The organism is Streptomyces sp. NPDC000345, from assembly GCF_042898825.1.
Taxonomy (GTDB): Bacteria; Actinomycetota; Actinomycetes; order Streptomycetales; family Streptomycetaceae; genus Streptomyces.
The window spans coordinates 261,853-318,576 of the sequence record NZ_JBIAZE010000007.1; the positions used below are offsets into that span (position 1 = coordinate 261,853).

Genomic DNA, 56,724 nt, shown 5'->3' on the forward strand with positions numbered 1-56,724 from the left:
ACCGGTCACCGCGACGTTCAGGTTGTACCGGTCGCTCCACTGCTGACCCGCGGACAGCGTCGCGGTGCAACCGCCCCCGCCACCCCCGCCCCCGCCCGAACCGGTGCCGTCGACCGTGATGTTGGAGTTTCCACTGCTCTGGTATCCCTCGGTGGCGAGGATCATGTAGTAGCTGAAGCTGCCCAGGTTCAGTCCGGCGCGGGCCCAGGCGTCGAAGTGGTTGCCGGTGGTGATGGTGCCGCCCGTCCGCTTCGACTGCCGCACGCTCCAGTACTGGTCGAAGGTCTTGGTGCCCTCGACGGACGGCGCGTTGTACCGCGTTGTCTTGTAGATGTCGTAGGTGCCGCCGTCGCTGGTGACGGTGCCCATGAAGGTGCCCGTGGGCCGGTAGGTGCCCCAGTTGTCGACGATGTAGTACTCGACTAGCGGGTTGGACGTCCAGCCGTAGAGCGCCAGGTAGGCGTTGCCGGAGGGGTTGAAGCTGCCCGAGTAGGTCACGGTCCGGCGGGCGCCGGTGCTCCAGCCCTTGCCGGCCACGAAGTTGCCCGTGTTGCTCCAGGAGGTGCCGTAGTTGCCTCCGGAGCCCAGGTTCATGGTCACCGTGCCCTGGCTGTCCGTCCAGAACGAGTAGTAGTAGCCGTTGTCGGTGCCGGTCTGGTTCGTGGTGACGACCGTGTCGGCATGCGCGGTGCCGGGCAGGGTCAGTGCGGCCACGGCGACCAGCAGCATGGTGCAGAGACCGCTGATGAGCAGCCTGAGCCGGCGTGCGGGTCCGTCGGTCATGTGCGTGTTGCCTCCTCGTCCTCGCGGGCCGATTTCCGGCGACAGTGTTGGACGGGGCACTACGACTGTCAATGGTTTCGATATCGAGTTCGAAACATTCGAAATACCCTCAAGGGCATCACCGCTGTTCAGGAGTGCTTAGGCGTAAGAAAATCAGACTGAATACAGAGTGCGTCAGATCCTAGATCATTTCTCCGGTGAGAAAATCTCGAATGTTTCGAAGCTCTGTCCGGTCTTTACGGTGCTTGCCGAACCCCGGAGACCCCGCCGCGGGCCGGGCGGGGTTCACGCGACAGTGCGGTAGGCGCGCAGGCGCGGTAGATGACGTCCGGCTCGGTTCAGGCAGGCACCGGGTGGCCGTCGCCGCGGTGAACCGGGGGTCCCGCGCGGCGATCAGCGCCGGGAGCCCGCCGGTCAGCACCTGACGGTGAGGCGCCCGAAAACCAGTGGAACGGCGCCGCTGTGCACCCCTACCGTGCTGCCGGACCCAGTCGTCTAGTCAAGGACCCGCCGTTGTACACCCTGTGAGACCTCCCGAGCGCTGATTCGTCGCGCGTCGCGCACTGTGCGCCGCGCTGCTTTTTGCTGCGGACTTCTCACTGAAACCGGTGTACTTCTGTGCTCAACAACTGGGTGGTCATGCCCACCTGCCTGCCGACCGTTCTCCGCCGTTGCCACGCGTGCGCGTCCGAGCGCTTCCGGGCAAGCGGCAGGTTTCGCGTCAACGCCAACCACAAGGTCATCGACGCCTGGCTCCTCGTCCTCTGCACCGCTTGCGGGGTAACCGCGAAACTCACGGTCCTGGAGCGGATGAATGTGCGCTCCGTGCGGCCTGAGCTGCTGGACCGGCTGCACGACAACGACCCTGGCCTGACAGCTCAGCTGCTCCAGGATCCGGCCCTGCGGCGCCGTAACCGCATAGCCCTCGCCTGGGACGACGCCTGGCGCCTCGACACCGGCGGATCGGATCACCTCGGCCGAGAGGTGATCGACGTCTCGGTCCGCTTCGCGGCGCGGATCCCTGTGCGGCCGGTGCGCCTGATCGCTGAAGGGTGCGGTCTTTCGCGGGCCGAGGTCGAGAGGCTGATCACCGAGGGAAGGCTCGTTTCGGCCGTCCGGCTGAGCGGCAGGCTCTCCGGCGACTTCACCTTCACGCTCAAACGCTGAGCCTTCCTCGGGGCCAGGAGCCTGTCCGGCAAGAACCGCCGGACAGGCTCTCAGCAGATCGTGATCTTGCTGGTCGAGGCCGGTGCGGTGGCCGCACGTCACCGCACCGATCCCCCCGTTGGCGGGAGGCGTTCGAGGTGGCCACGGGCCCGATCGCGGGTCGGTTCGCGCGCCGAACCCCGCCTGCGGGGCGGGCGGTTGGTGCTGGGCCTGCTGCCTGACCATGCACCACCTGCTGTGTCACACGCCTGCGGGGTGCGTCGGTCGCCGGGAGTAGGTCCCGCGCCTCAGGCGCGCCGTGCGCTTGCTGGCTAGGGTCGGTCCTCATGGAGACCACGGGAATCGTTCGCCGCCGGACGGCGGAGCGAGTGCGCGACGCTCTGGAGCGGCTCGATACCGAGCGGGATGTATGGGTGTCGACGGCTCACCCCGATCACGGGCCGCACCAGGTGCCACTGTGGTTCTTGTGGGACGGGGGAGCACTGTGGATGTGCACCGGCGCCACTTCCGTGACTGCGCGAAACGTCCGCGAGGAGCCGCGCGTGCGCCTGGCGCTGCCGGACACCTTCGACGTGGTGCTCCTCCAGGGTGAGGCGGAGTGCTTCCCGGACCAGGAGGTGCCCGCAGACGCAGCGGAGGCGTTCGCCGACAAGTTCGGATGGGATCCACGCGGGGAAAAGGGTTCCTTTCTGTATGTACGAGTGGTCCCGAGGACCGTGCGCGCTTGGCGCGGCGAGCCGGAACTACGCGGGAGAGTCATCATGCGCGACGGGATGTGGCTGGAATAGCGGCCTTCCCCTGCCGGCGCGCCCCTCTCGGAACACGATCAACAACGTGAGCACGGGCGGCAGTCCCGGCCGTGCCGTTCCCTGTCCACGCCTTCCATCATCCTCACCGCGCAATCGGGATCGGCTTCGTTGTCGCTGCTCAACGACGCACCTGGACGGCCGTGGTGAGCTCCCCGATCACCGGGCGCACCTCGCTCCAGCCGTAAAGTCCGTCCCATGACGACCCGCGCTTGGTTCGAGATCGATGATCCGGACGACGACTTCGAGTTCAACGACACTGAGAGAGCCTTCGTATCCGCGCTCAGCGGGCGGTGCGGGGCTTGGGCGCCGGCTGATGTGGTCGGGGAGGTCGGACGCCCGGATGACTGGGAAGCGCTCCTCGCTCATGTCAGCCTGTCCGACCGGGCGGAGCCCCGCCGACACCTGATCGATCTGGGCGTGCACCTGGCCGGTGACCGCGTCCGGGGTGATCGTCTGCACAATCAGCTGTATCTGCTCCCGGATCGTCCCAGTCTCTGGGCGCTTGATGCCACGGGCTCCACGGAACGGCTCGCCGAAGTTGCCGCCGAATGGTTCCGTGCGGTCCTGGACAAGCCGATCGTGTTGTACGTCTGGCTCCACGAGGGGTACGCCTACGCTGCCCGCTACGCGTTCGCCGACAGCGGTGAGACGATCTGCCAGAGCTACGTGGAGAGCATGGCCCCACACGGCCAAGCCGCGGAACTGACAGCCGCCGGCCATGTGCACGGCAAGGGCTGGATCCAGACCGTCGGCTTGCCGACGCCCTCTCTCTATCTGCACATCCGGGGCGACCTCGAAAGAGGCGGCACCGTACCCGGCGTTCCGGCAACGACCAAGCGCGGACCGCTTCCCGGGCTCTGGTACGAATGATCACCTGCCTCCCGGTCGCCGGTGGAGCAGTTGCCCGGTCCGGTCGGCGCTCCGGGTCGCAGCCCACCAGGCCGCGCGCGGCCGCGGCCCTCGCCGTCCCGCCGGGCTACGTGGGCGACCGAGCTGCCGTAACAGCCCGTTGCATTCCCTCGCTGTCCGCGTTCGCTGCGCGGTCCGCTGGTGTGGGCGAAGCTGCCCCGGGTGGTATTGAATGAGGTGTGCGGTCAGGAATCTCGGGACCCTGCAGGAAGGGTTCTGGTACCGCCCCGGCGCTGTGCCGGGGTTGGCGAGCGAGCTGAGAGAGCCGCATGGACGCCACATCCTCCCCTTCGTCTTCGTCGCCGTTCGACATGGTCAGCAGCGCGTTGGGGCAGTACATCCCGCGCGGCGGAGCGTCGGCGGCCGCCGGTTCTGCCGACTCTCAGAACGACCGCGCCGCCCGTCAACGCGTACCCGCCGACCCGGCACCCCGTCCTCAGGAGCAGATCCTCGGCGCGGTCAACCTGGACCGGGATCTGAGGATCACCCGCTGCAATCTGGACGCCCCCGTCTTCGCGGGGCTGGACGTCGTGGCCGGGAGCCCTTTCGTCGACCTTCTGCCTTCCGGGGACGTACCCACGGTCACCCGGCGGCTGCGGCAGGTCCTCGAGACCGGGGAGCCGCACGTCGCGCGGGTTCAGCGCCTGCGGCGCGGCGACGGGTCGGAGCTGGTGGTCTCGATGAGCATCCTGGCCGCAGCGGCGCCTCAGGAGGGTCTGACCGTCTCGCTGATCGCCATGGCCAGGAGGCTGCACCTGTACGCCGCCGAGACCGCGATCGGCACCTCGCTGGACATCGGCGAGACCGCGCAGTCGCTGGCGGAGTCTTTGCTGGCCTGGGGAGACGTCGCCGCCATCGACCTCGACTTCGCCGTGTGGACGGGCGAGGGGGTCACCGAGCAGCCGCAGGTGCGCATCCGGCTGCGGCGGGCGGCCCTGGTGCCGGACCGGGCGTGGCCCGACGGCTACGTGACTCCGGGCGACGATCTTCCCAGCGATGCGAGCCGCTTGCTGTCGCAGGCGATCCGGCGTGACGATGCCGCGCAGGCCATCGTCATACCCGACCGGGAGGCGATCGAGCGGGCACTCGGCAGCCCGCAGCTCGTACGTGCCCTGGTGCCCGGTGACCGGGCGGCGGCAGTGGCGTGCATCCCGCTGGTGCTGGACGGCACGCCGCCCGTCGTTCTGGGCGTGGCGGAGGTGTGGCGCCGTGCGGACCGGCCCTTCGACGACAACGAGCTGCTCGACCTGCAGGAACTGGTGGCCAGGACCTCTCATCACGTCGACCTGGCCCGTCAGCACCAGCGCGAGCACATGCAGGTGCTGGCGTTGCAGCGCCGGCTGCTGCCACGGACCGGCGGCGACACCATCGAGTCTGCCAGTGTCTACCAGCCCGCCACTCCCGACAGCGCGGGCGTCGGCGGTGACTGGGTGAACAGCTTTCCGCTGCCGGACGGCCGTACCGCGCTGGTGGTCGGCGACGTCGTCGGGCACGGCCTGGGAGCCGCGGCCACCATGGGGCAGCTGAGCATGGAGGCCCGCGCGCTGCTGTCCGCAGGACTGGCGCCCGACGAGGTGCTGGAGCACCTGGACGAGACCGTGGCGCTGCTGGACGACGCGGAGTCCGGGCTGGCGGCCGGCTACAGCGCCCTCGGGTCGACCTGCTGCATCGCGGTGTACGACCCGGTCAGCCACCAGGTGACGCTGTCCAGCGCCGGTCACCTCCCGCCGGTCCTGGTGACGCCGGACGGGCCCGCCGGCCCCCTCGAGGTCCGCCCGCACCCCAGCCTGGGCGCCGAGTTCGCGCTACGGGAACCGTTCGACGTGCACGCGTTCGCCGCGCCCCCGGGCTCGCTGCTCGCCCTCTACACCGACGGCCTGGTGGAGGATCCCGCCGTATCGATCGACGAGGGCATCGGCAGGCTGACGGACGCCGTGTCCACCGTGCACCCTTGGGACGCCCTGCAGCAGGCCGCGCCGCGCGTGGTGGCCGCGGTGGCGCCCGGGCACCCGCGCGACGACGTGACCCTGCTGCTCGCGCGCATGATCGGCTACCGCAAGGGGGACACCGTGACCTGGCGCCTGCCCGCCCGCGACGACGCGGCCGCCCGGGCCCGCACGCTGGTCTCCGCGATGCTGGAGCAATGGCGCATCAGGGAGGACACCCGGGACAGCATGCTGCTGGTGGCCAGCGAGCTGGTCACCAATGCGGCCCGCTTCGCCCGTGGACCCCTCACGGTACGGCTGATCAGGGCCGGTCACGGTCTGTTGTGCGAGGTCGGTGACACCGGCAACGGCAGGCCGCGGCTGAGCCGCAACGGGCTCCTCGACGACGGCGGTCGTGGTTTGCACGTCGTGCACAGACTCACCACACGGTGGGGGGTGCGGTGGACGGACACCGGCAAGGTGGTCTGGGCGGCCGTCGCGAGGTAGCACGGCTGCCGGGTGGGGAGAGGAGGCGGGCGGCGGGCGCTGCGCTCGTCGGGCGGCGCCACCGGCGGTGCGGGCGGCTTGACCGGTCGTAGGGGCGGCCTGTCCGCCGGTACGGGTGGCGCGAGTTCGCGCTACAGCCACTGCCCTTCCAAGGCGGTGGCCGTGAGGCCCGGGGCCGCCGCGTACAGGACGGCACGGCTGCCCGGTTCCTGCCCGGCGTCGTGTGCCCTCCGCATGATGTCGAACACGGCGGCCCCTCCGCGGTTGCCGCTGGTGTAGCTGTCCCGGCTGTGGTCCAGCAGCCCCGACGGCCACCCGTCGGGCATCGTCTGCTCCATGTACTCCAGCACCCGGGTACCGCCGGGGTGCGCGAGCAGAACGTCGGGGTGCCAGGAGTCGGGGTGGTCCTGGTAGCGGGCCTGCAACCAGGACCACATCGCGGTGACCGTCTCCTGCACGGCGCGCGGCCCGCGCCGGTCCATCACGAAGTGGGTGCCGTCCGCCCGTGTCTCCAGGCGGTGCAGGTCCTGGGTGCCGGGCAGAGTGTGGTGCCAGGCGGCGTCCAGCCGCAGCACCGACTCGGGCGTCGGGCGGCCCGTGACCACCGCGGCGACCGCGGTGTCCGCGAACAGCAACCGGACGATCAGCGACTCCAGCGTGTCGTCCGCGGGCTGGTAGGTCGTGCTCAGCGCCTCCGCGATCACGACCAGGACCACCCGGTCCGGGTCCGCGGCCACGAGGTCCGCCGCCAGCGCCAGGGACCGGGTCCCGGCGATGCAGGCCCACTGCGTGGCCGGCAGCAGCATCACGTCGTTGCGCAGCGGGAGCCTGTTGCTCAGGGCGAGGTCCAGCCCGGGCAGCGCCGGGGTGGTGGAGTGACTGGTGATCAAGCAGTCGACGTCGGCGGCGTCCAGCCCGGCGATCTGCAGGGCTCCGCGCGCCGCACGCTCCCCGTAGGACTGCACGGCCGCCCAGGCCGGCGCGGTGCGCTCCTGGACGGTCTGCGGCGCGGGTATCGCCTCGAGGGCGGCGATCGCGCGGTCCACGTCCTGCTCGGTGAACCCGTCTCTGGCCAGCGCCTCTCGGGCCGGCCCGATGCCGGCAGCCCGCAGTCCGCCCCCCTTGCCGGGCGCGACGACGGTCTCGAGCGGCAGCATCCACCCACGGGTTTCGATGCCCGTGCTGGCCGCGATGCCGTCGATCCGCGGCGCCCACGCCGCGTGCGGGTGCCGGCCGCGCACTTCCTCGACGATCTGGCTGGTCTTTACGGTGTGCTCGCCGTGGATCACGGCAGGAGGGCACAGGTAAGCGGCCATGATGTGCACCTTTCTGAGGAACATGGGGTGGGGGAACGTCACGAGTGATGTGCCGTGGATCACTTCCGGCACTACGCATCCAAGTCGGCGCCACCGCGCTCCACTTCGGGCGGTGACGTCCGTTTCGAGCATGGACGCCAAAGGGACATTTCCGCTGTGACCTAGGCAACTTGGGCAGCCTTTGGAGTGCGTGACACGGCACACACCGCTGGGAGAGGGGACAGAGCTACCGGCCCTGCGCCGCGTTCCTGCCTGACATACCGTCAGCGGAAGTCCCCGCCGTGCCGGCCGACCGCGCGCGTGGACGGTGGCGCGCGCCCTGCGACCCGGGCCTCGAAGCAAGGGCTCAGCCGGGCGTGTGCCCGTACGTGAGACACGTAGAGGAGTGTCTGAGCTCTCTGATGCCGGGACCACGCTCCCCTGCTGGACCGTGCTGGGACGCGCAAGACGGTGGCGCCTCACCCGCGCGGGCGCCGTCAGGTCGCAGCAGCCCACGCCCGCGATCCTCAGCCTCCGGGAGCGGGTGGCGTGGTGACGCGCGCGTCGGCCAGGCTGTTGTGCACCATGGCCAGGGACTCCTGCTCTGTCAGACCGAGCTCGCGCGCTTGGCCGACGAGGCGGTGCACGGCCTCGTCGAGGCGGGCCTGGTCCGCGACGCCGGGCGTCGCGGTGACCACCGCGCCCCGGCCACGGCGCAGCTCGATCAGGCCTTCGTCACGCAGTCTCCGGTAACCGCGCAGAAGTGTGCACGTTGACGCCCAGCGACTCGGCGACCTGGCGGGCGGGCGGCAGTCGTTCGCCGGGGGCCGCCGTGCCGTTGGCGATCGCCCCCCGTACGCAGGCGGCGATCTGCTCGCCCAGCGGCAATGGAGAGCCGGGAAGCACCCGAAACAGCATCCCTACGCACGCTCCTGTGCGTGACGGTTCACCAGGCCGTTGAGCAGCGCGGCCGCGGTGGTCGCGTCGTCGACGGTGACCACGTACTTGCGTCCTCCCACCATGCGGACCGAGAGGGACTCCCCCGAACGCAGCACCACGCCCCGCCGCTTGGGGCGTATCCGGTATCCCCAGCCGCCGAAGTCCTCCATGGCGTCGACCTGGACGCCGGCGGCACTGACGATGCTGCCGAGCGGCAGCGCCAGCCGGGGTCTGGGGAGGACCGTCGAGGCGACCGTGAGTCCGCGCCGGTCGACGGTCACCCGGACGCCGCCGAACGGTGCGCACGCCAGGCCGAGGACGCGGGCGGCGCGGAGCCTGCACCCACCATGATGGAGATCTTCCGAGTTCAGCACGGCCTGATCGCCGGGCTATGGGGCCTGTCCGGTCTCGGCCGACCGGCCGGCTGAGGCACGCATCGAGTCACAGTCACGTTGCGGTCATACCTCAGGCGTACCCGTGATCGGCGGCGAGTAGGTCCGCGGTACCACTCGGGCGGCGAAGTGTCGCCCATGGTGCCAGGCTTTGAGGACGCCCGGCCCGAGGAACTCGTCGCGGGCATCCACGCGGTGGCGACCGGCGACGCCGTCGTGGCCCCGAGCCTGACCCGGCGTCTCCTGGACGCCTACGCCCACCAGGTGCTCGCCCCGCGCGGCGCCCCCACCGCCGAGGACCCCCGGCTGCGGACGCTGAGCGACCGTGAACGAGAGGTCCTGGTCGCCATCGGCCAGGGCTGGACGAACACCGAGATCGCCGAACGGCTCGTCCTCACCGAGTCCACGGTGAAGAAGCACGTCGGCCGTGTCCTCGCCAAGATCGGGGCACGCGACCGCGTTCGGGCCGTGATCATGGCGTACGACGCCGGTCTGGTCAGGGCCGGACCGTAGCCCTGGAGCAGCGGCGTGCGGCTGGTTCGGGATCGGCGCGGGTGACGGACGCCGACGATGACCGGTTCGGCACCGGCGGTCCGCTCAGTCCCCCGGGAGGGGATCCACGAAGACCGCGGTGATCTCGATGAGGCGTATGTGTCCGCCGGGGATGACGACGTAGTCCGCGTCCGAGGGCTGCGGGCGGTCCTCACCGGGGCCGCGGATCGAGATGGGGTGGTGCAGCGCGATGTCGCGGTCGTCCGTGCCCCGCTCGTCGGAGACCATGTGTCCGCGGCCGCACACCAGTGTGCCGTCGTCCATCAGCACCCGTACCTCGGGATCGGCCTCGCTGCGCCGGGGCTTGAGGAGTTCGGCCCACACGGTACCGGGCGCGGTGGACCAGTTGCTCGCGCCCCTGCGGCGGCCGCGCAGTTCCCCCAGCACGACGCAGATGAGTGTGCTGAGGGTGAGGACGAGCAGGCCGGACCGCACGAGGTGCCAGGCATGCGAGCGGGCGTAGGCCGTTCCGGACAGGGCGCCGTCGAGCGAGGCGAGGCCCGGCAGGTGCTCGGCGAGGGCCAGCACGCCCGCCGCGGAGGCCAGCGTCGCGAAGGCGCCGACCGTGAACAGTTCGGCGATCTCCCGTGCGGCGCCCGGGCGTTCGCGCAGGCCGTGCCGCTCGTAACGGACGAGGTAGAGATAGCCGGGGACGGCCGCGTACAGCAGGGCCATGACTCCGGCGAGGCTGGAGGGCATGGACGGTCACCCGGCGGGTGGGGGTGTGGGCGGGGCCGGCGGGGAGGGTGGGGCAGGGCGGCGGCGTTCGATGGGCCGGTAGCGGCCCCCGATAACGCCCAGGGGGCGGTCCTCGCTGGGTTCCGCGTCCTCGCCCAGCAGGTCCGGCAGCGCCTCGGCATCCTCTTCGGCCGGGAGCGCCGGTGATGTCGGCTGCGGCTCGGTCTCGTCCGTCATCGTCGTCCTTCCCGCTCGTCGTCGAGCGTCCTCGTCGTGCTCCAGGCAGTCGTGGTCACCTTGCTCCATAGGCCGTCAGGCCGGCCCACTTGGCGGTCTGCTCAGGTGAGTCGTCCGTGTCCAGCAGTGCCACTGCGGCCCGTCGGGCGGCTTCCAGCGGGGCGTGGCCCTGGCAGCGGTGGTAGATCCACCGGGAGCAGTGGTGGATCGCCGCCCTCGACCACATCGGGAAGGGGCTGGCCAGGACGAAGCCCGCGCCCGCCTCGTGGAAGGCGTGGACCAGTGCGGTGGCGACGTCACCCGCCAGTTCGAGGGGGTGCGGCGTCCGGGGCGCCGCACCGGCGAGTGCCCCGTGCCCACCGCTGCGGTCCGCCGTGGCGCGCAGGCCGGTGCTGCACGCGATGAGCAGCACCTCCTGGAAACACATCCGGCTCATGAGGACTTCGCCTGTTTCGAGCAGGTCGTCGGCCATCTGCACGCCGGCGCCGAAGGGTGCGTCGGGGGCGGGAAGGCCGTGGGTGACGATCTGGAGCACGTCCGTACGGCCCCGGACGGGCGGCCCGGAGTTCAGCAGGCCCCGCAGCGTCGCGACGGTGGCGTGGCGGCCGGTGACCGGTTCCTGGCGCAGCCGGTGCTCTCCCAGGAACCGGGACAGGCGGTGCACCGCCCGCGACACCTCTGGGAGCAGCTCGCCGTCGGGCTGCTGGTCGACCCCGAGCAGTGTGGCACGGACCGGTCCATCGGGTCGGTGATCCAGAAGCGGCACACAGGCCAGGCTGGGGACGATGCCGACGGCCGTTCCGCGGATCACATGGCGGTCGTGGTGGCGGACGACCGTCCAGGGCAGGGTGTGCAGGCGTCCGTGCGGGGACAGCAGGCACGTGCCGCTGTCCGCGATCTCGTCGGCGAAGGCCGGGGGGATCAGGTCGGCGAGACCGATGCCGTGATGACCCCAGAAATCCAGGCGGGCGCCGTTGTCGTGGAGTTCGCGCCGGTGTGCCTCCAGCGCGTCGAGGGTGCTCTCTTCCAGCCGGCGGACGCCCGTGTCGAGCCTGCCGTCCGGTCTGGCCAGCAGGGCCAGGATGCCGTCCGGGCGTTCGTACAGGCTCAGGGCCACACAGCGGCCGGGATTGCTGCCCGGGGCCGCGGTGCCGTAGGCGGCCAGGAAGCGGGTGAGCCGGTCCGGGTCGAAGGGCGGGTCGTCCCTGATGAGGTGCCAGCGAGGATCGGTCGCACGGATGCGGGTGAGCAGCTCGGCTCGCTCGACGCGCATCCGGTCGGCTTCCGTCGGAGAGCCGTGTCGCTCGGCGTCCGCGATCCGTTCGCCCAGTTCGGCGAACGCGGTGTGGTCCGCTCCGGTCCGTGTGTCCTGTCCGGTGGTGTCGGACGAGGCGTCCGACCCGCTCCGCGCGTCCGAGCGGGCCAGGGACAGCCGTGCCGCGAAGGCGCGGGCCTTGAGCAGGTCGGTGACGACGGCGCCCAGCCGTGCGTCGCCGGTCTCCCCGGCGAAGGCCAGCGCCTCCTCGAGCAACGGCCGGCGAAAGCGCAGATGCAGCGTGTCGAAGCGGTGGCCGAGCGGCACGCGCAGCACCCGATCGAGGGCGAGGGCCATCTCGTGATAGGCGCGCGCCGCACCGGCGCGGTCCCCACGGTCGTGGTGGGTCCGCGCGCGCTCGGCGTGCAGGCCGGCCGCGAGGGAGTCGTCGGGGTGGCCGGCCGTGCAGCGCGCCCCGCGGTCGCACCAGTGCAGCGCCTGCTCCCACCACCCGTCCGCCTTCGACAGCCGGGCCGCCTCGGCACGCATACGGCAGTATGCGGCGCCGCGCACCGCCCGCAGATGGGCCCGCGTCGAGCTCCGGTCTTCGGCGTGGGCGCCCTCGAACAGCGGGGCGGCCAGATCCAGCCGTCGGCGTGCCTCCGCCACCGCGCCGCGGTCGAGCGCGCAACGGGCCAGCTGCAGCAGTCCTGCTTCCGGCAGGCCGGACGCCGTGTACAGCGGCATGCCCGTCAGATACGCCTGCTCGGCCGCCTCCGGCCGGCCGGTGTCCCGCAGCGCGCCGGCTTTCACATCCAGCAGCCGGAAATAGACGGTGGACGCCTGGAGCATCCGGGCGGCCGTCGCCGGTCCGGTACCGCCGCGCGCGAGGTGGGCCGCGAGAGGGCGCATCGCCACGGGGTCGCTCGCGTCGATCGGCCCGTCCGGGAGAACAGCCGCGAGTTCCCTCTCCAGCGGTGCCAGCACCTCCAGGGCGGTCTCGGCGTCGTACAGCCGGTACAGCGCCTCGGCCCGCAGCACCCGCAGGTCGCCGTACGGGGCGGGCGGTGTGCCGTGCGGTGGCCGGGACGAACCCTCCGGCAGGTGCGTGGCCTGGTCCACGAGCGCCAGGGCCTCGCTGACCCGGCCCTCCTGAAGCTCGTACTGGGCCCTGCCCGCCAGGAAGTTGCGCAGTTGGTCCGGGGTCGCGTGGGGCGTGACCTGCTCGGCCTCCGCCCAGTGCTCCTTCACCTGCCGGTACGTACGGACTCGGCCCTGGTGGGTGGTCAACTCACGGCCGTAGGCGTCCAGCAGGATGCCCGCGATGTCGGACGTCCGCACCGGACCCGGTGCGCCGCCGCCGGGCCGGTCAAGCACCGCCAGGAGCCGTCGTCCCAGAGCGGTCACCTCTGGGAAGAGCCGACCGGTCGGCTCTCCTGCGTCGGCCGCCTGCCAGTACTGCGCCCGCAGTTCGAAGAAGCGCGTGGCCAGGTCGTGGAGTTCCACCATGTGCCCCCGAAATCCCCCGGTGTTCCCTATATCCGGTGCCGCCGATCCGTCGGATGTCCCCCCTTCCTGCCAACTCCCCTGGATGGTCTGCCTGTTCAGCTGTGCCGGGCCGAACCGGGCGACCACCGTACGACCGCCGCGCCCGTGAGGGGAACCGTCACCGGGAGCCGCCGGAGCGCACGGCGCGGCAGCGCGCGCTCCACTCCTGGCGCTGCGTGCCCCGCAGGAGAGCGGTGTTGCGCACGGCATCCGGCACACACGGGACACCCGCAGCGGCGTGGCCGGCCAGGGCTGTCACACGCCCTGGCCGGTCTCGCCGCCGCCGGCGCACGGATCCCGCGCGGCGGAGTGTGGCGGGGCCCCCGGCCCTGAAGGGCGAGTCCGCATGCGGAAGGGCGCGTCTGGACCTGTCCCGGGCGGTCATCGAGCATCCGGTGACCGACATCGAGTGACAACTCGGCACCGGCCGGGCCAGGATCACGGCGCCTCGCGACGCGATCGTCGACGTCGGAGGCCTGCGCACCGGGCTGAGTTGAGCACACGACCAACCCGGCCGCCTCACGGGGCCATGGCGCTAGCGGAGTGTCTGCAGCACCTCGATCACCTCCCGCGCGCGGGTTTCGGGGTTGACGAAGGCCATGCGCAGGACCGTCGCGCCGTTCCACTGGGTGGGCACGCACAGGACGGTTCCCGCAGCGGCGGCTCGCGCGGACCACTGCGCGTAGTCCTGCGCGTTCCATCCCGGCCGTTCGAAGAGGACGACGGACAGCTCGGGTTCGGTCGCCAGGCGGAGGTGGTCGCTGGCTCGTACGGCGTCGGCGACCTGCCGGCTGGTCGTCAGGGTCTGTTCGACGGCGGTCGCGTACCGGTCGGTGCCGTGGACGGCCAGGCTGAACCAGAACGGCAGGCCGCGGGCGCGGCGGCTGAGGTGGAGGGCGAGGTCCGCGGGGTTGTGGACGTCGCGGTCGATGGCGTCGAGGTAGTGCGCCGACTGGCTGTGCGCGGCGCGTGCCGGTGCGGGGTCCCGGTAGAGCAGGGCGCAGCAGTCGTACGGTGCGAACAGCCATTTGTGGGGATCGACCACGAAGCTGTCGGCGCGCTCGATGCCGTGGTAGCGGTGCCGCACGCTGGCAGCCGCCAGACCGGCCCCGCCGTAGGCGCCGTCGACGTGCAGCCACACGCCGTGGCGCTGGCAGGCGTCGGCGATGGTGTCGAGGTCGTCGACCAGGCCGGCGTTCGTGGTCCCGGCGGTCGCCACCACGGCGAAGACTCCGTCGGTGGCCTCGAGGGCGGCGTGCACGGCGGCTCCGGTGAGGTGTCCGTGCCGGTCCAGCGGCGCGGTGACCACCTCGGCGTCCATGGCTCGCGCGGCGGAGCTGATCGAGGAGTGCGCGCTCTCGGCGCACACGATCTTCCAGCCGTCGACCGGGCGGGGCCGCGAGGCGGCGGCAGCGGCACGGGCCGTGACGAGGGCCGAGAGGTTGCCCGAGGTGCCGCCGCTGACGAAGCATCCGGCGGCGGTGGCGGGCCATCCGAGCAGCCGGGTGAGCCATGCGAGCGCCTCGTTCTCCGCATGGATGGCGCCGGCCCCGGACTCCCAGGTGCCCGCGAAGATGTTGGCCGCCCCGGTGACCGCTTCGAAGGCGAGTGCGGCACGGGTCGGGGCCGCCGGGATGTAGGCGAGGTTCATCGGGCCGTTCTGCGCGCGGGTGGCGGGCGCCAGGACCTGGTCGAACAGTTCGAGGGCGGCGGTGGCGCCGATGCCCCGGGCGGTGACGGCCGTACCGGCCGCCCGGGCCAGGTCGGCGGCCGGCCGGGCTCCTGTCACCGGGTCGGGAGCCTCCTTCAGCCGCTGCCAGGCGTAGTGCACGGCCGCCGCCACGACCTCGTCCTCATCGCCCCACACCCGGCCCTCGGCGAAGGGGATGCCGTCCACTGCGATGTCATCGCGTTGCGCTTTTTGCATGGCCGGAACCTAAGGAGACCGAGCAGGATGCGCAATAGACGGATAATTCCTTGCGCATAATGCTCAATGCCGTTCTCCGGATCGATGGCATACTGAGCATCATGCGAAACGTGGACCCCGTCGACGCCCGTATCCTCCTGGCGCTCGACGCCGACCCTCAGGCCACCACGGTCGCTCTGGCCGACCGGCTCGGTCTTGCCCGCAACACCGTGCAGAGCCGGCTGAAGCGACTCGAGGAGAGCGGCCATCTGAGGGAACCCAGCCGGCGCCTGAGCCCCGCCGCCGTGGGCTATCCGCTGCTGGCCCTGATCACGCTGTCGATCAGTCAGCGCGTGGGGCAGCCCACCCACGAGGGGATCTCCCGCATCCCCGAGGTCGTCGAGCTGCTCGTGACCACAGGTGAGGCCGACCTGCTCGCCCGCGTCGTCGCCCGGGACACCGACGACCTGCACCGCATCACCAACAACCTGCTGGAGGTTCCCGGAGTGGTCCGGTCCAACACCGCCATCGTCCTGCAGGAGGTTCAGCCGCTCAGCGTCCGGCGTCTGCTCGAACGGCACGCCGGCCCGTGAGACCGAGCGCGCCGTCCATCAGCGTCACCACCACGTCCGCTCCAGGGACCGGACATCAGCGCCTGCGGCCGCGCATCGACCATCCGCTGCCGACACCCGCCAGGTGCAGGGCCAGCACCATGAGACCGAGCAGCATCACGTTGGCCGAGGTGAACGTGTCGTTCGTGGAGATCTCGGCCGCGTTGATCAGAAAGGCGAAGAAGAACAGAATCGCAGAGATGATCGCCAGCATGGAGTGTGTCCGTCCCTTCGGCAGGTGCGGCCCTCGCACCGTGTGGAGTCCGGTTGCCCCGGCTCCTCGGCCCCTACGCCTCCGAGCGCGGCCGCAGGGCCCAACCCCCCTACAGGCACCGGGGCCGGCCCTGCCTCAGGCTGTCCGTGAGAGGGCCTCCCGGTAGCTCTTCACCGCGTCCGCGTACGCTCGGGCGCTCGGCTTCGGGCGGCGTCGGAACGTCGCGCGGTCGACCTCGTGGAGGCCGAGCTGAGCGCCGTAGCCGAAGATCCACTCGAAGTTGTCCATGAGGGTCCAGTGGCAGTAGCCGAGGACGGGGGTGCCGGAGTGGACCTGGGCCGCGAGGCCGCGCAGGGCCGCGGGGATGAAGGCGGCGCGTTGTGTGTCGTGCGGGGTCTGGATGCCGTGTTCGGTCACCAGGACCGGTACCCGCGACACCGCGTGGGCGTAGCGCACCGCGCCGGCGAGGGAGTCGGGTTCGATGACGGTGCCCATGCCGTTGAGCTCACCGTCGACGTCCACCTCGCCGTCGGGGCCGTGGACGATGCGCTCGTAGTTCTGCACGCCGATGAAGTCGTCGCCGCGCGCCTCGCGCAGCCAGTGGTCGTACACGGCCGCGCGCTTGGCGTCCCGGCGTTCTTCGCCGCCGGGGATCGCCACTTCGTCGGCGATGGCGATGGAGACGCCGACGGGCAGGTCGCCGCGGCGGGCCTTGATCGCGTCGCGGGCGGCGCGATGGGCTCGGGTGAACGCCGCCTGGAACTCGTCCTGCCGGTGGGCGGGGATGACGTTCGCGCTGGCGTAGGTGTCGCTTCCCGCGGCGTGTGCGGCGGCGGCGGGCATGCGCGCCTTGAGTGTCTCCGCCTCGGGCGGCAGCTTCGCGCCCGCCTGCAGGAGCTGTTCGAGGTTGGGTTCGTTGAGGGTGACGCCGTAGGCGATGCGGTCGCCGAAGCGTGCCATGACGCGGTCGCACTGTTCGGCGAAGCGTGCCGGGGCGTCGGCGGCGGTCCAGGAGCCGGCTGCCGCGAACCAGTGGGGTGCGGTGAAGTGATTGAACGTCACGAGGGGTGCGAGACCAGGCTCGAGACAGCCGTCGACCTTGCGTTCGTAGTGGTCGAGGGCCTCGGCGGAGACCACACCGCGCTCGGGTTCGACGCGGGCCCGCTCGACGCAGAAGCGGAAGGCGTTGAGTCCGAGTCCGGCGGCCAGGTCCAGGTCGGTCTCCCACTGGATCTTCTGGCTCGGCGCCCTCGTCACCCTCGCAGCCCTGCTGCTCTCCCTGTTCATCCCCCCGCTGCACGACCCTTCGGACGACGACGTCCCGGCCGACGTGCAGCCCGCCTGACCCCGGCCGCGCATCCCCTGCCCGCGGAGGCCTGCCCGCCTCCGCGGGCAGGGGCGACCCGTCGCGCGCAGGGCGTCATCCCCGGCCCTTGGGCGCCGTACGGACGGACATGAGCGGGCGGGCCGCCGACGGCGGGCCCGGCACGGCCCCGGCGAGCCTCTGAGCTTCCTCAAGTCGCTTGGCCGGCGGCGTACTTCGCGGTCACGATGATCCGCATGATGGGTATCGGCAAACCGAGCAGCAGGCACAGCGTCGTGCTGACGATCCGGGACGCGGACGTGGTAGGGGCGGCGCTGCGTGAGGCACTGGCCGAGGCCACGCCCGAGGAGCGCCCGGGTCTGGAACGCGCCGCGGCCCTGGTCGCTTCCACGGCCACCGACACCGACGCCCGGCTGCGCGCCCGCTGGGTCCGTGGCCGGCTGGCCGCCGTCGGCTTCACCGGAGATGTGGCCTCGGTCGCGGCGGTCAGGGCACTGCGCCAGGCGGAGCCCAGCCTGAGCCTGCTGGCGGCGGTGGAACTGCAGAAGGCAGCGGTGGCCCATCCGCGGTGACCACCGCCCGCCTGGACGAACGCGGGCGTCACTCCCCTGGCTTCCAGGGGGCGGTGACCGTCAGATGCGCCTGCCCACTGCCGTTCACGATCCCCAGCTTCATGTCCTGTCCGAGGTGCACGCCGAACGTGACGGCGATCTCGGTGGGTGGTGTCGGCCCGGCGCTCACCGCGTCGTGAACCTCCTGGACCAGGGGGCCGAGCGGCTTGAGCGTGCTCCGCAGCACGTCGGCGGCGACCTCGGCGACGGCCTGCCCGCGCGGGCCACGGGGACGAGCGGGCCCATGCCGTCCGGGGCGTCCTGTTCACGGTTCCGCCCGCGGACGACGCCGGGGTGGGTCCTCGATTCGGGCAATCCCGGCCGGACATGCCTGGCGTGAGCCATAGTTGAGGACCCGGGGTCGGGTTGTCCAGGCGAGGGGGAGCGGAATACCTGTGGCCGATTTCGACCGGATCTTCGAACCGCACTATTCCGCCACGGAGTTGTTCACCAACCGGGTGGACGAGTACACGGCGTTCTCGGCCGCTCTGCGGCAGCACGCCGCCCGCGTTCGTGACGGTTCGGCAGCTCTGGACCATGCCGCCCGCCGGAATGTCATTTCCTTCTACGGCGTCGGCGGTATCGGCAAGACGGAGTTGTCGCGGCGCCTTGAGTCCTGGGCCGTGGGAGGGCTCTCCGATCCTGGGGACTGGCTGGATGATCCACCGTCAGGCGAGGCCATGCATGCGGTGCGGTTCGACTTCCACGGCAGCCGGGTGGTCAACGCGGTGGACATGGTGCTGCGCCTGCGCGCGGCCGTCGCCGGCCGCCGACGCCGCTTTCCCGCCTTCGATCTCGGCCTGGCCGCCTGGTGGTCACTGGCTCGTCCTGGGACGGCGTTGCCCGACATGTCCGCCGGCGGTTTCGATGTGCGAGGCCAGATCACCGACACACTGAACGAAGCCCTCAGCGAGGCCGGAGCCGGCTTCGGTGTCGGTCCTCTGACCGTGCGGACGGGAATCCGCATCGTGGAGGCGGTGCGTGACAACCGGTTGCGCAGCCGCACTCTGCGCCGGTGCGAGCCGCTCGTCCACATCATCGACCAGACCCAGCAGGATGCGTCCGACTACGTCGCGGCGACACTCGCCGGCCTGCTCTCCTGGGACCTGGACAACCTGCCGCTCTCCAAACGGCCCGTCGTCGTGGCGTTCGCCGATGCCGCGGAGTACGTGCAGGACGACGACCGCGCGCAAGAGCGCCTCCTCAACCGCATCGTGCATCTCACCCCCGGCATCCTGTGGGTCGTCACCTCCCGCAACCGGCTGGACTGGGACTCCCCTCATCTGCATCGACTGCTGCCCGCGACGGGCCCCGGGACCTGGCCGGGACTACAACTGGAAACACAGACGGATCCCCGCCAGCACCTCGTCGGCAACCTCTCCGGCACCGACGTAGAGCGGTATCTGCACGCGGCCTCCGGCACGGACGGCAATCCGCTGCTGAGCCGAGACGTGATCGACAGCATCCGACGCGGCGCTCATGGTCTCCCCCTGTATCTCAGCCTGTCCCTCTCGGTTGCCCGTGCCGCGCACGCCGAGCCGCTCACGGCCGACGCCTTCGGCGGTCCCCTGCCGGAACTCGCCACCCGGGTCTTCGCCAACCTGCCGGAAAGGGAGCGGGAACTGGCCCGCGCGGCCAGCCTCGTTCCCCGGTTCGACGAACAACTCATCACCGAGGCCGTAGGCGGGCGGCTCGGTGACGCCCACCGGCTGTGCCGGCGCACGCTCGTCACCCGCGACCAGCACCCGCTGTTCCCCTGCCGCCTGCACGACGCCGTCAGGACAGCCATCGCCCACGAATCCGTCACCACCGCCGGAGCGTGGCATCCCGACGACCGCACCGCCATGGCCGGACAACTGCTCGAGACGCTGCGCCACCGCAGCAACACCTTGCTGCACGACAGCGAACGACGCCTCGACGTACTCGAGATTGCGGCGGCCCTGTGCGCGGACCACGATCTCAAGGCCGAATGGCTCGCCAATGCCCTCACCAATCTGCCCGGATTCGCCAGAACGGCTGAGCGGCTCCCCCCACCGACGGCACATACATGGATGGGGCAGTTGTCCGGGATGTTCGAGGCATGGCGCCACGGCATGCGGGGCGAGCAACAGACCGCGTACTTCGAAACCTTCCTCTCAAGCCCTCTGCGCGACGACATCCGCAGACTCGCCCGCAGGCGTCTCGCCTACCTCAGCCGGACCCGCGGCGACACCGAGAGGGCGTTGCACCTGCTGACCGAGCTCCTGGCCGAGACCCCGGACTCAGAGATGCTGCGCTACCAGGTCGCCCGCACCCTGCACATCATGGGCCGGTTCGCCGAGCTGGAACAGCATCTTGCGGCCCACCCGCTCCGGGACCCGACCACCGAGCTGCGCATACGCACCGACCTCGCCTACGACCGCGGCCTGCTCGACGAGGCCATCGTCGGGCCGGCCACCCGGGCCGCTTACCTGAGGGCGAAGGGACAGCACCGGATCGCCCTGGAGAACGAAGCCGACGCTCTGTGGCGCCGAGCTCTGAACAACTGCTGCACCACGACGGACTGCGATGCCGTCCTCGAAGACGCCGATCGTTTCGGTGAGACGCTGTGCATGCGGACGGCCTTGGCAGCCAAGATCATCTGCCAGGCCGACGACAGTACCGCGGCGACCGCCCTGATCGCCGACGCGCAGAGCCTCGTACGCACGACAGGCGGCTTCCAGGGCTGGCGCGAGCGGACCAGCCGGCTTGTCCTCGCCTTACGCCGGACAGACCGCCCCGCCATCGACCAGATCCGCCGGTCATGGCTCGCGGCGGATACCCCGTGGACCCCCAACCAGCAGGTCCTGGACCACTTCTTCGTCTTCGCCGGATACCCCGCCAGGTACACGCAGCCTCCCATCACCAGCACCGAAGACCTCTCGGAGCCCGGTCGGCGATGGCACGCGGTCATCACGGCGCTCATCGATACCTGACCGGTGGCCGAGCCGGGTCGAACAGTTGCTGGATGCCGGCAGATCGCGGCGGGAGCGGTGCCCTGACGAGCGCGGGAGGCAACGGGCGACCTGTGGACCGCCCTCGCCCGACTCGCCCAGCTCACCCGATCGCCCTACTCGCCCGACTCGCCCGACTCGCCCGACTCGCCCGACTCGCCCGCAAGCAACCTCTTCCCCTGAAGGAGACACCGCCCCGTGCCCGACATCCCCTGGGACACCATCGCCCGGCTCGCCCGCCGCTTCGACGCTCACGACACCGCTCTCGGCCTGGCTCCGGAGGAGCAGTGGAGCCTGCAGGTCCTCAAGATCGCCGAGGAGACCGGGGAAGCGTCCCAAGCGGTCATCGGAGCCCGCGGGACCAACCCCCGGAAGGGGACCTCGCCGTGGGACGACGCGCATGCGGAAGTCGCGGACGTGGCCATCACGGCACTGGTCGCCCTGGCCCGCATGCGCCCGGACGACGCCGCGGAGTACCTCGACCGGCACCTGACCGCCAAGTCGGCGAAGTTCCTGCACGCGGGTCCCACGGCCCTCCCCGACCCGGCGGAACCCGCGTGAGCGGCTGGCGCGAGTCCCCCACCGAGGCTCGTGCCGGACTGCCGGACCAATGACCGGCAGTCCGCGGCGAGGCCTCGCGCTCGCGTCGGCCTGCTCGGGACGGAAGACGGCCTCGCCGTAGCGGCCGCAGGCCGGCGCGTCCCCGCGCGGAGCGCCGGTCACGTCGCGCTCGTCGGATGGTTTCATGGCCGGACCTCTTCACGCGGTGGAGCGGTGCCGGGCGACCGGACCGAGGCGGGCCGCCGCCCGACCCGATTCTCCGTCGGCGGCAGCCCGCACGGCCGCGGCGCGCCGCGCGTGAGCCGTTCGAGCCGGGGGTCGCTCTCTTCGAGGGCGCTCGGTCTCGGGCGGTGCCGACATGAGGGATGTCGGGTGCGCGGGGGTGGGCGGGGGGTGAGCGGGCCCTGGGGTCCAGCGGCGTCTCTCACCGTGACCGTCGTATCCGGTCGAGGACGTCGTCCCAGCTCAGGTGGGTGCCCTCCGTGCCGGCGGGTACGGCGGTTGCCGGCAGCGGTTCGGCCACGGCCACACCATGGCGCCGCTGCTCCCGGCGAACCGCCGTCAGCCACGTGGCCGGCGCCGCCTTGGCGGCGGCGTAGTCCGCCATCCGCCCCGGTGCCGCCTCGGCCACGACCCCGGTGACGGCCGCCAGGACACCGCCCTCGGAAACACGTGCCGAGGCGGCGCGCAGGAACGCCATGGGGGCCAGGGCGTTGACCGCCGCCAGGTGTTCGGACACCGCGTCGCCCACCTCCCGGGCCGGCCCGAAGGCGGCGACCCCGACGCACACGACGACCGCATCCAGGCCGTCCGGCTCTGCAGCCGCCCAGTCGACCGTCTGTGCGCAGGAGTCGAGGTCCCAGGCGTCGAAGGCGCGGGTGGGAGCGTCCACGCACGCCGCCGAGACGCGCGCGAGCGGATCGTGGTCGCGCCCGGCGAGTGCCAGGCGGGCGCCGAGGGTGTGCAGGCGGGCGGCGAGCGCCCCTCCGATCTCCCCGGTGGCGCCGGGCACCAGGATGCGAGAACCTCGTATGTCCATCCCGCAGCCTCCCGGCTCGTCCATGACCGGTCGAACGGTCGCCCCGCGTCCGGTCGTGCATGACCAGTCGCCGACCGGCCTGTGACCGGTCTCCCCTGTGGTTCCGCAGTCGGCCGCCGACCGGATGCAGTCGGGGGGCGGGCGCCCCGGACGGCCACACCGACCCGCACGGCGCGGTCTCGGTCCCTGCATCCGTGGGGCGTACTGGCGCGGAACAGAAGATGCCGGAAGCGGCATGGCGACCGGCGGACGAATGACGGAAACGGAGACCGTTGTGATCGAAGTCGAGCGAGTGATGACAGTGGATCAGCCGTTGGCCGATGTCGTGGGCTTCCTTGCCGATTTCTCGAACACCGAGATGTGGGACCCGGGCACCGTCGCCTGCGACCGGGTCGGCGGCGGAGCCCTGTCCGTGGGATCGGAATGGCGCAACGTGTCGGAGTTCCGGGGCCGCCGCACCGAGCTGCGCTACCGGCTGGTCCGGTTCGATCCCGACCACCTGACCTTCGTGGGCGAGAACAAGACGGCCACCTCCACCGACGACCTGCGCTTCGAGGACGACGGCGGACGCACACGGCTGACCTACCGGGCGCGCGTCGAATTCAACGGACTGGCGCGCATGGCCACTCCCCTGCTCAAACGGGAGTTCGAGCGGATCGGCGACGAGGTGTCCGAACGCCTGCCCGAGGCCCTCGACCGCGCCCTGGGCACCCCGCCGCCCGGAGGAGGCCGCCCCCAGTGACCACGAGGCACGGAGCGGGCTCACCCCGAGCGGTGGGCAGGGCCCGCCTCCCCAAAGTCGTCTCCCCGTGGACGTGAGCGAGCCGGATGAGGAGGTGTCCCCGGAGGCCGGCGTGACCACCGGTTCCCTCGCCAGACGGCTGGGCGTCTCGCCCACGACCCTGCGTTCCTGGGACCGCAGGTACGGCCTGGGCCCGGCTGCCCGGGCGAAGGGGCGGCATCGCCGGTGGATGCCCGACGACATCGCCACGGTCCTCGAAATGTGCCGCCTGACGGCCGCCGGGATTCCACCCGCGGAAGCCGCGAGGGCGGCGAAGGCCGCGGAAGCCGCGAGGGGAGCGAAGGGCACGAAGGAGCGAGCCGACGAGAGCGGGACCCGGCACGCGCCGGCCCCGCTCCCACGGCCCGCCAGCGGTTTCGCAGCGGCTCCGGCAGCCGTACCCGCGCCCCTCCCCGTGCCCGCCCGCGCCTCGCGGTCCGGCAGCGGCCTGCCCCTGGGCCATGTCCGCCAGGAGTGCAGGGGCCTCGCACGGGCCGCCGTCCGACTGGACGCCGTCGCCGTCCAGGAACTTCTCACGGCGGCGGTCCGCACCCACGGGATGGTCGTCACGTGGGAGGAGATCGTGGCTCCGGCCCTCCAGGCCGTCGGGCGCAAGTGGCAGTCGGCGGGTGAGCGCTACGTGGAGGTGGAACACCTTCTGTCGTGGCACATCTCGGCGACGATCCGTCATGTCTACGTCTGTGCCGCCTCCGCCCGGACGGCGTCGCGGTCGGCGCCGGTCATCCTGGCGTGTGTGCCGGGCGAGCAGCACACTCTCCCGCTCGAGGCGCTCAACGCGGCGCTCGCGGAGCGCGCTGTCACGACCCTCATGCTGGGCAGCGCCGTCCCGGCCGAAGCACTGGTGGCAGCGGTGCAGCGCGTAGGTCCGAGTGGCGTGGTCCTGTGGTCGCAGTCGGCCGCCACGGCCAACATCCCGTTGGCGCACCATGTCGCTGCGACCCGCTGGGGCGTCCGGGGGGCGCGGACCCGGAGCCGGGTTCTTCTCACCGGTCCCGGCTGGCGGCGGACGCAGCCCTGCGGACTGCCGCGTCCGCGTGACCTGCGAGAGGCCCTGAGCATGCTCGACGCGCAGGACCTCGGCAATCCTCTGGCCCTGGACGCCTGAGCCCACGCCTCGTCCGCTCGGGCGGCAGGGACTCGGGCAGCAGGGAGGGGTACGTCGTCCCCGCCCGGCGTGGGCGTCGTCCCCGTCCGGCGTGGGGGGCGGGGGCGACGTACCGGCCGGCACCGGCCGAGTCCCCTCGCCTACTCCACGGGCTGCGCGTTCGCCGTGGTGAGCGCCTGCGGAGGAGCCGAGCCGCCCGCGGGCAGCGGATATCCCTCGCCCCGCTCCCGGCGGCGCGCCGCGAGGGATTCGCGGGCCGCCTCACGGGCGTGACGGCGACGCCAGTACGGGTTGTCGTGCGGCAGTTTGCCGGACACACGCCCGTACATGCCGAAGGTCAGAATGATCAGCCCCATGACGAAGCTGAACATGACGTTGGTCATCCCGAAGTCCAGGATGTTGGCCGGCCGGTCGAGGACGAAGATGTGCGCGAAACCGCTCAGCAGGAACAGGGCGCCGACGGTCATGTTGAGCGTCGACGCGAAGTTTCCGCCCACGATGCCGCCGACGACGAGGGACAGGCCCACGACGACGGAGATCAGGCTCAGTACACCGTTGGTCGACATGCCCGCGATGTGCTCCCCGCTGGTGCTGAACGGGCTGAGCTCGTCGGCGAACCCGAGGGCGCCGAAGACGAGCAGGGTCAGCCCGCAGAAGGCGGCGCCGTACCGGTAGACCGTGGCGAGCCGGTGATCCACGGGGAGTTCGTCGCTGAGTTTCATGGCGAATCCTTTCCCGATGCGTGAACGCGTCGCCGCGTCCCGCGGAGCAGCGCCGGGGGTCGGCCACGCACGAGACCATTCACCACAAAAGCACCGTTCGGTTGCACTCGGTACCGAGGTTTGACGCGGTGGCGGTCGGCTGCGGGCGGGATCCGGTGCCGCCCCCGGGCACCCTCCCCGAGGGCCGCCACGAGGCTTGATCACTCCTTGCCGCGGACCACCGCGACGGGGCAGTGCGCGTGGTGCAGCACAGCCTGGCTGACCGAGCCGAGCAGCAGACCGGCGAAACCACCCCGCCCGCGGGCACCGACCACGACCAGCTGCGCCTCCCGGCCGGCGTCGATCAGGGCCGGGCGGATGCGGGAACGCAGCAGCCGCCGTTCCACGGCGACCTCCGGGAAGACCTCCTGCCAGGAGGCCACGGCCTCGTCCAGCACGTGCTGCTCGGCCGCACGGAGATGCTCTTCATCCGTCACCACGGCGGTCAGAGGGTCGCCCGGGCCTTCGTAGGCCCGCTCGCTCCAGGTGTTCCACACGTGCACGGCCACCAGCGGTGCCTTGCGCAGCGCGGCCTCGGCGAACGCGAACTCCACCGCCGCCTCGCCGGCCGGGGAACCGTCCACCGCCAGCACCACCGCACCGGCCGGATCGGGGCGTCCGCGCACCACCATCAACGGGCAGTGGCCGTGTGCGGCCAGCTGCACCGCCGTCGAACCGAGCAGCAGCCCCGCGAAGCTGCCCACGCCCCGGCTGCCGACCACCGCCAGCGCCGCCGAACGCGACTCGATCTCCAGCACCTCGAGCGCCTCGCCGGCCGCCACCGACCGGGTGATCTCGATGCCCGGCGCCACCGCCTGCGCCCGTTCCTCGGCGCGGACCAGCGCCCCGTGCACCATCGGCTCCAGACCATGGTCGGCCGGGTTCCACGGCGGGGCTCCCGTCGGCAGGTGTCCGGGCGCATGCCCGAACGCGTGCACGATCCGCAGCGCCGCTCCGCGCAGGTGCGCCTCCCGGGCCGCGACATCGACGGCGGCCAGGCTGGACGCGGAACCGTCCACACCCACGATCACCGGATCACTCACTGCGTTCTCCCATCCCACAGCGCCGTCGAGGCGCGTCCGCTTCCGTTCCCAGCATCAGGGCCGCAGCTCGCCACGGCCACAGGCCGTCCGGCCGTACGAGGGACCGTTCGGCCCTGCCGCCCCGCACACCGCCGGTGACCGGGACGCCGGCCGTCGAACGGTACGCACGGCGCCTCGCTGTCCGACTCGGGAACCCGCCTGCCGCTCCCGCGCTCGGGCGGCGACCGGACCCGACCGGCAGGTCCGGCGTACGGCCCGGGCGGCGGGGACCGTTCGTCCCCTGGCGTGAGGGCCGAACGGTGCGCTGTGCTGGAGGGGACAGAAGCGAAGGTCGTCGCAATCGGACGGACCGAGGTGCGCCATGGACAACCCCACCGGAATCACCGTCACGGCACGGCTGCGCCGTCTGACCGGCGCGGTCGTGTCCCCACGGCTGGAACCCGCGCTCCTGGCCGTCACGGCGGCTGCTCTGACGGCCGGCGGCATCGCCTGGCTCGTCGGGGCCGGTGACCTCGCGGACCTCTTCTGGGGCCTGGGCACGATCTCCGCCGTCGTACCCGCGATCGGGTGGGTGGTGGACGCGCTGCGGCACGGGCGTGCGGGCGTGGACCTGATCGCCGTGCTGGCCCTGGGCGGCACCCTGGCCGTGGGCGAGTATGTGGCCGGGGCGCTGATCGCGCTGATGCTCGCCACCGGCCGCACCCTGGAGGCCGCCGCCCAGCGGCGTGCCTCCCACGACCTGCGCGCCCTGCTGGAACACGCGCCGCGCTCCGCCCGCCGTCGCACGGACGGAGGGGTGGACACGGTGCCGCTGGCCGAGGTCGGTGCCGGCGATCTGCTCGTCGTGGGTCCCGGCGAAGTCGTCCCCGTCGACGGCCGGGTGGAGAGCGCCACCGCCGTCCTCGACGAATCGGTGCTCACCGGTGAGCCCCTCCAGGTGGAACGGCCGCAGGGCGAAGCGGTCCGCAGCGGTGTGGTCAACGCGGGCGGCGCCTTCGAACTGCGCGCGACCGCGACCGCGCAGGACAGCACCTACGCGGGCATCGTCCGCCTCGCCCAGCAGGCCGGGGCGGAGTCCGCGCCCGTGGTGCGGCTGGCCGACCGTTACGCGGCCTGGTTCCTTCCCCTGTCCCTCGTGGTGGCGGGACTTGCCTGGCTGATCAGCGGGTCCGCGGTACGGGCGGTCGCGGTCCTGGTGGTCGCGACCCCGTGCCCCCTGCTGCTGGCCGCGCCGGTCGCGATCGTCTCCGGTCTCTCCCGGGCCTCCCGGCTCGGCGTGGTGATCCGCGACGGCGGCGCCCTGGAGAACCTGGGCCGGGCCCGCACCCTGCTGCTGGACAAGACGGGCACCCTCACCGGCGGCCGTCCCCGCGTCCTGGACGTGACCGCAGCGCCCGGCGGCAAGCCCGCGGAGGTGCTCCGCCTGGCGGCGTCCCTCGACCAGTACTCGCCGCACGTCCTCGCCCACGCCATCGTCGACACCGCCCGGGAACGCAAGCTGGAGCTGTCGGTTCCGTCGGACGTCACCGAGGAACCCGGACGGGGTGCCTCGGGCACCGTGGACGGTCACCGGGTCTACGTCGGCCGTCTCGACCCCTCGGACGTCCGGCCTTCCTGGGCCCGCGCCGTCGACAACCGTGCCCTGCTCGACGGCGCTGCCGTCGCCTGGCTGACCGTCGACGGACAGCCGGCCGGCGCCGTCCTGCTGCGCGACCCGGTACGGCCCGACGCGCCCCGCACCCTGCGTCATCTGCGGGCCGCGGGCATCGAACGGCTGATGATGCTCACCGGCGACCGCGCCGAACCCGCCCGCGAGGTCGCCGCCGTCCTCGGTCTCGACGACGTGCGCGCCGAGCTCAGCCCGGCCGGCAAGGTCGCCGTCGTGCGCGCCGAGCGTGACCGCGCGGTCACCGTGATGGTCGGCGACGGCGTCAACGACGCACCCGCCCTCGCCGCCGCCGACATCGGCGTGGCCATGGGGGCGCGGGGTTCCACCGCCTCCTCCGAGGCCGCCGACATCGTCCTGACCACCGACCGCGTCGACCGTCTGGCCGACGCCGTCTCCATCGCCGTACGGGCCCGTCGCATCGCCGTGCAGAGCGCGCTCGGCGGCATGCTGATGTCGCTCGCCGCCATGGCCGTGGCCGCCTTCGGTCTTCTGCCGCCCGCCGCCGGCGCGTTGCTCCAGGAGGGCATCGACGTCGCGGTCATCCTCAACGCCCTGCGCGCCCTGCGCGTCGACCAGGCCGCGCGGCCGGCCCTCACGCCCGGTGCCGAGGCACTCATCCACCGCTTCGCGGCAGAGCACGACGACCTCCAGGACGTCCTGGAAGCCGTGCGGGACGCCGCCGACCGGCTGTCCGACGACCCCGGTCCCAAGGCCCTCTCGGCGGTCGAGGAGACCCACCGGCTGCTCACCGAACGGCTGTTGCCGCACGAGTACGCCGAAGAGCATCAGCTCTACCCCGCCCTGGCCCCCGCCCTCGGCGGCCCCGAGGCCACCGCCACCATGAGCCGGGCCCACGCCGAGATCGAACGCCTCTCGCGGCGCATCGCCACCCACCTGCAACTGGCCCACGCCGACGGCGGTCTCACCCCCGGCCAGCTCGACGATCTGCGCTCCAGCCTCTACGGCCTGAACACCGTGCTGCGCCTGCACTTCACCCAGGAGGAGGAGAACTACTTCTCGCTGGCTCCGTGAGCCCGACCGGGCCCGGGGACGCGGGAGGGAAGTCATCGGGCCGCGCGTGCGGCGCGGGGGCGTCCGCCCTGCCGGGGTTCCCGTCGCCCGGCGCCGCCTCACGGGAGGCGGGGCCGGGCGACGAGGTCAGGAGGCGGGGGGAAACGCCGACGTGGTGTCAGTCGGCCGAGGGGGTGAGCCGTACGGGCAGTTCGAAGAGGTCGTTCTGGGTGACCACGGGCTTGTTCCGCAGAGCCGACGGCGGCACCGCGAGGTCGAGTCCGGGGAAGCGGGCGTACAGCGCGGGCAGCGCCACGCCCGCTTCCAGGCGGGAGAGGGCCGCGCCGGGGCAGACGTGCGGGCCGTGGCCGAAGGAAATGTGGCGCGTCCGGGTCTCGCGGGTGATGTCGAAGTCACCGGCGGTGGGGCCGTGCGCCTCTTCGTCGCGGCCTATCGCGCCGTAGGAGACGATGAGCGCGTCGCCCGCCGGGAGAACCCGGTCGCCGACCGGCACGTCCTCGGCCGCGAACCGGATCAGCACGTGCGAGGTCGGGGTCGACCAGCGCAGGGTCTCCTCGATCACCGCCGACCAGTCCGCCGCACCCGAGAGGACCAGCGCGCGCTGCTCGGGGTGGGTGGAGAGGTTGACCACGGCGTTGACGATGAGGGAGATGGTCGTCTCGTGGCCGGCGGCGACCATGAGCTGGAGGGTGGAGACGATCTCCTCGTCGGTGAGCCGGTCGCCGTCCTCCGAGGCCTGGATCAGCGCGCTGGTCAGGTCGTCGCCGGGCGCGGCCTTCTTCGCGGCGACCGTCTCGGCCATGATCCCCGCCAGTTCGACGAGGGTGGCGACGACCTCCTCGGGCGGGGTCTGGGTGGAGAAGAACTTCTCGAACAGCTCCTTCAGCCGCGGCAGCCGGCTCTCCTCGATGCCCATGAGGTCGGCGACGACGTACATGGGCAGCGGGTAGGCGAACTCCGCCTTGAGGTCGACGACGTCGGCGTCGGCGGGCAGCCGGTCCAGCAGCTGCTCGGTGAGCTCGGTGATCCGCTTGCGCAGGGTCTCCACCCGGCGCGGGGTGAGGGCCTGGGCGACGAGGCCGCGGAGTCTGCGGTGGTCGGCGCCGTCCACGGTCAGCATGGAGCGGCCGGGGTTGGCCAGACCGATCAGGGGCCAGTCGGGCGGGATCTCGCCGCGCTGCCAGGCACCCCACACCTCGATGTCCTTGACCAGGCGGGGGTCCGTCAGCAGCGCCTTGGCCTCGGCGTGCCGGGTGACGGCCCAGACGGGCACTCCCCCGGGCAGCTCGACCGCGGCCAGCGGCCCGGCCGCGCGCAGCCTTGCGCTCTCACCGTCCAGGTCGGTGACGAACGGATCCAGGGCGATGCGCAGCTCTTCGGTGCCGGACGTCATGATCAGTTGCCTCCCAGGGCAGGGGTCGGGGTGAACCGCACGGGCAGTTCCGTCAGCCCGCGCAGCCAGGGCGAGGGGCGGCGGGTCAGGGAGTCGGCGGGGACGTCGAGGTCGATGTCGGGCAGCCGGTCCAGGACGACCTCGATGGCGGTCCGGGCGGTCACCTCGGCGATCTCCTGGGCCGGGAACGGGCAGCGGTGCTCGCCGTGGCCGAAGGAGAAGTGGGCGTTGTTGCCGCCGGTGAGGTCGCCGCCGACGGGACGCACCTGGGGGTCGGAGTTGGCCGCCTGGAGGCCGAGGAGGAGCAGGTCTCCGGCGCGGATGTGCTGTCCGCCGAGGTGGGTGTCGCGGGAGGCCCAGCGGCCGGCGACGTTCTGGGTGGGCGTGTCCTCCCACAGGACCTCGTTCATCGCCTCCGCGACGCTGTTGCGGCCGCCGAAGAGGGAGGCGGCGAATCGGGAGTCGGTGAGCATCAGCCGCAGGGAGTTGCCGATCCAGTCGGCGGTGGGCTGGTGCCCGGCCGCCATCATCACCATCAGGTCCTGGACGATCTCCTCGTCGGTGAAGCCGCTGGGGTCGGCCAGCATGCGGGAGACCACGTCGTCGGCGGGCGCGGCCCGGCGGGCGGCGAGCAACTCGCCCATGGAGGTGGCGAGATGGCTCTGGCCGGCGAGGGCGCGTTCCCGGCCGTCGATCATGTCGTTCAGCGTGGTGACCAGGCCCGGCCCCTCCTCGTCGGAGAAGCCGTACAGCCGTGCCAGCACGCGGACGGGCAGCAGCATGGCGTACTGGCCGATGAGGTCGGCGGTGCCCCTGGCGCAGACCGCGTCGATCAGTTCGTCGGCGAACCGCTCGGCGTGGCGGCGCAGTCGGGTGGGGTCGCTCGCCTCCAGCGCGTTGCTGATCATGGCGGCGCGTTGACGGTGGCGGTCGCCGACCGTGTACAGGATCGACGGCTGCTTGCGGCCGATCATCGGCAGCAGGGGCCAGTCGCCGGGGATGGTGTCCCACTGGTTCCACAGGTCGGAGTCGCGGCTGAACAGGACGGGGTCACCCGTGACCTGGTGCAGTTCGCGGTAGCCGAGGACGAGCCAGGCGGGGACTCCGCCGTCCAGCAGGACGGGGGTGACGGCACCGTGCTCGGCGCGCATCTCCCGGTACAGCCGGGCGGGTTCGGTCTGGAAGCGCGGTCCGCTGAGCGGAACGGCGTCGGTGCTCACGCGAACTCCCGTGGTGATGCGGCGGCGTGGGCCGTCTGTCCGGCGTACCGGCTCTGGATGTGCTGGACGAGCGTGATGAGGACCTGCTTGCTGGACTCCCGGGAGCGGGCGTCGCAGTCGACCAGCGGCACCTGCGGGTCGAGGTCCAGGGCCGCGCGGACGTCGTCGTGGGGGTGGCGGGGGCCGCCGAAGTCGTTGCAGGCCACGATGAACGGCGTACCGTGCCGTTCCAGCCGGTCGATCGCGTACCAGGAGTCGTCGATCCGGCGGGTGTCGACGAGGACGACCGCGCCGAGGGTGCCGGAGAACAGCCGGTCCCACAGGAACCAGAAGCGTTCCTGGCCCGGCGCGCCGAAGAGGTACAGCACGTTGCGGGCGTCGAGGGTGATCCGGCCGAAGTCGAAGGCCACGGTGGTCGACGTCTTCCCGCGGATCTCGCTGATGTCGTCGACCGTCTCGCCGGCCCTCGTCATCGTCTCCTCGGTGTTGAGGGGACGGATCTCGCTGACCGAACGGACCATGGTCGTCTTTCCGACACCGAAGCCGCCCACGACGACGATCTTCAGACCGTTGTCGGCGGAGGCGCCGAGGGGCGTACGCGCCTCAGAGGTTGCGGAGTCCAACGAGCACCTGCTCCAGGATGTCGGGGTCGGGAAGGACCGAGCTGCGGGGATGGCGGGCGCTGACCCGGCCCGCGGCGAGCAGGTCGGACAGCAGGATCTTGGTGATGCTCACGGGAAGCCGCAGTTCGGCGGCGACCTCCACCACGGCGGTGGGTGCCTGCACCAGGGTGAGGATCGCCGCGTGCTCGGACTGCATGCCGGGGGTGGCGTCGCTCTCGGCCACCACCAGCGTCACCAGGTCGAAGGGACTGTCGGGCCCGGACCGGCTGCGTCCCCCGGTGAGGGTGTAGAGCCGGTCGGGGGCGTCGTCCCTGCCCGGCCGCTTCATGCCGTGCGGGGCTGGGCCGTCAGATGTTCCCCGAGCTGTTCCACCAGCTCGCTCATGTTGTGCCCGACGAGACCGGGTTCGGCCTCCTCGGTGGTGACCACGGCCAGGTGGGCGCCTTCGCCGGCCTCCACGATGAACAGGGTGCCGCCGTAGAACTCGGTCATCGAGGAGCGCACGCCTCCGCTGCCGTCCCCGAACTCGACCGACGCGCCGTGCGAGAGCGACTGGATCCCGGCGGCGATGGCGGCGAGCTGGTCTGCCTGGTCGACGGTCAGTTCCGGGGTCCGGCACAGCTTCAGCCCGTCGCGGGAGAGCACGAGGGCGTGCCGGGCGCCCGGGGTGCGCTCCAGGAGCCCTTCGATGAGCCAGGTGAGCTTCTCGTCGACGGTCGTCGTGCCGGTCATGAGGTGGTGTCGCCTTCCGGGTGCGAGGGGGTGGGTCTGTCGGGGGTCGTCTCGGTGCGGGGGGCCGGCGTGGTGTGCGGGTCGCCGGTGCCGGCCGGCAGCGGGTGGCCGCCGGTGCGCTCCGCCGGGTCACCGGCGCGGACCGCCTGGCGGAAGGCGCCGAAGCGGCTGGCGCGGGCGCGGATGTCCTCGGGCGCGCTGGTGGGGCGCCGGGTGGCCTGGGCGGCCCGTGCACTCTCGGCGGCGGCCAGGGTGCGGCCGCGCCGGCGCTTGGGCAGGCCGCCCGCCTCCGGGGTGGCGCCGGTCTCCTCGTGGGGCTGGGTCCGGTCCGGGGACGGGGCGGCTTCGGAAGGTGCCGGGGTGCCGCGGTCCGCGTTCGGGACGCGGGTCGGGGCGCTGTGCGGGCGGGGGTCCGCGGGCAGCTGTACCGGGCTCGGCGCCGGGGTGAGGATGTCCTGGGGAATGAGCATGAGCACCCCGGTGCCGCCCCGGGCGGAGGGCCGGAAGGACACCTTCATGCCGTGCTTGCGCGAGAGGCGTCCGACGACGGCCAGGCCGAGCCGGGTGCCGGTGAGTCCGCCGAGCCCGGCCACGTCGCCGGCCACGGCCTGTTCGGCGCGTCGCAGCTGGACGTCGCTCATGACCAGCCCGCTGTCCTCCACCGAGACGATGGCGCCGGCGGGCACTTCCTCGACGTAGACGTGCACTTCGGCGTTGGGGGGCGAGAAGTTCGCGGCGTTGTCGAGCAGTTCGGCGAGCGCGTGCATCACGCCCTCGGCCGCGTGCCCGGCGACGGCGACGTCGCTGACGGAGTGCAGGCGGATGCGCTGGTAGCCGCTGATCCGGCCCATGGCGCCGCGCAGGATGGACTCCATGGAGATGGGGCGCGCCCAACGGCGTCCCGATCGGGCGCCGGTGAGCACGGCGATGGAGTCGGCGAGGCGGCCGGCCTGTGCCGTGCGGTGGTCCAGGTGCAGCAGGTCGGCGAGGACGTCCTCGTCGCTGTGCCGCTCCTCCATGGCGCGCAGGTCGGCCAGGGTGCCGGTGGCCAGGGCCTGCATCCGGGCGGCGGCGTTGGCGGTGGCCGCGACGGCGGTGTCGCGTTCGCCGACGGCGCGGGCGAGTTGCTCGGAGAGGCTGCGCACCTCCGCCGCGAGCCGGGCCCGTTCGACCTCCGCCTCCTTGGCGCGCAGGGCGCGCTCCCGGGTGAACTCCTCGGCGAGCCGGGCTCGTTCGTGGGCGGCGGCGTCGGTGTGCCGTTGGTGTTCACGGCGCCACTGCTCGGCCTGGAGGTCGCGCTCGCGGGTGACCCGCTCGGTGTCGGCGGTCATCGTCCGCAGCGCGGCGCGCGCGGCTCGTACGGACCGCCGCGCCCGTACGGCGACGGTGACCGCCGTGCAGAGCAGGACCCCGGCGATCGCGCCGCCCCCGCCCACGATCGTCCGTGCCGACGCGGGCACGGAGGTGACGGCCCATATGACGGCGAGGGCGGCGAGGGCCGCGGTCAGCAGCGGGAGGGCAAGCAGCGAGCGAACGGTGGATCGTTCGTCGGAAGGGGCGGGCGCGGTCATCGCTCAGGTCCTTGGGAGGCCGTTCGAAAACACGGCCCTTGTGTGATCCTAGGGGGCGGATTGTGCACAGAAATCTGTAGTCATTGATCAACCGGGCGTCACTATACGAGAGTTTTGATCACTCTCAACAGGGTTGGGCCTTTTCACAGGAACCACTTCGGCGGAGAGGCGCCGGAACGGCGCGGGAGGCGGGTCCCGGAGCCGGCCGACGCCGGTACGGTCCGGCCTCGGGCCGGACCGCTCACCGCGCGCTATCCCCCGCTGGACCGCTTGGCCGCCGGGTGGAAGTTGATGCGCTCGCTGCTGACGGGGAAGCCGGCCTTGGCGAAGTTCGCGGCCATCGGGAAGTTGCCCCGGTCGGTCGCTCCGCTGACGAACTCCGCGCCCTGCTCGACGAGGAAGCGGGTGCACTCCGCGAGGAGGTCGTAGGCGTAGCCGCGACCGCGCTGTTCCGGGACGACTCCGATGAAGCCGATGGTCGGGCCGGAGGGGTTGTGGGCCGGGATGTGGATGCCGGCCAGGTCGCCCTCCGGCGTGTGCGCGACCTGCCACCACTCCCGTGGGGAGGGGCACCAGTGGAAGAAGTCGAGTTCCTCCTGGGCGGCCCGGTCGAGGCCGCCCTCCTCGATGGCCCTGAGCGCATGGGCGTCCAGGGTGACGGAGTGGATGCGGCGCAACGCGTCGAAGAACACGGAGTCGTCGGGTTCGGCGCCGAAGCGCAGGCGTCCGGGCCGCTCGGGCAGGCCTCGCTGCGGGGTCCAGCGGTACAGGAAGCGTTCCACCAGGAGTTCGTACCCGGCTGCTCGTGCGGCGCCGAAGCGTGCCTCGGCGGCGGCGCGCAGGTCTGGCTCGTCCCGCCAGCCGCCTGGCAGGTTGATCTCGAGTTCGACCTGCCAGGGAGCGGAGCGCAGGAGTTCGGCCCCGGCCTCCTCCTCGCCCTCGGCCACGTCGAACCAGTTGATGTTGACGGGCTCCGAGTCGTCGGGGCCGCCCCACCACGCGCCGCGGGCGACGACCTCGCCGTCGCGCAGGGCGACGCGCTTCCAGTCGGGGCAGAACCGGGTGCGCCGATGGCCCTCACGGGCGCCCAGCGGGTCGGGGAGTGCGTCGAAGAGATGGGCATCGCTCGTGGAGAGCGTGCGGATGACCGGATCGGTCATGGATTCCTCCGGGATTCCGACTGAATGGAGCGCTCCCGGTCAGAACTCACGGACCACGCCGGGACAGCGGAAAAGGGAGCGCTGGAAAGGGGTGAACCGCACGGCACTCGCCTCCTTCCGACCGTCTCAGGGCGTGGAGCCACACAGTAACCGATCCGTCGATGGACCGCCCCATCTCCTGTGCCTGCACGCTGTCGTGACGAGGCGTCAGAGAAAGTGGCGGCCCTCGCCGCGATAGGTGGGCACGGTCTCGACCACCCGGCCGCCCTGGACCAGGTGCAGTTCGCCCACGCGCTCGCACATCTCACCGGCCTTGGCGTGCCGGAACCACACCCGGTCACCGAGGCGCAGGGTGTGCGCGGATTTGCCGAGGACCGGCGTCTGCACCTCGCCGGCTCCTTCCGTGGCGGTCACGCGCAGCCCCGGAGGCCAGGCCAGACTGGGCAGACGGTCCTTGCCCGCGGGTCCGGACGCCACCCAGCCACCGCCCAGGACCGTCGCGATCGACGACGACGGCCGGCGTACGACGGGGAGCACGAAGAAGGCCGCCGGCGCGGGACGGAAGGACCGGTAGAAGTCGAACAGCCCTGGGCCGTAGAGGCCGGAGCCCGCGGCGAGTTCGGTGACGGCGGCCTCCCGGGTGGTGGTCTCCAGGCTGCCCGTGCCGCCGGCGTTGACGAATCGGATCGGTGCGTGGGCCCTGACGGCGTCGACCACCGCCGCGCGCCGCCGGAGCAGGTCCGCGGCGGAGGAGCCCTGCATGCGGCGGATCGCGGCCCGCCTGAGCCACGAGCCGGGCTGGTCGTCTCCGACACCGGCGATCTGCCCTTCGTAGGCCATGATCCCGGACAGTTCGAAACCGCGACGGGCCGTCACCTTGCGCGCGAACCCGGCCGCCTGGCGAGGCGTGCGGAGAGGGGATCTGCGCGGGCCCAGGTGCACGCGGCCGCCGGCCAGGCGCAGGCCGCAGTCCAGTTCCATGCAGACGCGGAGGGGTGCGCGGCGGGAGCCGGTCACCTCGTCGATCAGGTCGAGATGGTCGACGGAGTCCACCATGAGGGTGATCCGCGAGGCGAGTCGCTCGTCACCGGCCAGCGTCCGCAGCGCCGGGCGGTCGGTGGTGGGGTAGCCGAGCACGACGTCGTCGAACTCCTCGGCCAGCCACAGCGCCTCCGGCAGGGTGAAACCGAGGATGCCGTCGAATCCGGGGCGGGCCAGTGCGCGCCGGATGAGCGCACGGGAGCGCAGGGACTTGCTGGCCAGGCGGATCGGCTTGCCGTCCGCGCGGCGTTCGAGATCCCCGGCATTGGTGTCGAAGGCGTCCAGATCGACGACGCCGAACGGGGGTTCCAGCCCGGCGGTCGCCCGCTGCAGGCGGTCGAACTGCTCCCGGTCCGTGCGCGGGGAGCGGGCGGGGCGGAAGGGCCCGCGTGCCCCCGCGGTGGCTTCGGCGGAAGGCCGGCCGGTCTTGAGATGCACTCTGGCTCCCGAGGGGCTCAGGGGGTGGTGCCGTCACGATCGCCCACCACCCGAAGTAAGTCAACCGTCTTGGACACGTGACTCACTTCTCGTCCGAACGCCCGCCCGTCCGCCGGGACCGCCCTCGGCGGGTGACTATCCTGGCGGCGAACTCACAGGCAGAAGGAGGAGACGACGTGCCCCGCATGGCGGCGAGCGACCGCAGGGCCGAGCTCCTGGAGGCGGCGATCCGGGTGATGGCGCGCGACGGGGTGGCCAAGGCCACGACCCGTGCGATCGTCAACGAGGCCGGCATGACCCTCGGGGCGTTCCACTACTGCTTCGAGTCACGGGCGCACATGCTCGAACTCGTCACCGCGACGCTCACCGAGCGGTACGTCGCGGACGTACGCAACCTGTTCGCGCCCCAGAAGAACATCCGCGACAGCGTCCTGGACAGTCTGCACGCCTTCTGGAAGGGGTTCGAAGCGAACCCCGGCGAACACCAGATCAGCTACGAACTCACCCAGTACGCCCTGCGCAACCCAGGCTTCGAGAACGTCGCGAAGCGCCAGTACGAGATCTTTCTGCAGGCCTTCGGCTCCCTCCTCGACCTCGCGGCCCGCAACGCCGGCATCGCGTGGACGCAGCCCGTACCGATTCTCGCGCGGTACGTCCTCTCCGTGATCGACGGCCTCAACCTGGTCTGGCTCGTCGATCGCAACACCGATCACAGCCGAGCGGTCCTCGACATGCTCGCCGGTCACCTGCTCCAGCACGCCCGTCCGCTGGAGGCATGACCTCCGTCGGAGGCATGACCTCCGCGCTCGTCTTCCAGCGCCGGCCGGCCCGTGGCTGGGCGTCCGGCGCGCACCGTCCTGCCCCGGCGCACCTTGTCAGGGGCGAAGGAGCGGCACCCAGCGCCGCTCCGACTCGTCATACGCGGAACCGCTGTCCGCTCTGATGTCCGCCAGCGGCACCCACGCGTCGTCCGGCTCCCACGCGGCGCCGCAGGTCGCCTGAACGCCGGCGACGGTGGCCCCCCTGCTCATGATCTGCTGAGCCCCGGCGGGGGTTCCGGCAGCGGTGTCCGTCTCCTCTCAACTGCCGTACGCGCAGGCGCCGTCGGCGGGAGCCGGTCGCCCCCGCCGTCCCGGCCGGCCGAGGATCACCGGACGCGCCGCAGGGCCCACTCCAGTGACGTACGGAAGACGTCCTCCACCTCGTCCTCGGGCAGCCCGTGCCACACATGGTCCGCTCCGGGGACGACCCGCAGCCGCGCCGGGGCGCCCACCTCTGCGAGCCGGGCGGCAAGGCGGCGGCTGTGGTCGCAGTCGACCATCGTGTCGCTCTCGCCGTGCATGAGGAGGAAGGGGGGTGCGCCGGGGTGCACCCGGTGGAGCGGGCTGGCCTGGGCGGCGCGTTCCGCGAGCATGGCGGGGGCGCCTCCCAGCAGCAGCGCCTCGGGACTGTGCGGGTTGTCGCCGTCCAGGGTGAGATCGCTGGGCGCGTACCAGACGACGGCTCCGCTCACGGCGGGCGGGTCGTCGGCGAGCGCCAGCAGGGCGGCGAGGTGCCCGCCCGCCGACTCCCCCCACACCACGGTGCGGGCGGCGTCGATCCCGAGTTCGTCGGAGCGTCGGGCGATCCAGGCCAGGGCGTCCCGCAGATCGTCCAGCGGGGCGGGGAAGACCGCTTCGCCGCTGAGCCGGTAGTCGGCCGACGCCACGGCGAAGCCGGACGCCGCGATGCGGGCGAACGGACCGGGGGTCCAGCCGCGCGTGCGGTGGCCCATGTCCTCCCGGCGGCCCCTGCGCCAGGCCCCGCCGTGCACGAAGAACAGCAGGGGAAGGGGGCCGGCGCCGGCGTTCTCGGGGAGCCACAGGTCGAGTTCGAGGGGGCGTACCCCCGGCAGCTCCGCGTAGGGCACGCCCCGCAGGAGACGGACACCGGGGCCGGCCGGGGCCGCCGGGGGCAGGGGCGCCCGGTCCGGGTGGGGCGCGGCGACGAGCGAGCGCAGGTCCGGCGTGGCGGTCACGTCGTACGCCACTGGTGGCCGGGCAGGAACCGTACGTCGTGTTCGGTGGGCACGGTCGCGAATTTCTGCGGCTCGGGGACGTAGGGCGTCTCGGGCATGCCGAACGCCTCGACGGGCGTCCCCAGCCGCTCGAAGAACCGCTCGAACGTGCCGCCGGGGCCGGCGGCGACGCCGATGATGCGGCTGCCGTGCCGCTCGATGCGGTAGGCGTGGGGGCAGTTCTTGGGTACGAAGCCGAAGTCGCCGCTGGTGAGCAGCTTCTCGTACTGTTCCCCGGCCGTGTCCTCCACGAAGAGGCGTACGGCCCCGTCCGTCACGAAGAAGACCTCGTAGGTGCCGGCGTGCAGATGCGCCGGGATCGTGTCGCCCTTGGGGCCCTCGCAGGTGAAGAAGTTGAAGGTGTTCTCGGTCTGTTCGCCGCCCGCGTACACGGTGAAGAGGTCGGTGAAGAGGTGGGCCCGGTCTCCCATGCCCTTCTCGATGAAGTAGGGCTTGCCCTGCTCGGGAGGGATCCGCGAGGCACGGCGGTAGCGGGTGGCGTACTCGATGGTCACGGGTTCTCCAGCGGTCGACTCCGGGGGAATGTCAGGTAGCCTGACATAACGGGTGCGGGCGGAGCAAGGCCTATGCTCGTTCTCGCCTTCGAGAGCTGAGGAGCGCATGGACGCCGGACGCCGCAATCTGCCGCAGTTGCTGGGCGAAGCCCGCCGGTGGTTCGAGGAGGGGCTGCTCGCCGCCCTGGAGGAGGGGCGGTCCGAGCAGGTCTCGATGACGCAGTTGCAGCTCTTCGCGGTCCTCGACGACCAGGGCACGACCGTCTCGGAGCTGGCCCGGCGCATGGGCGTCACCCGGCAGACGGCGCATCAGGCGGCGCACAGCCTGGTCGCGGCCGGACTGCTCGAACAGGTGCCCCACCCCGGGTCCGCCCGCCAGAAACTCATCCGGCGTACGGCGGCCGGCCGTCGTGCGCACGAGGAGGCGACCGCGATGCTCGAGGAGCTGGAGCGCGTTCTGGCCTCCCGCATCGGACCGGACGGCGTGCTGGCGCTGCGGGAGATTCTCGAGAAGCCCTGGGGGCGCCCGCCGGGGCGGACCACGACCGGCGGACAGGCGACGTGAAGCGGGCGGGGTGAGGGCCGAGCGGATTCCCCCGGCCCGCCCCCCGACCCGGGCAGTTCCCGGACCCCGGCGGTTCCCCGACCCCGTCGGCTCTGGAACCCTGCGGCTCCCCCGCCGCTGCGGCTTCCCCGCCCCCTCCGCCCTACAACCCCCGCCCATCGGGCGTGACGGTGCGCGCGATGCGGTCGGCGTGCAGGTGCACGGCGCCCGCCAGGTCGAGCGTGCCCCGCGAGATGACCCACTGGAGTTGCAGCCCGTCGCTGACGGCGATGCACTCGCGGGCGACGGCCGCGCAGTCGGTGTCCGCCCGCAGGGTTCCGCCGTCCACGCCCAGCTGGAGGTGGCGGGCCAGTTCGTCGACGGCGCGCTGGTAGCGCTCCGCGAAGAGGGCGTGGGCGGCGCTGGTGGGGTCGGCGGCCTCGGCCGAGGTGAGGACGAACAGTTCGATGAGGCCGGGCTCGGCGAGATGGCGCTCCGTCGCGGCGACCATGGCACGCAGCACGTCCGGGCCGCTCGCCTCGCGCGGCAGCCGCGCCCACCACTCCGCCTCGGTGGTGAAGCGGTGTTCCATCACGGCCAGGAGCAGATGCTTCTTGCTGCGGAAGTGATGCAGCAGGCCGCCCTCGGTGATGCCCACGTCCTCCGCGACGCGACTCAGGGCGGTGCGGTGATAGCCCTCCTGCGCGAACCGCCGGGCGGCGGCCTCGACGATCTTCTGGCGCCGGGCGATGCCGACCGAGTAGCTGCCGCGCGGGCCTCGGGTGCTGCTGGTCATGGTCTTCACCGTAGCCATGGGCCCGCGCCCGGAACCCGGGAGGGCGGCCCCCCGGAGCGAATGTGACCTGTGTCACACCGTAAAAACCTAGTGCACTCGGTTTTAGGTCCGCATCATCGTCCGGAAACCTCGGCGTAACGATGCGCCGGCCTTCCCTCGGAGCGACCATGAACCTCTCGCCCGACTCTGCCCCGACGCCCCTCGCCCCCGTCGGGACGGACGACTCCCCCGCCGCCGGCCGCGAACGGCCCGACCCGCACTCGCCCCGCTGGAGCGCCCGCGAGCTGCGGCTGCTGCTCGCACTGATCTGGCCCGGCCAGCTCCTGGTGGTGGCCGGCATCGTCGCGGCCAACGCCCAGCCCCAGATCGCCCAGCACTTCCACACCACGCAGATCGCCTGGTTCGGCCTGGCGTTCACCCTCGCGACGATCCTGGCCACGCCCTTCGCCGTCCGCCTGGGGGACGTGCACGGCAAGCGCCGCGTCATGCTGGTCCTCGCCGCCGCCGGCCTGGTGGGGGACGTGATCACCGTCTTCGCCCCGAACTATCCGGTGATGGTCGCCGGCCGTGTCGTGGGCGGCCTCTACGGCCCGGTCGCCGTGCTCGTGCTGGCCGCGGTCCGCGACCTCTTCCCCCCGCGCAGGGTGGCCGTCGCCCTGGGCACCGTGGCCGGATCGGTCGGCGTCCTCAGCCTCGTCACACCGCTGCTGTCCGGATGGCTCCTGGACGAGTTCGGCTGGCGCGGCGCGCTGTGGTTCCTCGTCGCCTCGACCGTGGTGGCCCTGCTGACGCTGCTGTGCGTGCCCGAGACCCCGCGCCGGGCGGCGCCGGGCAGGCTCGACTGGCCGGGAGCGGTGCTGCTCGGCGGGGGCCTGGCCCTCGTGGTGTTCACCGCCGGTCAGGGCCGGGCATGGGGATGGACCTCCCCGGGCGTCTCCCTCGCGTTCGCCGCCGGGGCCGCCACCCTCGTCGCCTTCACCGTCCGCGAGCTGAAGGTGGACCGGCCGATCCTGGACCTGCGCATGCTCGGGCGCCGTCCGGTGGCCACCGTGCTCGTCGGATCGTCGATCCCGCAGGCCGCCTTCTTCGCCTCCCAGACGATCCTGATCTTCCTCGCCCTGTTCCCCGCGATCCCGCACGTCTCCGACGGGCTGGGCTGGACCACCACCCGGGTCGCGGTCGTCGGCATCCCCGCCGGACTCGTCACCTTCGCCGCCGGTGTCGCCGTCGGCGCGATGGTCCGCAGGGTCAGCCCGCGCGCGGTCTGGTACGCCGGACTCGTCCTGCTCGCCACCGGCATGGTCCTGGCAGCCCTCTACCACCGCGACACCGCGCAGATCGTCTGGACCGGCGTGGTCATGGGGCTCGGCGGCGGCATCCTGATGGCCGGCCAGCAGACCATGATCGTGTCCGTGGTCTCCCCCGAGGAACAGGCCGCCGCGAACGGCATGTCGTCCCTGCTGACCCAGGTCTGCCTCACCCTGACCAGCCAGTTCCTGTACACGGTCCTGGCCGGCGAGTCGACGGTGCTGGACGGCACCGCCTTCTACCGGGACCAGGCCTTCACCCACGCCTACCTCGCCATGGGCGCGGTCGTCGCGCTGGGCCTGCTGGTCTCCCTCGCCATCCCCGCGCTGCGGCACCCCCAGGAAGCGGACTCCGGCACCGCCGGCCACCCCGCCGAGGACACCCGAGCCGCATCCGACGCCTGAGCGTCCCCGCCGTAGGAAGGACCCCCTTCATGCCCTCCGCCCGCCCCACCCGTCTGCGGGTGGAACACCTGGACCGTCCGCTCGGCACCGACGTGCGCGCGCCACGCCTGTCGTGGCGTCTGCCCGCCGGCGCCACGCGCCAGCTCGCCTACCGCGTCGAGGCCGACACCTGGGACTCGGGGCGGCGGAGTTCGTCCGCCAACACCTTCATCCGCTACGAGGGGCCCGCGCCGGCCTCGTCGACGCGCATCCACTGGCGGGTGAAGGTGTGGACCGACGTGGGCGAGAGCGACTGGTCCGAACCCTCCTGGTGGGAGACCGGACTCCTGCACCCCTCCGACTGGCAGGCGCGCTGGATCGAGCCCGCCGAGACGGCCCCGGCGGCGCCCGGACACCGCCCCGCCCATCTGCTGCGCCACGCCTTCACCCTCGGCCGGCCGGTCAGCCGGGCCCGCCTCCACATCACCGCACACGGCCTGTACGAGGTGTTCTGCAACGGCGAGCGCGTCGGCGACCTGGAGCTCACCCCCGGCTTCACCGCGTACCGCTCCCACCTGCAGACGCAGACCTACGACCTGACCGCACTGCTCACCGCAGGCGACAACACGCTGGGCGCCGTCCTGTCCGACGGATGGTTCCGCGGCCGGCACGGCTTCGTCCGCGAGGCCGACGGCTTCGGCACCCGGACCGCGCTGCTCGCCCAGCTCACCGTCGACCACCCCGACGGCACCACGACCGTCCTGGGCACGGGGCCCGACTGGCGGAGCTCGCCGGGCCCGATCGCCGCGGCCGACCTGATGGACGGTCAGCGCACCGATCTGCGGGCCCACGAGGAGCGGTGGTCCGCACCCTCCTTCGACGACCGTCACTGGGACAAGGCCCGCGCGGTCGACGGCGGCCTCTACGACGACTTCGCCCGCCTCACCACGACGCCGGCACCCCCCGTGCGCCGGGTCCAGGAGCTCCGCCCGGCCACGGTGACCCGGCTCGCGCCCGGCCACCACGTCGTGGACCTGGGACAGAACATCAACGGGTGGATACGCCTGGGCGACCTGGGCCCGGCGGGCACCGAACTCACGCTCGTCCACGGGGAGGCCCTCGACGCGCGCGGCGACGTCACCACCGACAACATCCGCGCCTTCGACTGGGCCACGCGCCGTCCCCTCCCCGCGGGCCAGGTCGACACGGTCGTCTCCGCGGGCCGCCCCGGCGAGACCTTCGAACCCCGGCACACCACGCACGGCTTCCGCTACGTCCGGGTCGAGGGTCATCCAGGTCCGCTGACCCCCGACGACGTCACGGGCGTCGTCGTCCACACCGACCTGCCCCGCACCGGCTGGTTCACCAGCAGCGACCCCCGCGTCGACCGTCTGCACGAGGCCGCGGTGTGGAGTCTGCGCGGGAATGTCTGCGACGTGCCCACCGACTGTCCGCAGCGCGAACGCGCGGCGTGGACGGGCGACTGGCAGGTGTTCGTCCCCACGGCGGCCTTCCTCTTCGACGTCGCCGGCTTCACCGCCAAGTGGCTGAGGGACCTGGCCGCCGACCAGTGGGCCGACGGCACCGTCCCCAACTTCGTACCGGACCCCGCCGACGAGGACACCCGCCGGCGTTCCGCGGAAGGCGGCATGAACGGGTCCGCCGGCTGGGGCGACGCCGCGGTGATCGTCCCCTGGGAGATCTGGCGCGCCTACGGCGACCTGGACCTGCTGCGCGCCCAGTACCCCTCGATGCGCGCCTGGGTCGAGTACGCGGCGCGATGCGCCCGCACCCGCCGTCACCCCGACCGGGCCGCCGCCCGCCCGCAGCCGGCCCCCCACGAGAGGTATCTGTGGGACACGGGATTCCACTTCGGCGAATGGCTCGAACCGGGCGTCACCCCCGACCTCGACCCGACGCGGGACCGCGGCGAGGTCGCCACCGCCTATCTGCACCGCTCAGCCGACCTCCTGGCGCGCACCGCGGCCCTGCTCGGCCGCCCAGACGACGAGGCCCGCTACCGCGCCCTCGCCGACGGCGCCCGCACCGCCTGGCGGGCCGAGTACCTCACCGACCGGGGCACGACCGTCCCGGACACCCAGGCCACGCTGGTGCGCGCCCTGGCGTTCGGACTGGTCCCGGCGAAGTCGCGGCCCCGGGCGGCAGAACGCCTGGCCCGGCTCGTGCGCCTCGCCGGCACGCATCTCACGACCGGGTTCCTGAGCACCGGGCTGCTGCTCCCCGTCCTCGCCGACCACGGCCACCTCGGCCTCGCCTACGAACTGCTCCTGCGGGACTCCTCACCGTCCTGGCTCGCCATGATCGACCGTGGGGCGACGACCATCTGGGAGGACTGGGACGGCGTCGACGCCCAGGGGCTGCCCAAGATGTCCCACAACCACTACAGCAAGGGCGCCGTCGTCTCCTTCCTCCACCAGTACACGGCGGGAATCCGTCTGCCCCGGACGCCCGGCGCCGGGGCCGCCGGATACCGGCGTTTCGTCATCGCGCCCCGCCCCGGCGGCGGTCTCACCTCCGCGGCGGCCCGTCACGACTGCCTGCACGGAACCATCCGGTCGGAGTGGGAACTCCGGGGCGACCGTCTCGCCGTGACCGTCGAGGTCCCGCCGGGCACCGAGGCCGAGGTCCGCCTGCCCGGCCGCGCACCGGTCACGGCCGGGCCCGGCGTCCACACCTACGACACGACGCTGCCCGCGGACGGCGACGGCCGCCCCTGACACCTCACCCAGCCGTGCGACGGTCGTGGGGGCGGGGCCGGCCGTTCCCGTCCGGCCCCGCCGAGGCGCTGCGCTCAGCCGGCGACTTCGAACGTGATGTCGGCGGTCGCCGCGACATGGTCGGTGTCTCCGGCGTAGCTGACGGTGTACGTGTACCAGCCGGGCAGGGGCGGGGTGTCGTCGAAGGCGAAGGTGCCGTCGGTGGCCACGGGGACGTCGGCGATCGGCTCGCCGTACCGGGTGACCGTGACGTGGGCGTCGGCCGGATGGGGCACCTGGGAGCTCAGGGTTCCCCGGACGGTCAGGCGTTCGCCGGTCCGGGGCGTCTCCGGTGCCCGCAGGGCGATGTCGCTGGACGCCTTGTGGACATCGGTGACGACGTCGAGGATCACGTCGCCCGCGTACGGGAAGCGGGTGGCGAACAGACGGCCGCCACCCGGGGCCCAGGCCACGCCGCGTGCCAGCAGGTCCATGTGAGGCCAGGACAGCGCGATCTTGCGGATCGGGGTGGTCGCGCCGGGCCGGTAGAGGTAGACGTCCCAGTCCCCGCCGGCCACGATGCCCGCGGCGACCGTTCCGTCGGAGGCGATGGCGACGGAGTTGGGGTAGGCACCGGTGTCGTACCTGCCGGTCTCGGTCAGGTCCGAGATCCGCCACCGCTGGTGGAAGTAGGCCGATCCGCAGGCGGTGACGACGCTCTGCCCGTCCGGGGTGACGGCCAGGTCCTCGACGGCACCGACGGCGTCGGTGTAGGCGGTCTGCCGGGCCGTTCCGGAACCGACGTCGTACACCCGCATACCGTTCGCGCTCGCGCTCTCCACCGCGACGAGCCGGTCGGGGAAGGCGGGTGAAACGGCGAGCCGCGGCTTGCCGTACCACACCGGGTCCTGGTCGAGGTCGACCACGGGATCGGCGTCGGCCACGCTGACGGAACCGATGCCTGCGTCGAAGACGGTCGCCTGGTAGGAGAACCAGAGTTTCCCGCCCGCGATCGCGAGGTTCTCCGGTTCCGTGTCCGCGCCGGTGGCGAACCGGCGCGTCTCCGTCAGGGTGGTGGTGTCGACGGCGGCGATGGCGTCGGCTTCCGGCAACGCCACGTACAGGGTGGACTCGTCCCCGGACAGGGTCATGCCACGGGCCCCCGCGAGCCCTTCGATGGTCTTGAGCACCCGGCCGTCGTGGTCGGTGGCCACCACGGCGTCGTCGCCGGGCGCGCTGACGAACACGTGATGGCTGTCGGCGAGGGTCTGCCAGTGCGACCTCACCGGCAGAACGATGCCGTCCGCGGCCCGGGCCGGGCCCGCACCGGTCAGTAACGTCAGTGACGCGGTGATCGCGGCAAGCGCCGTTCCCGCCGCGAGTCTTCGTATGCCCACGTGCGTGAGCTCCCTTCCCCAGCAACACGACCGCGCGATGCGATCGACGGCCAACTCTAGGCGCACGCACGGACATTGAGGGCACGTCATGGTGAGCGCGCCTCAGGTCACCGGCTGGTGAGCGCCCAGAACCGGATCGCGTGTGGCCGGTACCGGGACGGCCCAGCGCTGTCGGCTCGGCGGGGTCCGACACATTCCACAGGGGCAGGGTCCGGTCCGCGCGCCTCGGACGCACCGAGGCCGGCCGGGAGGCGACCGCCGGGAATACCCCCGTCCGGGTGGACCCCGTGGGCCCGCCCGCACGGGATCACCGGTAGCGCCCACCGTCCCGCCGATCATGACGGTCGGCGGGACGGGCCCGCCCACGGACGACCCGGGCGGAGCGGCGGATGCACAACAGATTCGGTTTCCTGGCATCGGTGGTGACGGTCTGTCTGGCGACGGGCAGTCTCGTCGCGCCCTGCTCGGCCGCCTCTGAGAAAGCCCGCACCGCCGACGTCACCACGGTCTCCACGGATACCTACCGCACCGGATGGGACCCCGACGAGCCCGGCCTCGCGCCCGGCCAGGTCTCCAGCTCCGACTTCGGGCAGCGGTTCTCCACCGCGGTCGACGGACAGGTCTACGCCCAGCCGCTGGTCGTCGGGAAGACGGTCGTCGTCGCCACCGAGAACAACAAGGTGTACGGCCTGGACTCGGCCACCGGCGCGGTCATCTGGACGAAGAGCCTGGGCGCCGCCTGGCCCGCCTCGGCCATCGGCTGTGCCGACCTGACGCCCGACGTCGGCGTCACCGCGACGCCCGTCCACGACCCCGCCACCGGCACTGTCTACCTCACCTCCAAGGCCGATGACGGCGCCGATGTCCAGCACCCCAACTGGTACGTCCACGCCCTGAACGCCACCACCGGCGCCGAGCTCACCGGCTGGCCCGTCAAGGTGGCCGGCGCCCCGGTCAACGACCCGGCCCACCCCTTCAACGCCTACACCGCGATGCAGCGTCCCGGCCTGCTGCTGATGGGCGGCTCCGTGTACGCGGGCTTCGGCTCCCACTGCGGCCACGCGCCCTACGTCGGCCATGTCCTGGGGGTCGACACCGCCACCCGCAGGACCACCCTGTGGTCCACCGAGGCCTCCTCCTCCCATGGCAAGGGGGGCGTCTGGATGAGCGGTGGCGGCCTGGTCTCCGACGGCCCCGGCCGCATCCTGCTCTCCACGGGCAACGGCACCTCCCCGGCGGCCGGCCCGGGTGCGAAGCCGCCGGGCCAGCTCGGTGATTCCGTCGTACGCCTCGGCGTCGACAGCGACGGCACGCTCTCCGCCCGGGACTTCTTCAGCCCCTCCAACGCCCCCCTCCTCGACCTGCTCGACGCCGACCTCGGCTCCGGTGGCCCGGCCGCCCTCCCGGACGACGTCTTCGGCACGGCCCGGCACCCCCACCTCCTGGTACAGATCGGCAAGGACGGCCGGCTGTTCCTCCTCGACCGCGACGACCTCGGCGGGCGCAGCCAGGGGGCGAGCGGCACCGACAAGGTCCTCGGCACCTTCGGCCCCTACGAAGGCGTCTGGGGCCACCCGGGCGTGTACGGCGGAGAGGGCGGCTACGTCTACACGATCGGCGGGCGCGGCCCGCTGCGCGCCTTCAAGTACGGCGTGACCGGCGCCGGCCTGCCCGCGCTGAGCGACGCCGGCCGCTCCACCGAGACCTTCGGCTTCGCCTCCGGCTCCCCGGTGATCACGTCCACGGGCACCACCCCCGGCTCGGCCGTCGTCTGGGCGGTGTACGCGGACGGTTCGAGCGGCGCGAACGGCCAGCTGCGCGCGTACGAGGCCACACCGGTGGACGGCACTCTGAAGAAGCTGTGGTCGGCCCCGATCGGCACGGCCTCCTCCTTCTCGGTCCCCGCCACCGACGGCGGCCGCGTCTACGTCGGCACCCGCGACGGCCACGTCCTCGCCTTCGGCCGGCCCTCCGGCGCCGCGCTCACCGGCGGGCCCGTGCGCTCCGGCGACGCGCCGGCCGGTGGTGGCCCCGGCCACGCCCTGGCCACCAGCCCCTGGGCTGCCGACCCCCGTCTCCTCGAGCGCACCCGCCGGTCCGCGCTGCCCCGCTGACCCCCCGCCGGTGACGCGTCCCCGGGCCGGCAGCCGAGGTGCGTCGATCCGCGGTTGACCGGCGCGGGAGGGAGACACACCGCCACCGCGGGACGCCGGCGGGGATGGGCGGGAAGGGGGGCATCGACCTCCCCAGGCATGCCACACCCTTCCCACCGACCTCACGCGACTACCCGGACTTCACACACTTACTCTGATCATCCGCCAGGGAACCTTGGCGCTGATGAGCGTGCGCTCTGCCGTGTCGCGCCCGGCGTACCTGTCCGGGCGGACGGGCATTCGGGCACCGAACGGGCACGCCGGGGTCCGCAAACGGGCAGCGGTCCCACGCGCCCCACCGCCCTCCACCGCTTCATCCAGCGGCTCACCGCTCCGGAAAACGGGCACATTCGGTCATGAACTGCGCTACGACGAGCCTGGTCAGCGGGGCGGTCCGCTTGTAGAAATTAGCCACCGGACGCCCCAACGGGCAGGGCTCCGGAAATCTACTGGCGCGGGCACACCGCGCGGAGCCGTGGAACGGAGGTGTCGCCGTGGACACCGAGGAGCGAAGACGCGGGATTCTGGAAACGGCACGCCGTACCGGATCCGTGGACGTCGGGAAGCTCGCCGCCGACCTCGGGGTCTCCAAGGAGACCGTGCGGCGGGATCTGAACGTGCTGGAGGGGCACGGGCTGGTCCGGCGCACCCATGGCGGAGCGCATCCCGTGGAGAGCGCGGGCTTCGAGACGACGCTCGCCTTCCGCACCACCATGCACGTCCCCGAGAAGTCCCGGATCGCGACCGCCGCGGCCGCGCTGCTCGGGGACGCCGAGACGGTCTACATCGACGAGGGTTACACACCGCAGCTCATCGCCGCCGCTCTCCCCCGCGACCGGCCACTGACCGTGGTCACCTCCTCACTGGCCACCGCGGCCGACCTGGCCTGCGCCGAGAACATGACCGTGCTGCTCCTCGGCGGCCGGGTGCGGGGCGGGACGCTGGCCACGGTCGACCACTGGGCGACCCACATGGCGTCCGGCTTCGTCATCGACCTGGCGTACGTCGGTGCCAACGGCATCTCCCGCGAGTACGGACTCACCACCCCCGACCCCGCGGTCAGCGCACTGAAGGCCGAGGTCATGAGGGTCGCCAGACGCCGGGTGTTCTCCGGGGTCCATACGAAGTTCGGTGCCGTGAGCTTCTGCCGCTTCGCGGAGGTCACCGAGTTCGAGGCGATCGTCACCGACTCCGGTCTGCCCGCCTCCGAGGTCCACCGGTACTCACTGCTGGGTCCCGAGGTCGTACGGGCCTGAAGCCGCACGCAACATCGGCTCCCCACCCCTCGCTCACACCACCCTCGCACGCCCGGGGGCCTGGTTCCGCACACCCTCGAAACATCCCCTGGAGTCAAGTCATGCGCACACGAAGAATGACCCACGCCCTCGTCACGGCCACGGCCGCGGGTTCCCTGCTGGTCGCCTGCAGCGGAGCGGGCGGCTCGTCGGGCTCCGGCGGCGGGGACGCCATCAACGTCCTGATGGTCGGCAATCCGCAGATGGAGGACATCGCCAAGCTCACCGAGGACACCTTCACGAAGGACACCGGCATCAAGGTGCACTTCACCGTCCTTCCCGAGAACGAGCTGCGGGACAAGGTCACCCAGGACATCGCCACCCAGGCCGGCCAGTACGACGTCGCCACCATCGGCGCCTACGAGGTGCCCATCTGGGAGAAGAACGGCTGGCTGCACGAGCTCGGCTCCTACGCCGACAAGGACGCGAGCTTCGACAAGGCCGACCTGCTCAAGCCGGTGGTGACGTCCCTGTCCGGCTCCGACGGCAAGCTGTACGCGCTGCCGTTCTACGGCGAGTCCTCGATGCTCATGTACAACAAGGACGTCATGCGGGCCAAGGGCATCACGGTGCCCGAGCACCCGACCTGGCAGCAGATCGCCGACATCGCGGCCGAGGTGGACGGCGCGGAGCCCGGCATGAAGGGCATCTGTCTGCGCGGTCTGGCCGGCTGGGGCGAGCTCGGCGCGTCGCTGACCACCGTGGTCAACACCTTCGGCGGCACCTGGTTCACCAAGGACTGGGAGGCCCAGGTCGACAGCCCGGCGTTCAAGAAGGCGACGAACTTCTACGTCGACCTGGTCAGGAAGCACGGTGAGGCGGGAGCCGCGCAGGCCGGGTTCACCGAGTGCCTCAACGCCATGAGCCAGAAGAAGGTCGCGATGTGGTACGACGCGACCAGCGCGGCCGGGTCCCTGGAGGACTCCAGCTCCAGCAAGATCGCCGGGCATGTCGGGTACGCCTACGCGCCGACCGTCAGGACCAGGAGCAGCGGCTGGCTGTGGTCCTGGGCGTGGGCCATGCCCAAGACCACCAAGAACGCCGACGCCGCCTCGAAGTTCATGCTGTGGGCGTCCAGCAAGGAGTACGAGAAGCTGGTCGGCGAGAAGCTCGGCTGGTCCCGTGTCCCGGCCGGCAAGCGGGCCAGCACGTACGCCCTCCCCGAGTACCAGAAGGCCGCAGCGTCGTTCGGTGACATCACCCTGAAGTCCATCGAGTCGGCCGACCCGGCCGACCCGGGCGTCCAGCCCAGGCCGACCGTGGGCATCCAGTACGTGGCCGTCCCGGAGTTCCAGGACCTGGGAACGAAGGTCACCCAGGAGATCTCCGCCGCCATCGCCGGCAGGACCAGCGTGGACAAGGCGCTCGAGGACGGCCAGAAGCTCGCCGAGGACGTCGCCAAGAACTACCAGTGACCGCCACCGCCCGGCCGGCCTCGGCGCCGGCCGGGCATCGCTTCCCCCCGCCGTCACCGGCAGAGGAACCCTCCATGACCACTCTCACTGTTCCCCCCAAGACCGCGTCACCGCCCGCCCCCCGGCGCCCGTCCGCCGGCTCCGGCAGCTGGCGGCGCCGCATCCCGCTGCTCCCGGCGCTGGTCTTCACCATCGTCGTGACGCAGTTGCCCTTCGTGGCCACGCTCGTGATCTCCACCTTCGAGTGGAACATCCTCAAGCCGGGCGACCGGCACTTCGTGGGCCTGTCCAACTTCGCGTTCGTCTTCACCGACGAGCGGCTGCGCACCGCGGTCCTCAACACCGTCGTGCTCACCGCGTCCGTGGTGCTCATCAGCGTGGTTCTCGGACTCGGTCTGGCGATGCTGCTGGACCGCCGGTTCGCCGGCCGCGGCCTGGCGCGCACCCTGCTCATCGCGCCGTTCCTGGTCATGCCCGTCGCGGCGGCCCTGCTGTGGAAGCACGCCCTCTACAACCCCGACTACGGCCTGCTCCACGGCAGCCTCAACGCCGTCTACCGCCTCTTCGGGGCGGACAGCGGCCCCACGGTCGACTGGATCTCGTCGTATCCGATGCCCGCCGTCGTGGTCTCCCTGGTCTGGCAGTGGACCCCGTTCATGATGCTGATCCTCCTGGCGGGTCTGCAGGCGCAGCCCGGTGACGTCCTGGAGGCGGCGAAGGTCGACGGTGCCTCCGCGCTGCAGACCTTCCGCCACATCACGCTGCCGCACCTGCGCCAGTACATCGAGCTGGGCATCCTGCTCGGCACGATCTACGTCGTGCAGACCTTCGACGCGGTCTACACCATCACCCAGGGCGGCCCCGGCTCGCAGACGACCAACCTGCCCTACGAGATCTACCTGACCATGTTCCGCAAGTACGAGTACGGCGAGGCGGCCGCCGCCGGTGTCGTCGTCGTCCTCGGCTCGATCGTGATCGCGACCTTCGCGCTGCGCACCATCGCGTCGCTGTTCCGCGAGGAGGTGTACCGATGACCGCCCGCCTCACCCCCCTGTGGACGTTCGTCGCCTGGCTGGCCACGCTGGCGTTCTTCGCGCCGGTGGCGTGGATGGTGCTCACCTCCTTCCACCAGGAGGCGGACGCGGCGACCAACCCGCCGACCCCCTTCGCACCCCTCACCTTCGACCAGTACGAACTGCTGTTCAGCCGGGACATCACCCCCTTCCTGCTCAACTCGGCGATGGCAAGCGTCTTTTCGACGCTGCTCGTGCTCGCCCTGGCCGTGCCGGCGGCCTACGCGCTGTCCATCAAGCCGGTCCAGAAGTGGACCGACGTGATGTTCTTCTTCCTGTCCACCAAGTTCCTGCCCGCCATCGCGGCCCTGCTGCCGGTATACCTGATCGTCAAGGACGCCGGGATGCTGGACAACGTGTGGACGCTGGTCGTCCTCTACACGGCCATGAACCTGCCGATCGCGGTGTGGATGATGCGCTCGTTCCTCGCCGAGGTCCCCAGGGAGATCCTCGAGGCGGCCGAGGTCGACGGCGCCGGCCTGCTCACCGTGCTGTGGCGGGTCGTCGCCCCGGTCGCCATGCCGGGACTCGCCGCCACCTCGCTGATCTGCTTCATCTTCAGCTGGAACGAGTTCATGTTCGCGGTCAACCTCACCGCGACCCAGGCCTCCACCGCGCCGGTCTTCCTCGTCGGCTTCATCACCAACGAGGGCCTCTTCCTCGCCCGTCTGTGCGCTGCCGCCACGCTGGTCTCCCTGCCCGTCCTCATCGCCGGTTTCGCCGCCCAGGACAAACTGGTGCGCGGCCTGTCCCTAGGAGCAGTCAAGTGAAAGCCGCCGTCATCGAAGCCCCCGGCAAGGTCACCGTCACCACCGTGCCCGACCCGACTCCCGGGCCGCGCCAGGTCGTGGTCGATGTGGCGGCCTGCGGGCTGTGCGGGACCGATCTGCACATCCTGCAGGGCGAGTTCGCGCCGACCCTGCCGGTGGTGCCGGGGCACGAGTTCGCCGGGGAGGTCGTGGGCCTGGGCAGCGAGGTCACCGAACTCGCGATCGGCGACCGGGTCGCCGTGGATCCCTCGCTCTACTGCAACGAGTGCCGCTACTGCCGGGCCGGACGCAACAATCTCTGCGACCGGTGGCAGGCGATCGGCGTGACGGTGGCCGGTGGCGCCGCCGAGTACGCCGTGGCGCCCGTCGCCAACTGTGTACGGCTGCCGGAGCACGTGGACGTCCAGGACGCGGCGCTGATCGAGCCGCTGTCCTGCGCCGTTCGCGGCTACGACGTGCTCAGCAGCAGGATGGGCTCCCATGTGCTGATCTACGGCAGCGGGACGATGGGCCTGATGATGCTGGAGCTGGCCAAGCGCACCGGTGCCGCCTCGGTGGACGTCGTCGACGTCAACCCGGAGCGGCTGGCGACGGCCGAGAAGCTGGGCTGTTCCCGGGCGGCGCTGTCCGCCGACGAGTTGGGGCGGCCGGCCGGCTGGGACGTGGTGGTCGACGCGACCGGCAACGCCGCCGCGATCCAGGACGGCCTGGACCGGGTCGCCAAGGCGGGGACGTTTCTGCAGTTCGGGGTCTCCGACTACGCGACGACGGCCACCATCTCGCCGTACCGCATCTACAACCAGGAGATCACCATCACCGGTTCCATGGCGGTGCTGCACAGCTACGAGCGGGCGGCGGAACTGTTCGCCACCGGGGTGCTGGATCCCCAGGTCTTCATCAGCCACCGGCTGCCGCTGACGGAGTACCCGCAGGCACTGGACCAGTTCGCGGCGGGTCAGGGACGCAAGATCGTCGTACTGCCCTGACCCGCCCCGAACCCGGCGGACGTGTCGACCGTGCCGCCGGGTTCAGGCGCTGTGCCGGCCGTGTCAGCGATCGACCGGCTCGTACGCGAACCAGTCGAAGTGGACGGCGCCTGCACCGGCGAACATGCCGATCACCCGGCCGGTGAAGCCGCCGGCGACCTCGGTGGAGAGGTACTTCCCGTCCAGTGAGGCAAGCTCGCCGAAGGTGCCGTCCGGCTCCTCGATGCCGAGGGTGACGGTGTCCGGACCGGTGCGGGCGTCGTGCACGGTGTGCACGGCGGCCACCTCGATGCGGAGCACCACAGGTCCGGTGGGCACCGGCCGGGAGGCGACCACGGTGTTCAGCGGGCCGATACGGGCGCTCACTCGTGCCTCACCGGCCGAGACCTCGATGGCGCAGTGGTGCCGCTCGTCGAGGCGGACGGCCAGGCCGCCGCGGCCGTCCGCCGCGTCGACCAGGGCTCGTACCCGGCATGACGTGTGCTGTTGCCGCCGTCCGGTGAACGTCACGTCGGTGTCGTCCAGCGATCCGCCGCGGGCGTGCAGCGTGAGCCAACCGGCCTTCTCCTTGGTGGTGCACGCCTCCGGCGGCCGGTGGCGCAACGAGACCCAGTGGGGGGCGAGTTCGCTCAGGTCGAAGTCGTCCCGGTCCGGCAGGGCGGGCGCCGGCCGCAGCGGCCAGGAGGGTGCGGGCAGGGAGGGCGACAGCTCGCCGACCACCGGCCAGCCGTCGGTCCAGGAGACCGGCACCAGGAACGTCTCCCGGCCGAGCACGTGCCATCCGGGGGTTCCCCCGCCGGGCCGCACCCCGAGCAGCACCATCCACCAGGAGTCGTCGGGCGCCTGGACCAGGTCGGCGTGGCCGGTGTTCTGGATGGGGTGGTCGGTGCCCCGGTGGGTCAGGATCGGGTTGGCCGGGCACGGCTCGAACGGGCCCGTGGGCGTAGGGCCGCGGGCGATGGAGACGCCGTGGCAGCGTTCGGTACCGCCTTCGGCGATGAGCAGATACCAGTAGTCGCCGATCCGGTAGAGGTGCGGAGCCTCGGGGGCCTTGGCTCCGGGGCTGCCGGACCAGAGCCTGCGCGTCGGGCCGAACGTCTCCCCCGTGTGGGGATCGATGCGGACCTGCCCGACTCCGGCGGTGGTGCACCAGCAGTTGCCGTCGTCGTCCCAGGCGAGGTCCGGGTCGATGCCGTGGACGCCGGGCAGCCGGACGGGATCGGACCAGGGGCCGGCCGGGTCGGTGGCCGTGAAGAGCAGATTGCCGTCACCGCTCACGTTCGTGACGACCAGCCAGAAGCGGCCGTCGTGGTGGCGCAGGGTGGGGGCGTAGATCCCGCCCGAGGACGGGGAATCGAGGGGCAGACGCAACTGCCCCGGCCGGTCGAGGGCGTTGCCGATCTGGGTCCAGTGCACCAGGTCCCGGCTGTGGAAGACGGGCACCCCGGGGAAGTACTCGAAGCTGGAGCAGGCCAGGTAGTAGTCCTCCCCCACCCGGCAGACGGACGGGTCGGGGTGGAAGCCCGGGATCACCGGGTTGGTGACGGTGGCGGTGTTCTCGGGCGTGCTCGACAACCTCATCGGGTCCTTTCACTGGGTGCCGAGGGTGCGGTGCCGGGTGGCTCGTACTGCCCTCGAGGGCTGCAGCCGAGGGGGTGAAGGGGCGACGGCGTTCATGGTCCCTGCCGGGGCGCGCGCTTTCCAGCCCCCGGCGGGAAGCGAAAGTTTCCGTGGCGCGGTACGGATGGTTTCCGCGCGCTCAGCTCCGTGGCGGGGCCGTACTGCTGCGGACGGTGAGGGTCGTCGCGATCTCCAGCCCCGTCTGAGGTGCCTGCTCACCGCGCCCGAGCGTGAGCGCCAGCTCGGTCGCGGCCGCGGCCATCTCGGTCAGGGGCTGGTGGACGGTGGTCAGGGGCGGGTCCACCCAGGCCACGACCGGCAGATCGTCGAAACCGACGACGCTCAGCTCGTCCGGGATCCGCAGGCCGGCCTCGCGCGCCGCCTGGTAGACGCCCAGCGCCTGCAGGTCGTTCGCGGTGAAGATCGCGGTCGGGCGGTCGGGCAGGGCGAGCAGGGAACGCGCCGCCTCGCAGCCGTCCTCGCGCGTGAGGGGGGCGTGCACGACGAGTTCCGGGTCGGCCGGCAGGCCGGCGGCATGCATCGCGGAGCGGTATCCGTCCAGCCGGGCGCAGCAGTACAGCTGGTCCTCGGGTCCGCCGATCATGGCGATGCGGCGGTGCCCGAGTGCGGTGAGGTGCCGGGTCGCGGCCCGGCCGCCCGACCAGTTGGTGGCACCCACGAACGGGACGTCGTCGGGCAGTTCCGTGGCCGGGTCGAAGACGACGAACGGGATTCCCTTGGCCTTGAGTTGCGCGCGCTCCGCCTCGGAGAGCTGGGCCACGGACAGGACGCAGCGCGGACGCCGGGAGACGGTGTCGTCCCAGGTGGGCTCCGCGGAGTCGTGCAGCCCGAACTCGGAGACCATGAGGCCG

The 56,724-nt window shown here is 72.1% G+C and carries 48 protein-coding genes and 3 pseudogenes (1 of these 51 only partly in view); 23 read left to right on the forward strand and 28 right to left on the reverse strand.

Annotated elements, in window-relative coordinates; genetic code table 11:
* Nucleotides 1-783: glycoside hydrolase family 11 protein (locus ACFY30_RS19170; RefSeq protein ID WP_390846343.1), on the reverse strand; the 783-nt coding region annotated here is incomplete at its 3' end.
* Nucleotides 784-1,401: 618 nt separating this feature from the next.
* On the opposite strand from ACFY30_RS19170, the gene ACFY30_RS19175 reads away from it, so the two are divergent.
* From ACFY30_RS19175 to ACFY30_RS19190, 4 genes are all read left to right on the forward strand, one after another.
* Entirely contained in the window at nt 1,402-1,950 is a 549-nt protein-coding gene (locus ACFY30_RS19175; protein ID WP_390846344.1) for a DUF1062 domain-containing protein, read from the forward strand.
* A 326-nt stretch (nt 1,951-2,276) separates the two neighbouring features.
* On the forward strand, nt 2,277-2,738 hold the full coding sequence (locus ACFY30_RS19180; protein WP_390846345.1) for a pyridoxamine 5'-phosphate oxidase family protein: 462 nt from the start codon (nt 2,277-2,279) through the stop codon (nt 2,736-2,738).
* Between the two features lie 216 nt (nt 2,739-2,954).
* Entirely contained in the window at nt 2,955-3,629 is a 675-nt protein-coding gene (locus ACFY30_RS19185; protein ID WP_390846346.1) for a hypothetical protein, read from the forward strand.
* 308 nt (nt 3,630-3,937) lie between these two features.
* Nucleotides 3,938-6,100 (forward strand): SpoIIE family protein phosphatase, encoded by a 2,163-nt coding sequence (locus ACFY30_RS19190; RefSeq protein WP_390846347.1) that lies wholly within the window; start codon nt 3,938-3,940, stop codon nt 6,098-6,100.
* A 131-nt stretch (nt 6,101-6,231) separates the two neighbouring features.
* Here the strand turns inward: ACFY30_RS19190 and ACFY30_RS19195 are convergent, their stop codons facing one another.
* From ACFY30_RS19195 to ACFY30_RS19205, 3 genes and pseudogenes are all read right to left on the reverse strand, one after another.
* Nucleotides 6,232-7,416, reverse strand: coding sequence for a type III polyketide synthase (locus ACFY30_RS19195; RefSeq protein ID WP_390846348.1), 1,185 nt, complete (start codon nt 7,414-7,416; stop codon nt 6,232-6,234).
* Between the two features lie 506 nt (nt 7,417-7,922).
* Nucleotides 7,923-8,313: pseudogene (locus tag ACFY30_RS19200) on the reverse strand (GntR family transcriptional regulator).
* Nucleotides 8,314-8,315: 2 nt separating this feature from the next.
* On the reverse strand, nt 8,316-8,708 hold the full coding sequence (locus ACFY30_RS19205; RefSeq protein WP_390846349.1) for a hypothetical protein: 393 nt from the start codon (nt 8,706-8,708) through the stop codon (nt 8,316-8,318).
* Nucleotides 8,709-8,879: 171 nt separating this feature from the next.
* On the opposite strand from ACFY30_RS19205, the pseudogene ACFY30_RS19210 reads away from it, so the two are divergent.
* Nucleotides 8,880-9,239, forward strand: a pseudogene (locus ACFY30_RS19210) (response regulator transcription factor); the annotation flags it as partial.
* 84 nt (nt 9,240-9,323) lie between these two features.
* Here ACFY30_RS19210 and ACFY30_RS19215 read toward each other — a convergent pair.
* From ACFY30_RS19215 to ACFY30_RS19225, 3 genes are read right to left on the reverse strand one after another with little or no spacing between them, the layout of a single operon-like run.
* Nucleotides 9,324-9,977 carry a DUF6338 family protein gene (locus ACFY30_RS19215; RefSeq protein ID WP_390846350.1) on the reverse strand — a complete coding sequence of 218 codons (654 nt, stop codon included), beginning with the start codon at nt 9,975-9,977 and terminating at the stop codon, nt 9,324-9,326.
* Nucleotides 9,978-9,983: 6 nt separating this feature from the next.
* The gene (locus tag ACFY30_RS19220) at nt 9,984-10,193 is read right to left on the reverse strand and encodes a hypothetical protein (protein WP_390846351.1); all 210 of its coding nucleotides are present in this window, start codon (nt 10,191-10,193) and stop codon (nt 9,984-9,986) included.
* A 55-nt stretch (nt 10,194-10,248) separates the two neighbouring features.
* A complete protein-coding gene (locus tag ACFY30_RS19225) occupies nt 10,249-12,957 on the reverse strand; it encodes a CHAT domain-containing protein (RefSeq protein ID WP_390846352.1) in 2,709 nt (902 codons plus the stop codon).
* Nucleotides 12,958-13,269: 312 nt separating this feature from the next.
* Here ACFY30_RS19225 and ACFY30_RS19230 point away from each other — a divergent pair.
* Nucleotides 13,270-13,484 (forward strand): annotated as a pseudogene (locus ACFY30_RS19230) (hypothetical protein); the annotation flags it as partial.
* A gap of 47 nt (nt 13,485-13,531) precedes the next feature.
* Here ACFY30_RS19230 and ACFY30_RS19235 read toward each other — a convergent pair.
* A complete protein-coding gene (locus ACFY30_RS19235; protein ID WP_390846353.1) occupies nt 13,532-14,923 on the reverse strand; it encodes a pyridoxal phosphate-dependent decarboxylase family protein in 1,392 nt (463 codons plus the stop codon).
* Between the two features lie 101 nt (nt 14,924-15,024).
* Between ACFY30_RS19235 and ACFY30_RS19240 the strand changes: the two genes are divergently transcribed.
* Nucleotides 15,025-15,495: an Lrp/AsnC family transcriptional regulator gene (locus ACFY30_RS19240; protein WP_390846354.1), complete on the forward strand. Its 471-nt coding sequence runs from the start codon at nt 15,025-15,027 to the stop codon at nt 15,493-15,495.
* 55 nt (nt 15,496-15,550) lie between these two features.
* On the opposite strand, the gene ACFY30_RS19245 is transcribed toward ACFY30_RS19240, so the two are convergent.
* Both ACFY30_RS19245 and ACFY30_RS19250 read right to left on the reverse strand, forming a co-directional pair.
* Nucleotides 15,551-15,727, reverse strand: a complete 177-nt coding sequence (locus ACFY30_RS19245) for a hypothetical protein (RefSeq protein WP_390846355.1) — start codon at nt 15,725-15,727, stop codon at nt 15,551-15,553.
* Nucleotides 15,728-15,862: 135 nt separating this feature from the next.
* Complete coding sequence (locus ACFY30_RS19250) at nt 15,863-16,984, reverse strand: family 1 glycosylhydrolase (RefSeq protein ID WP_390846356.1); 1,122 nt, start codon at nt 16,982-16,984, stop codon at nt 15,863-15,865.
* A 303-nt stretch (nt 16,985-17,287) separates the two neighbouring features.
* Between ACFY30_RS19250 and ACFY30_RS19255 the strand changes: the two genes are divergently transcribed.
* Nucleotides 17,288-17,623: a hypothetical protein gene (locus ACFY30_RS19255; protein ID WP_390846357.1), complete on the forward strand. Its 336-nt coding sequence runs from the start codon at nt 17,288-17,290 to the stop codon at nt 17,621-17,623.
* Between the two features lie 28 nt (nt 17,624-17,651).
* Here the strand turns inward: ACFY30_RS19255 and ACFY30_RS19260 are convergent, their stop codons facing one another.
* Nucleotides 17,652-17,849, reverse strand: a complete 198-nt coding sequence (locus ACFY30_RS19260; RefSeq protein ID WP_390846358.1) for a CU044_2847 family protein — start codon at nt 17,847-17,849, stop codon at nt 17,652-17,654.
* 208 nt (nt 17,850-18,057) lie between these two features.
* Between ACFY30_RS19260 and ACFY30_RS19265 the strand changes: the two genes are divergently transcribed.
* On the forward strand, nt 18,058-20,616 hold the full coding sequence (locus ACFY30_RS19265) for a tetratricopeptide repeat protein (protein ID WP_390846359.1): 2,559 nt from the start codon (nt 18,058-18,060) through the stop codon (nt 20,614-20,616).
* A 216-nt stretch (nt 20,617-20,832) separates the two neighbouring features.
* A complete protein-coding gene (locus tag ACFY30_RS19270; protein WP_390846360.1) occupies nt 20,833-21,195 on the forward strand; it encodes a MazG-like family protein in 363 nt (120 codons plus the stop codon).
* Between the two features lie 424 nt (nt 21,196-21,619).
* On the opposite strand, the gene ACFY30_RS19275 is transcribed toward ACFY30_RS19270, so the two are convergent.
* Nucleotides 21,620-22,234: an SDR family NAD(P)-dependent oxidoreductase gene (locus ACFY30_RS19275; RefSeq protein WP_390846361.1), complete on the reverse strand. Its 615-nt coding sequence runs from the start codon at nt 22,232-22,234 to the stop codon at nt 21,620-21,622.
* Nucleotides 22,235-22,508: 274 nt separating this feature from the next.
* Between ACFY30_RS19275 and ACFY30_RS19280 the strand changes: the two genes are divergently transcribed.
* Nucleotides 22,509-22,976, forward strand: a complete 468-nt coding sequence (locus ACFY30_RS19280; protein WP_390846506.1) for an SRPBCC family protein — start codon at nt 22,509-22,511, stop codon at nt 22,974-22,976.
* 73 nt (nt 22,977-23,049) lie between these two features.
* Nucleotides 23,050-24,141, forward strand: coding sequence for a MerR family transcriptional regulator (locus tag ACFY30_RS19285; RefSeq protein WP_390846362.1), 1,092 nt, complete (start codon nt 23,050-23,052; stop codon nt 24,139-24,141).
* A 140-nt stretch (nt 24,142-24,281) separates the two neighbouring features.
* Here ACFY30_RS19285 and ACFY30_RS19290 read toward each other — a convergent pair whose 3' ends face one another.
* Complete coding sequence (locus ACFY30_RS19290) at nt 24,282-24,863, reverse strand: DUF4383 domain-containing protein (protein ID WP_390846363.1); 582 nt, start codon at nt 24,861-24,863, stop codon at nt 24,282-24,284.
* Nucleotides 24,864-25,063: 200 nt separating this feature from the next.
* Nucleotides 25,064-25,945 (reverse strand): universal stress protein, encoded by an 882-nt coding sequence (locus tag ACFY30_RS19295; protein ID WP_390846364.1) that lies wholly within the window; start codon nt 25,943-25,945, stop codon nt 25,064-25,066.
* A gap of 361 nt (nt 25,946-26,306) precedes the next feature.
* Here ACFY30_RS19295 and ACFY30_RS19300 point away from each other — a divergent pair, with 361 nt between their 5' ends.
* Nucleotides 26,307-28,646, forward strand: a complete 2,340-nt coding sequence (locus ACFY30_RS19300) for a heavy metal translocating P-type ATPase (protein WP_390846365.1) — start codon at nt 26,307-26,309, stop codon at nt 28,644-28,646.
* Between the two features lie 157 nt (nt 28,647-28,803).
* On the opposite strand, the gene ACFY30_RS19305 is transcribed toward ACFY30_RS19300, so the two are convergent.
* The 8 genes from ACFY30_RS19305 to ACFY30_RS19340 form a co-directional block, all read right to left on the reverse strand.
* Nucleotides 28,804-30,039: a cytochrome P450 gene (locus ACFY30_RS19305; RefSeq protein ID WP_390846366.1), complete on the reverse strand. Its 1,236-nt coding sequence runs from the start codon at nt 30,037-30,039 to the stop codon at nt 28,804-28,806.
* A gap of 2 nt (nt 30,040-30,041) precedes the next feature.
* Complete coding sequence (locus ACFY30_RS19310) at nt 30,042-31,259, reverse strand: cytochrome P450 (RefSeq protein ID WP_390846367.1); 1,218 nt, start codon at nt 31,257-31,259, stop codon at nt 30,042-30,044.
* Nucleotides 31,256-31,882: an ATP/GTP-binding protein gene (locus tag ACFY30_RS19315; protein WP_390846368.1), complete on the reverse strand. Its 627-nt coding sequence runs from the start codon at nt 31,880-31,882 to the stop codon at nt 31,256-31,258. Before ACFY30_RS19315 ends, ACFY30_RS19310 begins: the two co-directional genes overlap by 4 nt.
* Nucleotides 31,863-32,210 (reverse strand): DUF742 domain-containing protein, encoded by a 348-nt coding sequence (locus ACFY30_RS19320; RefSeq protein WP_390846369.1) that lies wholly within the window; start codon nt 32,208-32,210, stop codon nt 31,863-31,865. Before ACFY30_RS19320 ends, ACFY30_RS19315 begins: the two co-directional genes overlap by 20 nt.
* Entirely contained in the window at nt 32,207-32,614 is a 408-nt protein-coding gene (locus tag ACFY30_RS19325) for a roadblock/LC7 domain-containing protein (protein WP_390661587.1), read from the reverse strand. The genes ACFY30_RS19320 and ACFY30_RS19325 overlap by 4 nt, the downstream gene beginning before the upstream one ends.
* Nucleotides 32,611-34,185 (reverse strand): ATP-binding protein, encoded by a 1,575-nt coding sequence (locus tag ACFY30_RS19330; RefSeq protein ID WP_390846370.1) that lies wholly within the window; start codon nt 34,183-34,185, stop codon nt 32,611-32,613. The genes ACFY30_RS19325 and ACFY30_RS19330 overlap by 4 nt, the downstream gene beginning before the upstream one ends.
* A gap of 251 nt (nt 34,186-34,436) precedes the next feature.
* A complete protein-coding gene (locus ACFY30_RS19335; protein WP_390846371.1) occupies nt 34,437-35,345 on the reverse strand; it encodes a GNAT family N-acetyltransferase in 909 nt (302 codons plus the stop codon).
* A gap of 207 nt (nt 35,346-35,552) precedes the next feature.
* On the reverse strand, nt 35,553-36,719 hold the full coding sequence (locus tag ACFY30_RS19340; protein WP_390846507.1) for an amino acid deaminase/aldolase: 1,167 nt from the start codon (nt 36,717-36,719) through the stop codon (nt 35,553-35,555).
* Nucleotides 36,720-37,009: 290 nt separating this feature from the next.
* Here ACFY30_RS19340 and ACFY30_RS19345 point away from each other — a divergent pair, with 290 nt between their 5' ends.
* Nucleotides 37,010-37,603 (forward strand): TetR/AcrR family transcriptional regulator, encoded by a 594-nt coding sequence (locus tag ACFY30_RS19345; protein WP_390846508.1) that lies wholly within the window; start codon nt 37,010-37,012, stop codon nt 37,601-37,603.
* A gap of 368 nt (nt 37,604-37,971) precedes the next feature.
* Here ACFY30_RS19345 and ACFY30_RS19350 read toward each other — a convergent pair whose 3' ends face one another.
* Both ACFY30_RS19350 and ACFY30_RS19355 read right to left on the reverse strand, forming a co-directional pair.
* Nucleotides 37,972-38,841 (reverse strand): alpha/beta hydrolase fold domain-containing protein, encoded by an 870-nt coding sequence (locus ACFY30_RS19350; protein ID WP_390846372.1) that lies wholly within the window; start codon nt 38,839-38,841, stop codon nt 37,972-37,974.
* Nucleotides 38,838-39,395 carry a quercetin 2,3-dioxygenase gene (locus ACFY30_RS19355; RefSeq protein ID WP_390846373.1) on the reverse strand — a complete coding sequence of 186 codons (558 nt, stop codon included), beginning with the start codon at nt 39,393-39,395 and terminating at the stop codon, nt 38,838-38,840. Before ACFY30_RS19355 ends, ACFY30_RS19350 begins: the two co-directional genes overlap by 4 nt.
* Before the next feature lie 106 nt (nt 39,396-39,501).
* Here ACFY30_RS19355 and ACFY30_RS19360 point away from each other — a divergent pair, with 106 nt between their 5' ends.
* Entirely contained in the window at nt 39,502-39,960 is a 459-nt protein-coding gene (locus tag ACFY30_RS19360) for a MarR family winged helix-turn-helix transcriptional regulator (RefSeq protein WP_390846374.1), read from the forward strand.
* A 142-nt stretch (nt 39,961-40,102) separates the two neighbouring features.
* On the opposite strand, the gene ACFY30_RS19365 is transcribed toward ACFY30_RS19360, so the two are convergent.
* Complete coding sequence (locus tag ACFY30_RS19365; protein ID WP_390846375.1) at nt 40,103-40,735, reverse strand: TetR/AcrR family transcriptional regulator; 633 nt, start codon at nt 40,733-40,735, stop codon at nt 40,103-40,105.
* A 167-nt stretch (nt 40,736-40,902) separates the two neighbouring features.
* On the opposite strand from ACFY30_RS19365, the gene ACFY30_RS19370 reads away from it, so the two are divergent.
* Both ACFY30_RS19370 and ACFY30_RS19375 read left to right on the forward strand, forming a co-directional pair.
* Complete coding sequence (locus tag ACFY30_RS19370; RefSeq protein WP_390846376.1) at nt 40,903-42,447, forward strand: MFS transporter; 1,545 nt, start codon at nt 40,903-40,905, stop codon at nt 42,445-42,447.
* 29 nt (nt 42,448-42,476) lie between these two features.
* Nucleotides 42,477-45,164 (forward strand): family 78 glycoside hydrolase catalytic domain, encoded by a 2,688-nt coding sequence (locus tag ACFY30_RS19375; RefSeq protein WP_390846377.1) that lies wholly within the window; start codon nt 42,477-42,479, stop codon nt 45,162-45,164.
* A gap of 74 nt (nt 45,165-45,238) precedes the next feature.
* On the opposite strand, the gene ACFY30_RS19380 is transcribed toward ACFY30_RS19375, so the two are convergent.
* Nucleotides 45,239-46,540 (reverse strand): hypothetical protein, encoded by a 1,302-nt coding sequence (locus ACFY30_RS19380; RefSeq protein ID WP_390846378.1) that lies wholly within the window; start codon nt 46,538-46,540, stop codon nt 45,239-45,241.
* Nucleotides 46,541-46,929: 389 nt separating this feature from the next.
* Between ACFY30_RS19380 and ACFY30_RS19385 the strand changes: the two genes are divergently transcribed.
* The 6 genes from ACFY30_RS19385 (at nt 46,930) to ACFY30_RS19410 (ending at nt 54,232) form a co-directional block, all read left to right on the forward strand.
* On the forward strand, nt 46,930-48,654 hold the full coding sequence (locus ACFY30_RS19385; RefSeq protein WP_390846379.1) for a PQQ-binding-like beta-propeller repeat protein: 1,725 nt from the start codon (nt 46,930-46,932) through the stop codon (nt 48,652-48,654).
* 533 nt (nt 48,655-49,187) lie between these two features.
* Nucleotides 49,188-49,949 carry a DeoR/GlpR family DNA-binding transcription regulator gene (locus ACFY30_RS19390; RefSeq protein ID WP_390846380.1) on the forward strand — a complete coding sequence of 254 codons (762 nt, stop codon included), beginning with the start codon at nt 49,188-49,190 and terminating at the stop codon, nt 49,947-49,949.
* Between the two features lie 101 nt (nt 49,950-50,050).
* A complete protein-coding gene (locus ACFY30_RS19395) occupies nt 50,051-51,403 on the forward strand; it encodes an ABC transporter substrate-binding protein (RefSeq protein WP_390846381.1) in 1,353 nt (450 codons plus the stop codon).
* Nucleotides 51,404-51,477: 74 nt separating this feature from the next.
* The gene (locus ACFY30_RS19400) at nt 51,478-52,437 is read left to right on the forward strand and encodes a carbohydrate ABC transporter permease (protein ID WP_390846382.1); all 960 of its coding nucleotides are present in this window, start codon (nt 51,478-51,480) and stop codon (nt 52,435-52,437) included.
* On the forward strand, nt 52,434-53,246 hold the full coding sequence (locus ACFY30_RS19405) for a carbohydrate ABC transporter permease (RefSeq protein ID WP_390846383.1): 813 nt from the start codon (nt 52,434-52,436) through the stop codon (nt 53,244-53,246). Before ACFY30_RS19400 ends, ACFY30_RS19405 begins: the two co-directional genes overlap by 4 nt.
* Nucleotides 53,243-54,232, forward strand: coding sequence for a zinc-dependent alcohol dehydrogenase family protein (locus ACFY30_RS19410; RefSeq protein WP_390846384.1), 990 nt, complete (start codon nt 53,243-53,245; stop codon nt 54,230-54,232). The genes ACFY30_RS19405 and ACFY30_RS19410 overlap by 4 nt, the downstream gene beginning before the upstream one ends.
* Before the next feature lie 63 nt (nt 54,233-54,295).
* On the opposite strand, the gene ACFY30_RS19415 is transcribed toward ACFY30_RS19410, so the two are convergent.
* The gene (locus ACFY30_RS19415; protein WP_390846385.1) at nt 54,296-55,813 is read right to left on the reverse strand and encodes a glycoside hydrolase family 43 protein; all 1,518 of its coding nucleotides are present in this window, start codon (nt 55,811-55,813) and stop codon (nt 54,296-54,298) included.
* A gap of 178 nt (nt 55,814-55,991) precedes the next feature.
* On the reverse strand, nt 55,992-56,724 hold the 3' portion of the coding sequence (locus ACFY30_RS19420; protein WP_390846386.1) for a LacI family DNA-binding transcriptional regulator. It continues 359 nt past the right edge of the window; 733 of the gene's 1,092 nt are visible here — the last part of the coding sequence; its start codon lies beyond the right edge, outside the window — the gene reads right to left on this strand; its stop codon occupies nt 55,992-55,994.

Excerpts from the sequence above, each read along its gene's own strand:
- ACFY30_RS19190 (WP_390846347.1), top strand. The coding sequence starts at position 3,938 with ATGGACGCCACATCCTCCCCTTCGTCTTCGTCGCCGTTCGACATGGTC.
- ACFY30_RS19370 (WP_390846376.1), top strand. The coding sequence starts at position 40,903 with ATGAACCTCTCGCCCGACTCTGCCCCGACGCCCCTCGCCCCCGTCGGG.
- ACFY30_RS19375 (WP_390846377.1), top strand. The coding sequence starts at position 42,477 with ATGCCCTCCGCCCGCCCCACCCGTCTGCGGGTGGAACACCTGGACCGT.
- ACFY30_RS19235 (WP_390846353.1), bottom strand. The coding sequence starts at position 14,923 with ATGCAAAAAGCGCAACGCGATGACATCGCAGTGGACGGCATCCCCTTC.
- ACFY30_RS19325 (WP_390661587.1), bottom strand. The coding sequence starts at position 32,614 with ATGACCGGCACGACGACCGTCGACGAGAAGCTCACCTGGCTCATCGAA.
- ACFY30_RS19275 (WP_390846361.1), bottom strand. The coding sequence starts at position 22,234 with ATGGACATACGAGGTTCTCGCATCCTGGTGCCCGGCGCCACCGGGGAG.
- ACFY30_RS19290 (WP_390846363.1), bottom strand. The coding sequence starts at position 24,863 with ATGAAACTCAGCGACGAACTCCCCGTGGATCACCGGCTCGCCACGGTC.
- ACFY30_RS19225 (WP_390846352.1), bottom strand. The coding sequence starts at position 12,957 with ATGGTGGAACTCCACGACCTGGCCACGCGCTTCTTCGAACTGCGGGCG.
- ACFY30_RS19255 (WP_390846357.1), top strand. The coding sequence starts at position 17,288 with ATGATGGGTATCGGCAAACCGAGCAGCAGGCACAGCGTCGTGCTGACG.
- ACFY30_RS19245 (WP_390846355.1), bottom strand. The coding sequence starts at position 15,727 with ATGCTGGCGATCATCTCTGCGATTCTGTTCTTCTTCGCCTTTCTGATC.
- ACFY30_RS19180 (WP_390846345.1), top strand. The coding sequence starts at position 2,277 with ATGGAGACCACGGGAATCGTTCGCCGCCGGACGGCGGAGCGAGTGCGC.
- ACFY30_RS19220 (WP_390846351.1), bottom strand. The coding sequence starts at position 10,193 with ATGACGGACGAGACCGAGCCGCAGCCGACATCACCGGCGCTCCCGGCC.
- ACFY30_RS19240 (WP_390846354.1), top strand. The coding sequence starts at position 15,025 with ATGCGAAACGTGGACCCCGTCGACGCCCGTATCCTCCTGGCGCTCGAC.
- ACFY30_RS19395 (WP_390846381.1), top strand. The coding sequence starts at position 50,051 with ATGCGCACACGAAGAATGACCCACGCCCTCGTCACGGCCACGGCCGCG.
- ACFY30_RS19195 (WP_390846348.1), bottom strand. The coding sequence starts at position 7,416 with ATGGCCGCTTACCTGTGCCCTCCTGCCGTGATCCACGGCGAGCACACC.
- ACFY30_RS19215 (WP_390846350.1), bottom strand. The coding sequence starts at position 9,977 with ATGCCCTCCAGCCTCGCCGGAGTCATGGCCCTGCTGTACGCGGCCGTC.
- ACFY30_RS19385 (WP_390846379.1), top strand. The coding sequence starts at position 46,930 with ATGCACAACAGATTCGGTTTCCTGGCATCGGTGGTGACGGTCTGTCTG.
- ACFY30_RS19400 (WP_390846382.1), top strand. The coding sequence starts at position 51,478 with ATGACCACTCTCACTGTTCCCCCCAAGACCGCGTCACCGCCCGCCCCC.
- ACFY30_RS19320 (WP_390846369.1), bottom strand. The coding sequence starts at position 32,210 with ATGAAGCGGCCGGGCAGGGACGACGCCCCCGACCGGCTCTACACCCTC.
- ACFY30_RS19300 (WP_390846365.1), top strand. The coding sequence starts at position 26,307 with ATGGACAACCCCACCGGAATCACCGTCACGGCACGGCTGCGCCGTCTG.
- ACFY30_RS19405 (WP_390846383.1), top strand. The coding sequence starts at position 52,434 with ATGACCGCCCGCCTCACCCCCCTGTGGACGTTCGTCGCCTGGCTGGCC.
- ACFY30_RS19415 (WP_390846385.1), bottom strand. The coding sequence starts at position 55,813 with ATGAGGTTGTCGAGCACGCCCGAGAACACCGCCACCGTCACCAACCCG.
- ACFY30_RS19335 (WP_390846371.1), bottom strand. The coding sequence starts at position 35,345 with ATGACCGATCCGGTCATCCGCACGCTCTCCACGAGCGATGCCCATCTC.
- ACFY30_RS19330 (WP_390846370.1), bottom strand. The coding sequence starts at position 34,185 with ATGACCGCGCCCGCCCCTTCCGACGAACGATCCACCGTTCGCTCGCTG.
- ACFY30_RS19345 (WP_390846508.1), top strand. The coding sequence starts at position 37,010 with ATGGCGGCGAGCGACCGCAGGGCCGAGCTCCTGGAGGCGGCGATCCGG.
- ACFY30_RS19185 (WP_390846346.1), top strand. The coding sequence starts at position 2,955 with ATGACGACCCGCGCTTGGTTCGAGATCGATGATCCGGACGACGACTTC.
- ACFY30_RS19305 (WP_390846366.1), bottom strand. The coding sequence starts at position 30,039 with ATGACGTCCGGCACCGAAGAGCTGCGCATCGCCCTGGATCCGTTCGTC.
- ACFY30_RS19365 (WP_390846375.1), bottom strand. The coding sequence starts at position 40,735 with ATGACCAGCAGCACCCGAGGCCCGCGCGGCAGCTACTCGGTCGGCATC.
- ACFY30_RS19360 (WP_390846374.1), top strand. The coding sequence starts at position 39,502 with ATGGACGCCGGACGCCGCAATCTGCCGCAGTTGCTGGGCGAAGCCCGC.